This window comes from Herminiimonas aquatilis (assembly GCF_042665175.1).
In the GTDB taxonomy this organism is placed as follows: domain Bacteria; phylum Pseudomonadota; class Gammaproteobacteria; order Burkholderiales; family Burkholderiaceae_D; genus Oxalicibacterium; species Oxalicibacterium aquatilis.
This window is the reverse complement of record NZ_JBHTCC010000002.1, coordinates 460,106-517,382: the sequence shown is the minus strand read 5'-3', so window position 1 is coordinate 517,382 and position 57,277 is coordinate 460,106. Positions and strand designations below refer to the sequence as shown.

General features: G+C 53.0%; 54 protein-coding genes (2 of these 54 cut by a window edge). 33 read left to right on the top strand and 21 right to left on the bottom strand.

Annotated features, from left to right (window positions below; all coding sequences use genetic code 11):
* A protein-coding gene (locus tag ACFQO0_RS11975; RefSeq protein WP_382234920.1) for a hybrid sensor histidine kinase/response regulator crosses the window boundary here: on the top strand, positions 1-2,283 show its 3' end. 3,696 nt of this gene lie to the left of the window's left edge; 2,283 of the gene's 5,979 nt are visible here — the last part of the coding sequence; its start codon lies beyond the left edge, outside the window; the stop codon is at positions 2,281-2,283.
* 93 nt (positions 2,284-2,376) lie between these two features.
* On the opposite strand, the gene ACFQO0_RS11970 is transcribed toward ACFQO0_RS11975, so the two are convergent.
* On the bottom strand, positions 2,377-3,858 hold the full coding sequence (locus tag ACFQO0_RS11970) for a cryptochrome/photolyase family protein (RefSeq protein WP_382234918.1): 1,482 nt from the start codon (positions 3,856-3,858) through the stop codon (positions 2,377-2,379).
* 108 nt (positions 3,859-3,966) lie between these two features.
* Between ACFQO0_RS11970 and ACFQO0_RS11965 the strand changes: the two genes are divergently transcribed.
* The 6 genes from ACFQO0_RS11965 to ACFQO0_RS11940 all read left to right on the top strand — a co-directional run bounded on the left by ACFQO0_RS11965 (position 3,967) and on the right by ACFQO0_RS11940 (position 8,610).
* Entirely contained in the window at positions 3,967-4,632 is a 666-nt protein-coding gene (locus ACFQO0_RS11965; RefSeq protein WP_382234916.1) for a YqgE/AlgH family protein, read from the top strand.
* Positions 4,633-4,656: 24 nt separating this feature from the next.
* Positions 4,657-5,058 carry a Holliday junction resolvase RuvX gene (gene ruvX, locus ACFQO0_RS11960; protein ID WP_382234914.1) on the top strand — a complete coding sequence of 134 codons (402 nt, stop codon included), beginning with the start codon at positions 4,657-4,659 and terminating at the stop codon, positions 5,056-5,058.
* Complete coding sequence (gene pyrR, locus ACFQO0_RS11955; RefSeq protein ID WP_382234912.1) at positions 5,027-5,551, top strand: bifunctional pyr operon transcriptional regulator/uracil phosphoribosyltransferase PyrR; 525 nt, start codon at positions 5,027-5,029, stop codon at positions 5,549-5,551. The genes ruvX and pyrR overlap by 32 nt, the downstream gene beginning before the upstream one ends.
* Positions 5,544-6,503, top strand: a complete 960-nt coding sequence (locus tag ACFQO0_RS11950; RefSeq protein WP_304931542.1) for an aspartate carbamoyltransferase catalytic subunit — start codon at positions 5,544-5,546, stop codon at positions 6,501-6,503. Before pyrR ends, ACFQO0_RS11950 begins: the two co-directional genes overlap by 8 nt.
* A 3-nt stretch (positions 6,504-6,506) precedes the next feature.
* Complete coding sequence (locus ACFQO0_RS11945; RefSeq protein WP_382234910.1) at positions 6,507-7,793, top strand: dihydroorotase; 1,287 nt, start codon at positions 6,507-6,509, stop codon at positions 7,791-7,793.
* A 64-nt stretch (positions 7,794-7,857) separates the two neighbouring features.
* Complete coding sequence (locus ACFQO0_RS11940) at positions 7,858-8,610, top strand: lysophospholipid acyltransferase family protein (protein ID WP_382234908.1); 753 nt, start codon at positions 7,858-7,860, stop codon at positions 8,608-8,610.
* On the opposite strand, the gene ACFQO0_RS11935 is transcribed toward ACFQO0_RS11940, so the two are convergent.
* Positions 8,607-9,434, bottom strand: a complete 828-nt coding sequence (locus ACFQO0_RS11935; protein WP_382234906.1) for a symmetrical bis(5'-nucleosyl)-tetraphosphatase — start codon at positions 9,432-9,434, stop codon at positions 8,607-8,609. The two genes, ACFQO0_RS11940 and ACFQO0_RS11935, sit on opposite strands and share 4 nt — an antisense overlap.
* Positions 9,435-9,787: 353 nt before the next feature.
* Here ACFQO0_RS11935 and ACFQO0_RS11930 point away from each other — a divergent pair, with 353 nt between their 5' ends.
* From ACFQO0_RS11930 to ACFQO0_RS11915, 4 genes are all read left to right on the top strand, one after another.
* Positions 9,788-11,164 (top strand): phosphomannomutase/phosphoglucomutase, encoded by a 1,377-nt coding sequence (locus tag ACFQO0_RS11930; protein ID WP_382234904.1) that lies wholly within the window; start codon positions 9,788-9,790, stop codon positions 11,162-11,164.
* Between the two features lie 174 nt (positions 11,165-11,338).
* A complete protein-coding gene (waaA, locus tag ACFQO0_RS11925) occupies positions 11,339-12,604 on the top strand; it encodes a lipid IV(A) 3-deoxy-D-manno-octulosonic acid transferase (protein ID WP_382234902.1) in 1,266 nt (421 codons plus the stop codon).
* 52 nt (positions 12,605-12,656) lie between these two features.
* Positions 12,657-12,839 (top strand): hypothetical protein, encoded by a 183-nt coding sequence (locus ACFQO0_RS11920; protein ID WP_382234900.1) that lies wholly within the window; start codon positions 12,657-12,659, stop codon positions 12,837-12,839.
* Positions 12,840-12,904: 65 nt separating this feature from the next.
* Positions 12,905-13,387 (top strand): GNAT family N-acetyltransferase, encoded by a 483-nt coding sequence (locus ACFQO0_RS11915; protein WP_382234898.1) that lies wholly within the window; start codon positions 12,905-12,907, stop codon positions 13,385-13,387.
* A gap of 6 nt (positions 13,388-13,393) precedes the next feature.
* Here ACFQO0_RS11915 and ACFQO0_RS11910 read toward each other — a convergent pair whose 3' ends face one another.
* Positions 13,394-13,708 carry a hypothetical protein gene (locus ACFQO0_RS11910; RefSeq protein WP_382234896.1) on the bottom strand — a complete coding sequence of 105 codons (315 nt, stop codon included), beginning with the start codon at positions 13,706-13,708 and terminating at the stop codon, positions 13,394-13,396.
* Between the two features lie 149 nt (positions 13,709-13,857).
* Complete coding sequence (locus ACFQO0_RS11905; RefSeq protein WP_382234894.1) at positions 13,858-14,538, bottom strand: DUF3617 domain-containing protein; 681 nt, start codon at positions 14,536-14,538, stop codon at positions 13,858-13,860.
* Here ACFQO0_RS11905 and ACFQO0_RS11900 point away from each other — a divergent pair.
* Positions 14,537-14,833, top strand: a complete 297-nt coding sequence (locus ACFQO0_RS11900; protein ID WP_382234892.1) for a hypothetical protein — start codon at positions 14,537-14,539, stop codon at positions 14,831-14,833. The two genes, ACFQO0_RS11905 and ACFQO0_RS11900, sit on opposite strands and share 2 nt — an antisense overlap.
* 104 nt (positions 14,834-14,937) lie before the next feature.
* Here ACFQO0_RS11900 and ACFQO0_RS11895 read toward each other — a convergent pair whose 3' ends face one another.
* From ACFQO0_RS11895 to ACFQO0_RS11885, 3 genes are read right to left on the bottom strand one after another with little or no spacing between them, the layout of a single operon-like run.
* Complete coding sequence (locus ACFQO0_RS11895) at positions 14,938-16,362, bottom strand: efflux transporter outer membrane subunit (protein ID WP_382234890.1); 1,425 nt, start codon at positions 16,360-16,362, stop codon at positions 14,938-14,940.
* A complete protein-coding gene (locus ACFQO0_RS11890; RefSeq protein WP_382234888.1) occupies positions 16,359-19,508 on the bottom strand; it encodes an efflux RND transporter permease subunit in 3,150 nt (1,049 codons plus the stop codon). The genes ACFQO0_RS11895 and ACFQO0_RS11890 overlap by 4 nt, the downstream gene beginning before the upstream one ends.
* Before the next feature lie 12 nt (positions 19,509-19,520).
* Complete coding sequence (locus tag ACFQO0_RS11885; RefSeq protein ID WP_382234886.1) at positions 19,521-20,765, bottom strand: efflux RND transporter periplasmic adaptor subunit; 1,245 nt, start codon at positions 20,763-20,765, stop codon at positions 19,521-19,523.
* A 232-nt stretch (positions 20,766-20,997) separates the two neighbouring features.
* Here ACFQO0_RS11885 and ACFQO0_RS11880 point away from each other — a divergent pair, with 232 nt between their 5' ends.
* The gene (locus tag ACFQO0_RS11880) at positions 20,998-21,648 is read left to right on the top strand and encodes a TetR family transcriptional regulator (RefSeq protein WP_382234884.1); all 651 of its coding nucleotides are present in this window, start codon (positions 20,998-21,000) and stop codon (positions 21,646-21,648) included.
* A 135-nt stretch (positions 21,649-21,783) separates the two neighbouring features.
* On the opposite strand, the gene ACFQO0_RS11875 is transcribed toward ACFQO0_RS11880, so the two are convergent.
* From ACFQO0_RS11875 to ACFQO0_RS11860, 4 genes are all read right to left on the bottom strand, one after another.
* On the bottom strand, positions 21,784-23,085 hold the full coding sequence (locus ACFQO0_RS11875; RefSeq protein WP_382234882.1) for a TolC family outer membrane protein: 1,302 nt from the start codon (positions 23,083-23,085) through the stop codon (positions 21,784-21,786).
* 80 nt (positions 23,086-23,165) lie between these two features.
* On the bottom strand, positions 23,166-23,489 hold the full coding sequence (locus ACFQO0_RS11870; RefSeq protein ID WP_382234880.1) for a rhodanese-like domain-containing protein: 324 nt from the start codon (positions 23,487-23,489) through the stop codon (positions 23,166-23,168).
* Between the two features lie 8 nt (positions 23,490-23,497).
* Positions 23,498-24,163: a protein-L-isoaspartate O-methyltransferase family protein gene (locus ACFQO0_RS11865; protein WP_382234878.1), complete on the bottom strand. Its 666-nt coding sequence runs from the start codon at positions 24,161-24,163 to the stop codon at positions 23,498-23,500.
* A gap of 42 nt (positions 24,164-24,205) precedes the next feature.
* On the bottom strand, positions 24,206-24,409 hold the full coding sequence (locus tag ACFQO0_RS11860; protein WP_382234876.1) for a hypothetical protein: 204 nt from the start codon (positions 24,407-24,409) through the stop codon (positions 24,206-24,208).
* 92 nt (positions 24,410-24,501) lie between these two features.
* Between ACFQO0_RS11860 and ACFQO0_RS11855 the strand changes: the two genes are divergently transcribed.
* The 4 genes from ACFQO0_RS11855 to ACFQO0_RS11840 all read left to right on the top strand — a co-directional run bounded on the left by ACFQO0_RS11855 (position 24,502) and on the right by ACFQO0_RS11840 (position 29,106).
* The gene (locus tag ACFQO0_RS11855) at positions 24,502-24,765 is read left to right on the top strand and encodes a YkgJ family cysteine cluster protein (protein WP_382234874.1); all 264 of its coding nucleotides are present in this window, start codon (positions 24,502-24,504) and stop codon (positions 24,763-24,765) included.
* A gap of 225 nt (positions 24,766-24,990) precedes the next feature.
* Entirely contained in the window at positions 24,991-25,824 is an 834-nt protein-coding gene (locus tag ACFQO0_RS11850) for an undecaprenyl-diphosphate phosphatase (RefSeq protein WP_382234872.1), read from the top strand.
* 9 nt (positions 25,825-25,833) lie between these two features.
* The gene (gene recQ, locus ACFQO0_RS11845; RefSeq protein ID WP_382234870.1) at positions 25,834-27,657 is read left to right on the top strand and encodes a DNA helicase RecQ; all 1,824 of its coding nucleotides are present in this window, start codon (positions 25,834-25,836) and stop codon (positions 27,655-27,657) included.
* A gap of 246 nt (positions 27,658-27,903) precedes the next feature.
* The gene (locus ACFQO0_RS11840; RefSeq protein ID WP_382234868.1) at positions 27,904-29,106 is read left to right on the top strand and encodes a GGDEF domain-containing protein; all 1,203 of its coding nucleotides are present in this window, start codon (positions 27,904-27,906) and stop codon (positions 29,104-29,106) included.
* A 32-nt stretch (positions 29,107-29,138) separates the two neighbouring features.
* Here ACFQO0_RS11840 and trmB read toward each other — a convergent pair whose 3' ends face one another.
* Entirely contained in the window at positions 29,139-29,855 is a 717-nt protein-coding gene (gene trmB, locus ACFQO0_RS11835) for a tRNA (guanosine(46)-N7)-methyltransferase TrmB (protein ID WP_382234866.1), read from the bottom strand.
* Between the two features lie 217 nt (positions 29,856-30,072).
* Between trmB and ACFQO0_RS11830 the strand changes: the two genes are divergently transcribed.
* Together ACFQO0_RS11830 and ACFQO0_RS11825 are read left to right on the top strand one after the other, a co-directional pair.
* A complete protein-coding gene (locus tag ACFQO0_RS11830; RefSeq protein WP_382234864.1) occupies positions 30,073-30,528 on the top strand; it encodes a MarR family winged helix-turn-helix transcriptional regulator in 456 nt (151 codons plus the stop codon).
* A gap of 155 nt (positions 30,529-30,683) precedes the next feature.
* Entirely contained in the window at positions 30,684-31,109 is a 426-nt protein-coding gene (locus ACFQO0_RS11825) for an organic hydroperoxide resistance protein (RefSeq protein ID WP_382234862.1), read from the top strand.
* A 97-nt stretch (positions 31,110-31,206) separates the two neighbouring features.
* On the opposite strand, the gene ACFQO0_RS11820 is transcribed toward ACFQO0_RS11825, so the two are convergent.
* From ACFQO0_RS11820 to ACFQO0_RS11795, 6 genes are all read right to left on the bottom strand, one after another.
* The gene (locus ACFQO0_RS11820) at positions 31,207-32,274 is read right to left on the bottom strand and encodes a M29 family metallopeptidase (RefSeq protein ID WP_382234860.1); all 1,068 of its coding nucleotides are present in this window, start codon (positions 32,272-32,274) and stop codon (positions 31,207-31,209) included.
* A gap of 199 nt (positions 32,275-32,473) precedes the next feature.
* The gene (locus tag ACFQO0_RS11815; protein WP_382234858.1) at positions 32,474-33,388 is read right to left on the bottom strand and encodes an HDOD domain-containing protein; all 915 of its coding nucleotides are present in this window, start codon (positions 33,386-33,388) and stop codon (positions 32,474-32,476) included.
* The gene (locus tag ACFQO0_RS11810; protein ID WP_382234857.1) at positions 33,385-34,428 is read right to left on the bottom strand and encodes an HD domain-containing phosphohydrolase; all 1,044 of its coding nucleotides are present in this window, start codon (positions 34,426-34,428) and stop codon (positions 33,385-33,387) included. Before ACFQO0_RS11810 ends, ACFQO0_RS11815 begins: the two co-directional genes overlap by 4 nt.
* Positions 34,425-37,373, bottom strand: coding sequence for an ATP-binding protein (locus tag ACFQO0_RS11805; RefSeq protein WP_382234855.1), 2,949 nt, complete (start codon positions 37,371-37,373; stop codon positions 34,425-34,427). The genes ACFQO0_RS11810 and ACFQO0_RS11805 overlap by 4 nt, the downstream gene beginning before the upstream one ends.
* A gap of 14 nt (positions 37,374-37,387) precedes the next feature.
* Positions 37,388-38,266 carry a substrate-binding periplasmic protein gene (locus ACFQO0_RS11800; RefSeq protein WP_382234853.1) on the bottom strand — a complete coding sequence of 293 codons (879 nt, stop codon included), beginning with the start codon at positions 38,264-38,266 and terminating at the stop codon, positions 37,388-37,390.
* 51 nt (positions 38,267-38,317) lie between these two features.
* Positions 38,318-39,958: a methyl-accepting chemotaxis protein gene (locus tag ACFQO0_RS11795; RefSeq protein ID WP_382234851.1), complete on the bottom strand. Its 1,641-nt coding sequence runs from the start codon at positions 39,956-39,958 to the stop codon at positions 38,318-38,320.
* Between the two features lie 432 nt (positions 39,959-40,390).
* Here ACFQO0_RS11795 and ACFQO0_RS11790 point away from each other — a divergent pair, with 432 nt between their 5' ends.
* From ACFQO0_RS11790 to ACFQO0_RS11780, 3 genes are all read left to right on the top strand, one after another.
* Positions 40,391-41,005 carry an excisionase family DNA-binding protein gene (locus tag ACFQO0_RS11790; protein WP_382234849.1) on the top strand — a complete coding sequence of 205 codons (615 nt, stop codon included), beginning with the start codon at positions 40,391-40,393 and terminating at the stop codon, positions 41,003-41,005.
* Between the two features lie 176 nt (positions 41,006-41,181).
* A complete protein-coding gene (locus ACFQO0_RS11785) occupies positions 41,182-41,583 on the top strand; it encodes an Hpt domain-containing protein (protein WP_382234847.1) in 402 nt (133 codons plus the stop codon).
* A 1-nt stretch (position 41,584) separates the two neighbouring features.
* Positions 41,585-43,858, top strand: coding sequence for a hybrid sensor histidine kinase/response regulator (locus ACFQO0_RS11780; RefSeq protein ID WP_382234845.1), 2,274 nt, complete (start codon positions 41,585-41,587; stop codon positions 43,856-43,858).
* A 49-nt stretch (positions 43,859-43,907) separates the two neighbouring features.
* On the opposite strand, the gene ACFQO0_RS11775 is transcribed toward ACFQO0_RS11780, so the two are convergent.
* Positions 43,908-44,522 (bottom strand): SRPBCC family protein, encoded by a 615-nt coding sequence (locus tag ACFQO0_RS11775; RefSeq protein ID WP_382234843.1) that lies wholly within the window; start codon positions 44,520-44,522, stop codon positions 43,908-43,910.
* A gap of 193 nt (positions 44,523-44,715) precedes the next feature.
* Here ACFQO0_RS11775 and ACFQO0_RS11770 point away from each other — a divergent pair, with 193 nt between their 5' ends.
* Entirely contained in the window at positions 44,716-45,432 is a 717-nt protein-coding gene (locus tag ACFQO0_RS11770) for a YceI family protein (RefSeq protein WP_382234841.1), read from the top strand.
* Between the two features lie 2 nt (positions 45,433-45,434).
* Here the strand turns inward: ACFQO0_RS11770 and ACFQO0_RS11765 are convergent, their stop codons facing one another.
* Positions 45,435-46,373: a sensor domain-containing diguanylate cyclase gene (locus tag ACFQO0_RS11765; RefSeq protein ID WP_382234839.1), complete on the bottom strand. Its 939-nt coding sequence runs from the start codon at positions 46,371-46,373 to the stop codon at positions 45,435-45,437.
* 275 nt (positions 46,374-46,648) lie between these two features.
* On the bottom strand, positions 46,649-46,972 hold the full coding sequence (locus ACFQO0_RS11760; RefSeq protein ID WP_382234837.1) for a hypothetical protein: 324 nt from the start codon (positions 46,970-46,972) through the stop codon (positions 46,649-46,651).
* A 301-nt stretch (positions 46,973-47,273) separates the two neighbouring features.
* On the opposite strand from ACFQO0_RS11760, the gene ACFQO0_RS11755 reads away from it, so the two are divergent.
* The 10 genes from ACFQO0_RS11755 to ACFQO0_RS11710 all read left to right on the top strand — a co-directional run.
* A complete protein-coding gene (locus tag ACFQO0_RS11755; RefSeq protein ID WP_382234835.1) occupies positions 47,274-47,963 on the top strand; it encodes a response regulator in 690 nt (229 codons plus the stop codon).
* A complete protein-coding gene (locus ACFQO0_RS11750) occupies positions 47,944-49,356 on the top strand; it encodes a sensor histidine kinase (RefSeq protein ID WP_382234833.1) in 1,413 nt (470 codons plus the stop codon). The genes ACFQO0_RS11755 and ACFQO0_RS11750 overlap by 20 nt, the downstream gene beginning before the upstream one ends.
* A gap of 118 nt (positions 49,357-49,474) precedes the next feature.
* A complete protein-coding gene (locus ACFQO0_RS11745) occupies positions 49,475-50,167 on the top strand; it encodes a TerC family protein (RefSeq protein WP_382234831.1) in 693 nt (230 codons plus the stop codon).
* Between the two features lie 62 nt (positions 50,168-50,229).
* Positions 50,230-50,658: a universal stress protein gene (locus tag ACFQO0_RS11740; RefSeq protein ID WP_382234829.1), complete on the top strand. Its 429-nt coding sequence runs from the start codon at positions 50,230-50,232 to the stop codon at positions 50,656-50,658.
* 240 nt (positions 50,659-50,898) lie between these two features.
* Positions 50,899-52,362, top strand: a complete 1,464-nt coding sequence (locus ACFQO0_RS11735) for a patatin-like phospholipase family protein (RefSeq protein WP_382234827.1) — start codon at positions 50,899-50,901, stop codon at positions 52,360-52,362.
* Positions 52,363-52,372: 10 nt separating this feature from the next.
* Positions 52,373-53,479, top strand: a complete 1,107-nt coding sequence (locus ACFQO0_RS11730) for a PAS domain-containing sensor histidine kinase (protein ID WP_382234825.1) — start codon at positions 52,373-52,375, stop codon at positions 53,477-53,479.
* Positions 53,476-54,120, top strand: coding sequence for a response regulator (locus tag ACFQO0_RS11725; RefSeq protein WP_382234823.1), 645 nt, complete (start codon positions 53,476-53,478; stop codon positions 54,118-54,120). The genes ACFQO0_RS11730 and ACFQO0_RS11725 overlap by 4 nt, the downstream gene beginning before the upstream one ends.
* A gap of 126 nt (positions 54,121-54,246) precedes the next feature.
* Positions 54,247-55,842 carry a gamma-glutamyltransferase gene (ggt, locus tag ACFQO0_RS11720; protein WP_382234821.1) on the top strand — a complete coding sequence of 532 codons (1,596 nt, stop codon included), beginning with the start codon at positions 54,247-54,249 and terminating at the stop codon, positions 55,840-55,842.
* Positions 55,843-55,880: 38 nt separating this feature from the next.
* Complete coding sequence (locus ACFQO0_RS11715; RefSeq protein WP_382234819.1) at positions 55,881-57,203, top strand: amidohydrolase family protein; 1,323 nt, start codon at positions 55,881-55,883, stop codon at positions 57,201-57,203.
* Positions 57,204-57,258: 55 nt separating this feature from the next.
* Positions 57,259-57,277, top strand: the 5' portion of a protein-coding gene (locus ACFQO0_RS11710; RefSeq protein WP_382234817.1) for a DUF1097 domain-containing protein. It continues 533 nt past the right edge of the window; only the first 19 of its 552 coding nucleotides appear in the window; it begins with the start codon at positions 57,259-57,261; its stop codon lies beyond the right edge, outside the window.

The window sequence follows — 57,277 nt, the reverse complement described above, 5'->3', positions numbered from 1 at the left end:
GATGCAGCGTTGCCGCAATCCATCTTGAGGATTTTGCATACAGTTAAAGGCAGTGCAAGGATGGCTGGGGCAATGTTGCTGGGTCAGCACATGCATGAGATGGAAACGCGCATTGAGAATATTACCCACGCCGGTTACCCATCTGCAGCCGCAGTAGAGGATTTGCTGGCGCGTCATGATCAGGGCTTGCAGCTGTTTGAACAGTTACAAAATCCGGACGCACCTCAACAGCCATCCATCGATACCGCACAGTCAGGCAAGCAAAATTCTGTCGATGTAGAGTCCACAGCTGTCGAGGGGTTGCCCGTCATTCAAAGTTTGATGCCGGTTATTGAGGGTTCTGCAGCAGCGCTGGTTCCCGGTATTGCACCTGCGTCGCGCGCAGTTGCAGCGGCCGGTCCTGTTCCGCTGGTGCGCGTACGCGCCGATATTCTCGACCGTTTGGTCAATCAGGCTGGTGAAGTATCTATTTCGCGTTCCAAGTTGGAAACAGAAGTCGGCACTTTGCGCATCTCGATGGGTGAATTGTCCGAAAACGTGTCCCGTTTGCGCGAGCAGTTACGCGAAATTGAAATGCAGGCAGAGTCGCAAATCAGTTCTCATATGGGCGTATCGGCCGACCGTGAATTCGATCCGCTCGAATTCGATCGCTTTACGCGCCTGCAGGAACTGACACGGATGATGGCGGAAAGTGTCAACGACGTTGGTTCGGTACAGCAAAACTTGAGTCGCACGATCGATAGCGCTAGCACCGATTTGACGAATCAGGCCCGCCTGACGCGCGATTTGCAACAGGATTTGATGCGCGTGCGCATGGTGCAATTTGCCAGTATCTCTGAACGTCTGTATCGCGTTACGCGTCAGGCTGCGAAAGAAATGGACAAGCGCGTCAACCTCGATATTCGCGGTAGCGCGGTAGAGGTCGATCGCAGCGTGCTGGAAAAAATGGCCGGGCCGTTTGAGCACTTGCTGCGTAATGCGATCGTGCACGGGATTGAATCGCGTGAAAAACGTAAGGCCGCAGGCAAGAATGAAACGGGCGAGTTGCGCGTCGAGATACGCCAGGAGGGGAATGAAGTTGTTATTCATTTCTCCGATGACGGCCAGGGCTTGAACCTGAATAACATTCGCAAAAAGGCGCTGGAAAACGGCTTACTGAAAGAAGACGACCAGTTGTCCGATACGGAAGTCACTGATCTGATTTTCCATCCGGGTTTCTCGACGGCGGAAGAAGTCACCGAGTTGGCGGGACGCGGCATCGGGATGGACGTGGTGCGCTCTGAAGCAGCATCGTTGGGCGGTCGCGTGGCGATTGCATCGGAGCCGGGCAAGGGTGCCTACTTCACGATCCATTTGCCATTGACGCTGGCGGTGACGCAGGTTGTGATTCTGTCGACCGGCGGCAAGACGTATGCACTGCCATCGGTATTGGTCGAGCAGGTGCAGCAACTGAAGAACGGGCCACTTGCGATTGCGTATAACGAAGGCGCAGTAATGTGGCAGTCGCAGCGCGTGCCTATGTATTACCTGTCTAGCTTGCTGGGCGATACGGAGGCGTCACCAGTGACGCAACAGTATTCGCCTTTGCTGATCCTGAAGAGCGGCAATGATCGCGTTGCTTTGCACGTGGATGAAATCCTCGGCAATCGCGAAGTCGTGGTCAAGAATATCGGTCCGCAGTTGTCGCGGATGATCGGTATCGCTGGTGCGACCGTATTGGGTTCGGGTGAGATCGTATTGATCCTGAATCCCGTGCCGCTGGCGCAACGCGCAGCGCACGATAATCTGCGCGCGCCACGTTTGACACCATCGGACGCGCCGAATGATATGGGTGCAGTGGCAGAAATGGCGATGTTTGAACCAACTGTGCGCAATGTCGAGCCGGTGCAAGGTTTGCGCACCCAGCATATCGTGATGGTGGTCGATGATTCGCTAACCGTGCGGCGTGTGACTCAGCGTTTGCTGACGCGTGAAGGTTATCAAGTTGTGCTGGCCAAGGATGGCGTGGATGCCTTGCAGCATTTGCAATCGATTACGCCCGACGTGATGCTGGTCGATATTGAAATGCCGCGTATGGATGGCTTCGATCTGACGCGCAATATTCGCGGCGATGAACGCACCCGTGATATTCCTATCATCATGATTACTTCACGTACCGCCAGCAAACATCGCAACTACGCGATGGAGTTGGGAGTGAATGAATATCTGGGCAAGCCGTACCAGGAAGAAGCCTTGGTCAAACTGATTGCCGGCTTCATCAAGAAAGAAGTCCCCGCCAATTGATATTGGTGACAAAAAAATCCCGCATGCTTGCGGGATTTTTTTGCGTTCAGATTCGCTGCATTCAAACTGTGAGGCGAAACTAGTCCATTCGGATCAGTCTATGTATTCTGCGACCTTCTTTACGACAGCATAGCGTTGCAGCGTAAGTGCGCGTGCCTCGTCATGTTGTATTAGCGGCGCCGGATAATTGCTGCCTATCTCTATACCCGCCATTTTCAATTCCATGGCGGGTGTGCGCCATGGTGCATGTATGTACTTGTTGGAAAGTTTGCTTAACTGCGGCAAATATCGTCGTATGAATTTTCCCTCTGCGTCGAATTTTTCCGATTGCGTAATCGGGTTAAATATACGGAAGTAGGGTTGCGCATCGCACCCAGAGGATGAGGCCCATTGCCAGCCACCGTTGTTGGCAGATAAATCAAAGTCGTTTAGTTTTTCGGCAAAGTAACGTTCGCCCCAGCGCCAGTCTATGCCCAGATCCTTGATCAGGAAGGAGGCAGTGACCATGCGCAAGCGATTGTGCATATAACCGGTTTGATTCAATTGCAGTATGGCTGCATCAACCAGCGGATAACCGGTTTTTCCATCGCACCAGGCCTGAAATAAACTCTGCGCATGATCCCCGCTTTCCCAGACGATGGCATCGTAATCAGGTTTAAAAGCGCGGCCGACCACATGCGGATGCTGGAACAGAATCATGAAGTAAAAATCACGCCATATCAGTTCCGATAACCAGACTGCCGCGCCACTGCCGCCAGAACCCGTGCGCATTGCATCCAGCGCCCGCCGCACCAAGGCCCGTATCGAAATCGTGCCAAAACGCAAATGTACCGATAAATACGAAGGTCCCTTGACCGCAGGAAAGTCTCGTGTCTGATCGTAACGTTGCATGCGATCGGCAAAGGCATCGAGCAAGTCTTGTGCTCCATTCATGCCGGTTGGGATATTCAGATCAGACAGATTGGTTTTTTCAAAGCCGAGATCCGTCAGCGACGGAATCGGATACGTGCTTTCCGGCAGCGCGACGAGGCGGTGTGCATGCGCATCGATTTCATAAGGATGCAAGGCGGCCTCATCCGATTCCGCATGCAGCTTTTTCAGCCAGGCATTTTTGTATGGGGTAAAGACTGAAAAGGGTTTTTCAGCCTGTGTAAGTACCTCATTTTTTTCAAAAATGACTTGATCCTTGAATGTATGCAGGCTGCGACCAGCCGCCTTGAGTACCTTGGCGACCTGCGCATCGCGTGCTATCGCCTGCGGCTCATAGTCATGGTTAGTGTAGACCGCATCCACTTCGAGCTCAGCCGCCAACTCGGGGATGGCTGTCTCTGCCCATGCATGTTTGACTATCAGGCTGCCGCCCAATGCGCGCAAGGCGGCGTCCAGTTCAAGCAGGCTGGCATGGATGAATTCGACGCGGCGATCAGCTTTTGGCAAGTCATCCAGAATGGCTCGGTCGAAAATGAAAGCGCAATAAACCTGCTTGCTTTGTGTTAATGCATGGTGGAGTGCGGCATGGTCAAAACTGCGCAAATCGCGGCGAAACCAGACCAGGGTCTTTTCAAATGAAGGCATGAATGATGAATATAGGAATGAAGGACAATAGTTAGAGAATGCAGGAAAAATCGCTGCGAAGCGAGGTTTGACGCAGAAAATCCGGGTAAAACTGCTAAAATAACGCCCATGTCGAAGCAACGTAAGACCAGCAAATCTCCCCCTGAGCCCGGTTCACCCTGGGAATCCCCCGATTTTTCCGCAGCGCCTGGCAATCCAGTTCGTAATGAACTGAATCTTGCCGATCATTTTCTGATTGCGATGCCCGCCATGATGGATCCTATTTTCGGCGGCACCGTGGTGTATTTGTGCGAACACAATGCCAATGGTGCGCTGGGTGTGATCATTAACAAGGCGACCGACATGACGGTTGATGTTCTACTCAATCGTATTGATATGAAATTGGAAATTGCGCCTGATTTGACGGCGGTTGAAAATACACCGGTCATGTATGGTGGTCCGGTACAAGCGGATCGTGGTTTTGTATTGCATGCTCCGCGCGGCGAATTTTCGTCGACCTTGCCTGTGACTGCAGACATCGCGTTGACGACGTCCAAAGATATTCTCGAAGCAGTCGCGCTCGGTACCGGCCCCCAAAAGATGCTGGTTAGCCTGGGTTGTTCTGGTTGGGGCGCGGGTCAACTGGAAGACGAGATTGTGCGTAACGGTTGGCTGACGGTGCGTGCCGATCCCAATATCATGTTTGATTTGCCGCTGGAACAGCGTTTCTTTGCCGCCATCAAGTTGCTGGGCATAGACCCGATGATGTTGAGTGGCGAGGCCGGCCATGCGTGACGCGGATACGGGAGCTGAGCGCTAGTGGAAACCGTACTCGGTTTTGACTTCGGCTTGAAACGCATAGGCGTTGCAGTAGGCAATACCCTAATAAAGCAAGCGCAGCCGCTGACCATTATCAGCGCCGCTACCAATGAAGCAAAATTCGCAGCGATCGCCGAACTGGTCAATCAGTGGCAACCAGGTTTGTGCATCGTCGGCCTGCCGCGCCATCCTGATGGCGCCGAGCATGAAATGACGGTGCGCTGCCGCCGCTTCGCGAATCAATTGCATGGACGTTTTGACGTGGCAACGGTGCTGGTGGATGAGCGATATTCATCCGCAGTGATTTCTCATCAACGCGGCGACCTGATAGATGATCAGGCAGCTGCAATCATCTTGCAACAATACTTCGATGACCATACCGAATCCGAATCCGAATCCTGAACTAGACGCTGAAGCCTTGTATCAAGTGCTGGCGAAGCAAGTAAAAACCGGCTTGGCAAAAGCCGAGAACGTCGCCATTGTCGGCATTTATTCCGGCGGTGCATGGCTGGCAGAACGCCTTGCAGCCGAAATGCAACTGACCGAGCGTCTGGGCTTCATCGATGTCTCTTTTTATCGCGATGATTTTGCCGAAAAAGGTTTACGTCCCGACGTCAAACCGACGCAAATTCCATTCGATGTCGACGGCGCAACCATCCTGCTGGTGGACGATGTGTTGTACACCGGACGCACTACGCGCGCAGCGATCAATGAACTGTTCGACTACGGCCGTCCGGCGCGCATCATGCTGGCCGCACTGGCTGATCGCGGTGGCCGCGAGTTGCCGATCGCCGCTGATTTTGTCGCGCAGACTATTTCCATTCCCGACCAGCAGTCGCTGGTACTTCAACGGGCCGACGACGGCCGCTTTTCCCTGACGGTGGATCATGCTTAATCCGCAACTGAATAAAAACGGTGAGTTGCAACATTTGCTCACGATAGAAGGACTGCCAAAGTCCAACATCATTCACATCCTCGATACGGCTTCATCGTTTGTCAGTATCGGTGATAGAGAAGTGAAAAAAGTACCGCTGATGCGCGGCAAGAGCGTGTTCAATCTGTTCTTTGAAAATTCGACGCGTACTCGTACTACATTTGAAATCGCATCCAAGCGCCTGTCGGCTGACGTGATCAATCTGAATATTTCTGCATCAAGTTCCAGCAAGGGCGAATCGCTGCTGGATACGATCGACAATCTTGCAGCGATGCATGCCGATATGTTCGTCGTGCGCCATGCCGAATCCGGCGCACCTTATCTGATCGCAAAACATTTGAGCGACACTGGGCAATCGCATGTGCACGTTGTCAATGCAGGTGATGGCCGCCATGCACACCCGACGCAGGGTTTGCTGGATATGTACACGATCCGTCACTACAAAAAGGATTTCACCAATCTGACTGTTGCCATCGTCGGCGATATTTTGCACAGTCGCGTAGCGCGTTCGGATATCCATGCGCTGACGACTTTGGGTGTGCCTGAAGTGCGCGCCATCGGCCCACGTACCTTGCTGCCTAGCGGCCTGGAACAAATGGGTGTGCGTGTTTTCCACAACATGGAAGAAGGCTTGAAGGGCGTTGACGTCATCATCATGCTGCGCTTGCAGAATGAACGCATGAGCGGCGCGCTGTTACCGTCGGCACAAGAATTCTTCAAGAGCTATGGTTTGACGACTGAGCGTTTAGCGCTGGCTAAACCAGATGCCATTGTCATGCATCCAGGCCCGATGAATCGCGGCGTGGAAATTGAATCTGCAGTAGCTGACGGCAAGCAGGCAGTGATACTGCCGCAAGTGACATTCGGCATTGCAGTGCGGATGGCAGTGATGAGTATTTTGGCGGGAAATTAAAAGATGAAAATCCACATCAAGAATGGCCATCTGATCGATCCAGCGAATGGTATCGATGCAAAACAAGACGTGTATATCGCAGCCGGGAAAATTGCCGGTATAGGACAAGCACCTGAAGGCTTTGTCGCTGCCAAAGTAATCGATGCTAGTGGTTTGGTTGTCGCACCTGGCTTCGTTGATTTGAGCGCGCGCCTGCGCGAACCGGGTTATGAATACAAGGCCACGCTGGAATCGGAAATGCAGGCGGCAATGCAGGGTGGCGTCACCAGTCTGGTTTGCCCACCGGATACCGATCCGGTACTGGATGAGCCGGGTCTGGTTGAAATGCTCAAACACAGAGCCAAGTCCTTGAATCAGGCCAACGTCTATCCGCTGGGCGCATTGACGATGGGTTTGAAGGGTACAGCCTTGACGGAAATGGCTGAATTGACCGACGCCGGCTGCATCGGTTTTTCCCAGGCTGACTGTCCTATTCTCGATACCACGGTGATGTTGCGCGCAATGCAGTATGCGAAAACATTTGATTACACGGTCTGGCTGCGTCCGCAGGATCCGCATCTCGGTATCAAGGGCGTCGCCCATAGCGGTCCGGTCGCCTCGCGCCTCGGCTTGTCCGGCGTGCCAGTGATGGCCGAGACGATAGCCTTGCATACGATTCTGGAATTGGTTCGTGTTACTGGCGCACGTGTCCATCTGTGCCGCATGTCCACGTCGGCTGGGCTGGAGTTGGTGCGTGCAGCGAAGAAGGAGGGCTTGCCGATTTCCTGCGACGTTGGCGCGCATCATATTCATTTGACTGAAAACGATATCGGTTTTTTCGATTCCAACGCACGCCTGACACCGCCGCTGCGCAGCCAGCGCGACCGCGATGCAATCTGTCGCGGTTTGCTGGACGGCACCATCGATGCGATCTGTTCCGATCACACGCCAGTGGATGATGATGAAAAATTGCTGCCTTTCGGGGAAGCGTCGCCTGGTGCAACCGGCCTGGAATTACTGTTGTCGCTGTCTTTGCGCTGGGCCGAAGATTGCGTCGATCACGACAAGCAACCGTTGACACAGGCTATCGCAAAAATTACCGCAGATGCCGCGCGTATCGTTGGCTTGCCGTCCGGACAACTGGCGGTAGGCAGCGTTGCAGATATTTGCCTGTTCGATCCGGCCGTGCGCTGGACCGTTGCGGCAAAGGCGTTGGCGAGCCAAGGCAAGCATACGCCTTTCCTGGGCTACGAATTAAGTGGCCAAGTGCAGACCACGATTGTTGCCGGTCATATCGCGTTTCAGCGATAACTGTTCCCGGTATTTTTGTGTTGATTCACGGTGTGGATATTCTTGATGCTGTGCGGGTGAGCGCATGATCGCTGTTTCGTTCGTGCGTGTAATGCTGCATTTGCTGCAGGGTTTGTTGACTGCCGCACTGATTTTTCCTTGGATAACGACAGCAAGTCGTGACCATCGCATCAAGCGATGGTCGGGTGCTTTGCTGGACATTCTGCACATCAAGGTTGATGTGCAAATGCACGCTGGCGCAGCGTCGGAACAAGCCGCCCTCATCGTCGCTAATCATGTGTCCTGGCTGGATATTTTTGTGATCAATGCCCAGAATCCGTGTCGTTTCGTCGCCAAGGCTGATATACGCAGTTGGCCGGCGCTCGGCTGGTTATCCGCGCAAGCCGGGACCATTTTTATCGCGCGCGGCAAGCAACGCGAAGTACGCCGGGTCTACGAAGGGCTGGTATCCAGCATAGAAGGTGGCGAGCGTATCGCGTTCTTTCCCGAGGGCACGACCGCTGCACAAGGGAGCGTATTGCCTTTTCATTCGAATTTGTTTGAGGCGGCGATAGAAGCGAGGGTGCCGGTGCAGCCATACGCAGTGCGTTATATCGATGAGCAGGGAAAGCTGCACCGTGCGGCCGATTTTATTGGTGACATGACTTTTGTCGACAGCATGTTGCTGATCATGAAGACACGCAGGATGACTGCGCAATTGATCATCTTGTCGACTATTGAGACTTCAGGCGCACACCGGCGTGAGCTGGCACAACAGACACGCACGGCCATTGCGCAGGCTCTTGGCTATGCTGAAAGTAGTGAACAGCCTAACTAGTTTTTCTTGCCGGGTTTTTGATGTTGTGGGCAGTCGACTTGTATGGTGGACCTATCCAGCAGATTGATCGCCGTCAGTTTCCCGCCCCACACACATCCGGTGTCCAGTCCCAGCAAATTCGGCCGTATCAGCAAGCCCAGGGTAGACCAGTGGCCGAAGACGACAGTGCTGCTTTCGGTTTTGCGATTCGGTACATCAAACCATGGCACCATACCCGCCGGTGCATGGCCTGCGCCTTCCACTGTTTTGAAATCCATGCTGCCATCCTGCGTGCAAAAGCGGATACGGGTCAGCGCATTGACGATGCAGCGCAAGCGGTCTGCACCTTGTAAGGCGTCATTCCATCTCGCTGGTTCGTTGCCGTACATTTTCTTCAAAAAATCGGGCCAGTCATCGCCTTGCAACGCGGCCTCCACTTCGCGTGACAAAGCCAGGGTTTGTTGTGCCGTCCATTGCGGCAATACGCCAGCATGTACATACAAATTGCCATCCTCTTCTAATGCGAGCGGTTGATGGCGCAGCCAGGTCAGCAATTCTTCCCTGTCATCGGCTGCCAGAATGGCATCCAGCGTATCTGATGCGTGGGATTTGCGCAGTCCGCAGGCCACCGCCAGCAAGTTCAAGTCATGATTGCCAAGCACAATGCGCGCGCGTTCTCTTAACGCATAGATTTGCCGCAGCGTTGCCAGCGATTTCGGTCCGCGATTGACAATATCACCGACGAAAACAAGGTGTGCAGCAGGCGCCGTTGCATCAATTTTTTCCAACAGGGCGTTTAGTTGCGTGTGGCAACCTTGCAGGTCGCCAATTGCGTAAGTAGTCATGAACGAATAAGTGGGGGAGGCAAATAGTTATCAAGAGGAGCGCATCGCTGCATCAGGAATGGCGAGACTTTTCTCGCTGACAGCTGACCTGGTAGCGGCTGTCAGCATACCGGAATTATAGAGATAGGTTCAAAATCGGCGATTGTCACCGGTAGCCTGCCGTTCTGAAAGGAAATTGAAACTTGACGGCAAGTACCGTGTCGAAACTGGCGTCGCTTGTTTTTATCGCGCCTTTCGCCTCTGTCGGTTGTGCGGGTTATCATGTCGACTATTGTTTGCGGCCACTGATTGACGGCGACCAGTTGGATTCCCACTATTCGAATTAAGTATTTATTTTAAGGACAGGCGTCTACATGCTGACTCTCTCGCAAAGTATTTTCAAGGCTTACGATATTCGCGGCATCATCGATAAGACACTGGATGCCGATGTGGCACGCAGCATAGGCCGTGCGTTCGGTAGTGCAGTGCGCGCCAAAGGCGAGCAGGTTGTTGTGATCGGCCGCGATGGACGTTTGTCCGGTCCCGAACTCGCTGCCGCTTTGGCAGAAGGTTTGCAGGCAGCTGGTGTCGATGTAGTCGATCTTGGAGTGGTCGCCACCCCCATGCTTTATCTCGGGACGCATGTGCTGGATGCGCAGTCCGGCATCATGGTGACGGGCAGCCATAATCCACCCGATTACAACGGTTTCAAGATGGTGCTGGCAGGCGAAGCGATTTACGGCGATACGATACAGGCTTTGTATCAAGCGATCGTTGACAAGAATTTTACTGAAGGCGCTGGCGGCTATCGCACTTACGATATCGCCGATGGCTATCAGCAGCGCATCACAGGCGACGTCAAACTGGCGCGGCCGATGAAGATTGCAATCGATTGCGGGAATGGCGTGGCCGGCGCATTTGCCGGTGATCTGTATCGTGCACTGGGTTGTGAAGTGATTGAATTGTTTTGCGAAGTCGATGGTACTTTCCCGAACCATCATCCTGATCCTGCGCATCCGGAAAACCTGCAGGATTTGATACGCTGCCTGCAAGAAACCGATGCAGAAATCGGTCTGGCTTTTGATGGCGATGGTGATCGACTCGGCGTTGTGACGAAAGATGGCCAAATCATTTATCCGGATAGACAACTGATGTTGTTCGCGCAGGATGTGCTGACGCGCCATCCAGGCGAGCAGATTCTGTATGACGTCAAATGCACGCGCCATCTTGCACCATGGATTGCCGAACGTGGCGGCAAGCCGTTGATGTGGAAAACCGGCCATTCGCTGGTCAAGGCAAAAATGCGTGAGACTGGCGCGCCCCTGGGCGGCGAGATGAGTGGCCATATTTTCTTCAAGGATAGATGGTATGGCTTCGATGACGGCATGTATGCGGGTGCGCGCATGCTGGAGCTGTTGAGTCGCGAGCAAGATCCTTCTGCCGTCTTGAATGCCTTGCCGCAATCTGTCAGTACACCAGAACTGCAGTTGCAGTTGAAAGAAGGAGAAAGCTTCCCCTTGATTGCCAAGTTACAGAAAGAAGCGCAATTCCCCGGTTCGGATCAGGTTATTACGATCGATGGCTTGCGCGTCGAATATCCAGATGGCTTCGGCCTGGCACGTTCATCGAATACCACGCCAGTGATAGTGATGCGCTTCGAAGCCGAATCCCAACAGGCATTGCAGCATATCCAGGCAGAATTCAAACGCGTCATTACGGCCGCCAAACCGGATGCATTGATGCCTTACTGATGCAGGTTGTCGCAGCCGGTGCAATGCCGGTTGCGATTTTTTGAGGTGGCTGCGATCGCGTCACAGTTTCACTTCAATTAGGCAGCAGCCGAGCCGAAGCGGCATAATACGGCTCATGCAATTTCAACCTTATTTCTCACTTGCGGCCGCGGCCATCCCGGACGGAGCGCTGCCATGCGCCTGATTTATTCCCTTGCTTGGTGGTTTGCGTTGCCACTGGTTTTGCTGCGCCTGTTTGTGCGCGGGCGTAAAGAATCAGGCTACCGGCAGCATATTGCTGAGCGCCTGGGTTTTTATGAAAGCATCATCCATGATCGTGCATCGCCCGTGCTGTGGGTGCATGCGGTATCGGTGGGTGAAACGCGCGCGGCGCAACCGTTGATCGACGCCTTGCTGGCAGCCTATCCGGCGCATACGCTGTTGCTGACGCATATGACGCCGACTGGTCGTGCGACCGGCCGGGACTTGTTTGGCAAGCAGTCGCGCGTGGTGCAGAGTTATCTGCCGTATGACACCGGCTGGATGGTGGGGCGCTTCCTGCGGCACTTTCAACCCCGGCTGTGCGTCTTGATGGAAACCGAAGTGTGGCCGAACGTGATGGCGCAGTGTGCCAGCCATGACGTGCCGGTCGCTTTGGTGAATGCGCGCTTATCCGAGCGCTCTTTGAACAAGGCTTTGCGCTTGCCAGGCTTGTTTGTCGAGGCCGCCGCGTCCATGTCTTGCGTCGCTGCGCAAACGGAAGCCGATGCCGTGCGCATACGTCAGCTGGGCGCGCCTTCCGTGCACGTTACTGGCAGCATCAAGTTCGATGTGACGCCACCGTCGGAGATGCTGCAACGTGGCATGATTTTGCGCTCGCAGCTGGGCGCGCGACCGGTTCTTGTTTGTGCCAACACACGCGATGGCGAAGAAGCGCTGATTCTGGATGCGATGCAGCAGCATCGCCCGGATATCTTGTTGATGCTGGTGCCGCGCCATCCGCAACGATTCGACGATGTTGCGCACATGATCCGCGCAAGGTCCTTGTCATTGGTGCGACGCTCAGCCATGGGCGATGCCGAAGTCGGTATCGATGTGCGGGTTGTTCTGGGCGACAGCATGGGTGAGATGTTTGCTTACTATGCAGCGTGCGACGTCGCATTTGTTGGCGGCAGTCTGTTGCCACTAGGCGGACACAACCTGATTGAAGCCAGCGCAGTAGGCAAGCCGGTATTGATAGGGCCGCACACTTTCAATTTTGCCGATGCTGCGGTCAATGCGATTGCAGCAGGTGGCGCGCAGCGTGTGGCGGATGCGGCGGATTTATGGAAGCAGGCAATACGATTATTGGATGATGTGTCAGTGCGTACGACGATGGGTGAGCATGCACGCCATTTTGCACAACAGCATGGCGGTGCGACTACGCGCACTCTGGCACTACTGGAACCTCTGATCAAGTGACGGGCACCGATCAGCGCGCCTTGATCCTATGAATGCATGGAAGATAGAGAATATGAAACAGGAAAATGTACAGGCTCTACTGGAGCAAAACGATGCTCAGGAAAATGTCGAAGAAAAGTTGGACTACCAGCGCATTGCGTCGGCGGATATTGAAGAAAATCAACTGCCAGTGGACTTTCGCCGCGTTCAGCACGGCCGTGGACCTTGCGCCTGCTGTGGACCCTATACTGAATAAGTAAAAAAGACGCGAATGAAAGCGCAGTTCTGATGCTTTGGGATATGCAATTCTGCTGGCGCAATATGCGTGAAGACGATCTGCCAGCCGTCGGCGAGATTGCCGCCCAACTTCACCCCGCTTATCCGGAAGACGGCCGGATTTTTGCCGAGCGTCTGCAGCTCTATCCGAATGGTTGCCTGGTGCTTGAAATGAATGACAGCGTACTCGGCTATGTCATCAGTCATCCGTGGCGACATAGGCAGCCGCCCACCTTGAATTCGCTATTGCAAATTCTGCCGGTTCGACCTTCTACCTACTACATTCATGATGTGGCGTTATTGCCCACAGCGCGCGGGCTAGGTGCAGTGACGCAGCTCATGAGCAGGTTATCGCGCATCGCACAGGATGATGGTTTGCTTACACTGTCTCTGGTCGCGGTGAATGGCTCAAGGGAATTTTGGTCTAGACAGGGATTTGTCGCAATTGATGATCCCGCGTTGGAGGAAAAATTGAATAGCTACGATCTTGCAGCGAGATTCCTGTGCAAGGATCTCGCTGCAAGTTGAACCTGCTTAGTAGCGATGCGGGTTGTTTGGACGGCGATCGTAGCGATTAGGAACCCCATCGCGATCATTGTCGCGGCGATAATGGCGTTGGTGTTTATGATAGTGGCGATCACCATAATAAGGCTGGGGAGCGTAATACACAGGGCGCGGTTGAACGTAGACAGGTCGTGGCTGTACGTAGACAGGCGCGGGAGCGTAATACACAGGACCGGGAATGCCAATATTCACACCGACATCAACCCGTGCCATTGCAGGCGTTGCCGAAAACATCAGTACTGCTGCTGCCAGGATGCCTGCTGAAACAGTCATGGTTTTGTTCATGGTTCATCTCCTTGATTGATGGCTCCATTAAATACCAGCACTGCAGCGAGAACTAGATTGCAATCGTAAGGATTGTTACCACTTGTATCAGAGTTGGACGTCGGAGCCGGACCTCAGAGCAGAACCTGCGTTTTGCTTACACCGCAAACCTATCGTGCATTTGTACTACCGCAGCTGGCGGAGAGCCAGCGGCCGCTGGTATTGGCGCGTTCATCCACGGCAACACCTTTTACCGAGCCCTTGAACTGGGTTTGTCCGGTAAAACTCTCCGGCGTCGTTAAGGTGGCTTCGGTTTTTCCCTGACCATTGATTTGGTCACTGGCACAGGCCAGATCTGCGCTATAGCGATTTTCAACGCGCGTTGCATTTCTTGCCTCGCAGCCTGACTGGGGATGGTAAAGATAGGGAGGAATTTTCTGTTCCGCCATTTCCTTGGTGACGCAAACTCTGGAGCTGGCTGTGCCGTTTTTTATGGCAGGCATATCAAAACCATATTGCTTGGCCAGATTGGCAAGATTCTGCATCTGGTCTGGTGGAATTTGTTCGGCCAGGCTGAGCAGGCCGGAAGTGGTATTGATTTCCCACAGTCCCGCGCGCATATCGTTTTCAACAGCATGCGCGCTGAATGACCATGCTGCTATCAGAGAGAGGAAGATAAGTTTCTTTTGCATCAGGTTGCTTTCATGTTGGCATCGCATCTTGTTCTGAGTCCCTACATGCATCGGAGGTTCAAATGATTTTGTTTGGAATTGGACAAACTCCCATATAGATGGGATACGCAAATTTCCGTGAATGCCGCAAAATGATGCGCGCAACGGAGTCCATATCATGTCATTTCAATTACCCCCCAATATCACCGCGCAGCGCAAACCGATTTCTGCCACGGCTTACGAATACGTATTGCACCATAACGAACTGGGACAGCTGGGACACATAATGTTGAGCGCATGCATCTCGGGCGCATGCAATGTCACTAGTCTGGTGCATGGTCAGCCTGGTGATCACATGACGGAGCAGAGACGGGCAGTATTTGAGCCACTGGCAAGAACCCTGGCGGATCAAATTCGATTGACGACTAATTTCCCTAAAGAGCAAGAACACAGGAAAGCCAAGGCGACTGCCTGAGGCAAGATGAGTTATATGTACTGATCGCGATCAGTCACAGAGTAAAAAAGAAAAAGGGGAGCCCGTTGATACGGGCTCCCCTTTTTTGATGGCTTTGCTGAAGTCTACTTGGCAGGTGCCTGAGCAACCGTTGTTTCCAGCAAACCACCTCCTAGCGAACGGTAGAGGTCTACCGCATTCGTCAAGCGCAGCAAACGTGCCTGTACCAGCGTCAACTGAGCCGAGAACAATTCACGTTGCGCATCCAGCACATCGAGTGAGCTGGAAATGCCATTCTGGAAGCGTTGGTCGGCAAGATTCAGGCGTTGTTCCTGAGCCACTTGTGCCAGCCGCTGGGCTTCGATTTGTTCATCCAACAAATCCCGTGCAACCAGCGCATCCGAGACTTCGCGGAACGCCACTTGTATGCTTTTCTCGTAATTGGCAACGGCGATGTTCTTGCGCACTTCCGTCAAATTAAGATTGGCAATATTGCGCCCTCCCTGAAAAATTGGCAGAACCAATTGCGGTGCGAATGACCATGCGCGTGAGCCGCCTTCAAACAAGCCGGACAATTCATTGCTTGCGGTACCGACGCCAGCCGTCAGCGAAATACGCGGGAAGAATGCTGCCCGCGCCGCGCCGATGTTTGCATTGGCTGCCAGCAAGGATTGCTCTGCACTGCGAATATCGGGGCGTTGCGTCAAAAGATCGGACGGCATCCCTATGAACAGATCAGTACGTATGGTTTGTTCCGACAGCGGTTGCGCCGGCGGCAGATCGGTCAAGGGCTGGCCCACCAGCAGCGTCAATGCATTCAGAGCCTGCGCACGCTGACGTCGCAGGGTTAATTCTGCAACCTTCGCATTCTGGGTCAGCGCTTCATCCTGGCGCAGATCCAGACCCGATGAAGCACCGACTTCGAATCTTTGTTTGGATAAATCATAGGCTGCCGCGCGTGCCTCATATGTCTGTTGTGCCAGCGCCTGTTGCTCAGCGAATGAGCGTTCTGCCAGATAGGCCTTTGCAACTTCAGAAACGAGCGTGATGTGCGCCGAACGCTGTGCTTCTTCTGTCGACAGATACTGGGCCAGTGCCGCATCGCTCAAGCTACGGACACGTCCGAAGAAATCCAATTCGAAAGAAGCCAGGCTCAGGCCGACCTGGTAATTGCTGGTGACGACACTCGAGCCGGTAGAAGACAGCGCAGCGGGTGTGCGGGCGCGGTTGCCGGTTGCTACACCATTAAGATTGGGCAAGCGGTCGGCCGACTGGATGTTGTACAGCGAGCGCGCTTCTTCGATGCGCAAGGCAGCGACGCGCAGATCACGATTGTTTGCCAGCGCGGCACTGATCAACGCTTGCAGGCGCTGATCGCCGAACAATGCACGCCAGCCCATTTCTGAAGCACGCGGCGCATTGCTGGCAGTCGCGGATGACGTTTCATAATTTGCCGCGACAGGTGCGTCGGGGCGCGTGTACTTGGGCGCCATCGAGCAAGCGCTCAGCACGCTGGCGGCCAGTACGGTCAGAGTAAGTTGTTTGATCATAATTCTTCATCCTCATTGCGTTGCTTGTGCGACGCATACATACGGCGTTGGCGTTCGTTTCCTTTGAATAAGGTACGCACGACCACGAAAAATACCGGGACCAGGAATACCGCCAGCACCGTTGCTGTGATCATGCCGCCCATCACGCCGGTACCAATTGCGCGTTGGCTGGCAGAGCCGGCGCCGCTTGCAATCACCAGCGGCAATACGCCAAGGATGAATGCCAGCGAGGTCATGATGATAGGACGGAAGCGCAGGTGGACCGCTTCCAGTGTTGCTTCTATCAACCCCTTGCCTTGTGCCTGCAGGTCTTTTGCGAATTCAATAATCAGAATCGCATTCTTCGCAGAAAGCCCCACCACTGCAATCATCCCCACTTTGAAGTACACGTCATTCGGCATGCCGCGCAAGGTGACGCCGAGTAGTGCACCCAAAATACCGAGCGGCACCACCAACATCACTGATAATGGAATCGACGTGCTTTCATACAGGGCAGCCAGCACCAGGAACACCGCGATCAGCGACAGCGCGTACAGCGCAGGTGCCTGCGATCCGGAGGTTTTTTCTTCCAGTGACTGACCGGTCCATTCAAAGCCGAAGCCGGCTGGTAATTTTTCTACCAGAGCTTGCATTTCCGCCATGGCATCACCTGTGCTGTAGCCTGGTGCTGCACCGCCGGAAATCTTCATAGCCGGATAGCCGTTGTAGCGTATCAACTGTACTGGACCGGTAATCCATTTCGATGTGGTGAAGGATGAGAATGGAACCATCGTGCCGGTAGCGCTGCGCACATACAATTTGTTCAAATCTTCAGGTTGCAAACGACGTGGTGCATCAGCTTGCACGATTACGCGTTGCTGACGTCCCTGATTCGGGAAGTCATTCACGTAGGATGAACCCAGCAAGGTCGACATGACACTGTTGATGCTCTCGAATGTCAAGCCCAGGGCATTTGCCTTGTCGCGATTGATGTCGAGTTGCAGTTGCGGCGCATCTTCCAGGCCTTCAGGGCGGACACCTGCGAGGATTTTGCTTTGCGCCGCCATGCCGAGCAATTGGTTGCGTGCTGCAACCAATGCATCATGACCCAGACCACCCCGATCCTGCAGACGGAAGGTAAAGCCGGTAGCGTTACCCAGTTCACGAATCGGCGGCGGGTTTAGCGGGAACACAATTGCATCCTTGATGCTTGAGAGTGCGCCGAAGGCACGACCTGCAATTGCATCGGCGCTATCTTCCTTGCCGCGTTCGCTCCAGTCTTTGAACGGCGTAAAGACGAGACCGGCATTCTGCCCATTACCGGAGAAACTGAAGCCAGCGATCGCAATCACATGTTCGACTGCCGGTTGTTTCAAGTAATAGTCTTCAATCTCTTTCAGAACTTCCATCGTGCGGCCGGTGCTGGCACCTGATGGCAACTGTACGTTGGTGATGATGTAACCCTGGTCTTCACTTGGCAAGAAGGATGCTGGCAAGCGCGCATACAGCAAGCCGACGCAAACGAGAATCAAGGCGTAGACCACCATGTAGCGCCCAGTCTTGGTCAGCATCTTCGCGATGAAGCCCTGGTAGCTGGCCGAGGTCTTGTTGAAGTGGCGGTTGAACCAGCCAAAGAAACCCTTCTTCTCATGGTGATGGCCTGCTTCGACCGGCTTCAGGATGGTTGCGCACAGCGCTGGCGTCAGCGTGAATGCCATCAATACCGAGAACACCATTGATGCCACCATCGACAGCGAGAACTGGCGATAAATCGCGCCAACCGCACCGCCGAAGAATGCCATCGGGATAAATACCGCAATCAGTACCAGCGTGATGCCGATCAATGCGCCGGTGATCTGGCCCATCGCCTTGCGGGTTGCATCGCGGGGCGAGAGCCCTTCTTCGCTCATGATGCGTTCGACGTTTTCCACCACAACGATGGCATCATCGACCAGAATACCGATCGCCAGCACCATACCGAACATCGTCAGTACGTTGATCGAAAAACCGAACACCAGCAAGGTGGCAAATGTCCCCATCAGCGCAACCGGCACGACAATGGTCGGGATCAGGGTGTAGCGGATGTTCTGCAAGAAAAGATACATCACCAGGAACACCAGAATAATTGCCTCGATCAGTGTCTTGACGACTTCCTCGATCGATATCTGAACGAACTTGGAGGTGTCATAAGGCACCGTGTAGGTCACGCCAGCCGGGAAGTACTTGGACAGCTCTTCCATTTTCTTGTGCACGGCTTTTGCGGTACCGAGCGCATTCGCGGTCGGTGACAACTGCACGCCAACGAAGGATGTTGGCTTGCCATCGAGACGACCGGAAGTTGCATACGATTGACCGCCAACCTCAATGCGTGCCACATCGCGCAGGCGTACTGCGGAACCATCCTTGTTTGCGCGCAAAATGATGTTTCCGAATTCATCCGGACTACTCATTTGGCCATTTACAACAATAGTTGCCGTGATCTGTTGCGAGCTGGGGCTAGGTAAATCGCCGAGCGTACCGCCAGCAACCAGCGCATTTTGCGCACGGATTGCCGTGGTAATGTCGGCCGGTGTCAGGCTCAGGCCGACCAGTTTATTTGGATCGACCCAGATACGCATTGCGCGTTCGGTACCAAACAACTGAGCCTGTCCAACGCCTGGTACACGCTTGACTTCATTTAAAACGTTACGCGACAAATAATCACCCAATGCAACCGGATCAAGTCGGCCATCGCTGGAAGACAAGCCGATAAACATCAGGAAGTTGCTGCGTGCTTTGGCCACTTGTACGCCTTGCTGCGTTACTGCGGCAGGCAGGCGTGATTCGACGCGTTTCAAACGGTTGGAAACATCAACAGCCGCCAGATCCGGATTGGTTTCAGGCGAAAACGTGACGGTGATTTGAACCTGGCCATTGGCCTGGCTTTGCGATTCGATGTATTGCAAACCATCGGCACCGTTCATTTCCTGTTCGATCAGGCTGGTAACGCTATCGTCCAGCGTTTGTGCCGTAGCACCCGGATAGTTCGCGGTGACGACGATAGTCGGCGGTGCGATATTCGGATATTGCGCGACCGGCAATGTGGTGATTGCGAGGGCACCAGCCAGCATGATGAAGATGGCGAGTACCCAGGCAAAAACCGGGCGGTCAATAAAAAATTTACCCATTACGGCGCTCCCTTACTTCGACTTCGGTTGTTCTGCGGTCTTGGCTGCAGGGGCGGATTCTGCCGCAGCAGGCGCGGGTTTGGCTGGCTCTTCTGCTGGGGCAGTTGCATCAGCCGGCGCTGCTTTTTTCCATTGCACTGCCTTGACTGTGGCACCTGGCTGGACTTTTTGCAGACCTTCGACGATGACCTGGTCGCCTTCTTTCAAGCCATCATTGATGACCCATGAGTCGCCGCTGGCAGCACCGGTTTTGACCGGACGCGAAACAACCTTGTTTTCTGCACTGACCACCATCACGGCTGAACCGTCCGGTGTACGCGTGATGGCTTGTTGCGGTACGGTGATGGCATTTTCATTGATCGCTTGTTCAACCCGCGCACGTACGTACATGCCAGGCAACAGCTGACGATCGGGATTCGGGAATTCTGCACGCAGAGTGACTGCGCCCGAGCTTTCATCAACGGTCAGATCGGAGAACAGCAGTTTTCCTGCTTGCGCATATTCCTGACCATCTTCGGTGATCAGGGTCACCTTGACTTGTCCCTTGCCTGAGCTTTTCAATTTGCCGTTGGCCATCGCACGTTGCAGTTGCAGGATTTCGGTGCTGGACTGCGTCATGTTGACGTAGATAGGATCGACTTGTTGCACGATTGCCAGCGGTGTGGCTTCGTTTTGACCGACCAAGGCGCCTTCAGTGACGAGCGCGCGCCCGATGCGACCGGAGATTGGTGAAGTTACGGTCGCATAATCAAGCGACAGACGTGCGGTTTCCCGCGCTGCTTTGCTCGCGGCGAGATCTGCCTCTGCCTGCTTCAGGGTCGCGGTGACATCATCGTATTCTTGTTTGCTGATCGCATTGGTAGCAACCAGCGGCTTGTAGCGTTTTTCTTTCAGCTCGGCTTGCAACAAGGTCGCTTCTGCTCTGGCAACGGATGCATTGGCACTGTTATAAGTTGCCTTGAATTGGGCGGGATCGATCAGGAATAGGGTTGCGCCGGCTTTGACTTCGCTGCCTTCGCGGAAGGTGCGTTTCAGGACAACTCCTGGAACACGTGCGCGGATTTCTGCGATGCGGGTTGATTCAAGACGACCCGGCAATTCATTCGTTACTCCCAGTGGCCCCTGTTTGACGGTGATCACCGATACTTCGGCCGGAGGAGGTGCGGATGCCTGCTGATCGGATTTTCCGCAAGCGGTGACTGCGAATAAAACAATGATGGCGGCGCCAAGAGTGGTCAAACGGGGAAGTGAACTCATATACATCTCGCACGGTAAGTGGATGCGCTGCCAATAAACGGCAGTCCGGTAAAGAAAAGGGTAAAGCTGAAAGCGCAAAAGTATCCATTTTCGAATGGCTAATCTTGCGCTTTTGTTTGATGCCGATGCTGCGGGTGAGGTATTATACATACATTCGCGAATGTATGTATGTGGGGCAACTAAAGCCCTAGCATAGCTAAATATTCGAAATTTGTTACAGGACGATGATTTTATGGCTCGCTCGACGAAAGAAGAGGCACTGGAAACCCGCAGCCGCATCCTTGATGCAGCCGAAGAGGTTTTTTACACGCGTGGTTTGGCCCAGACTTCCTTGGCTGATGTTGCCGTGGCTGCCGATGTGACGCGCGGTGCGATCTACTGGCATTTTAAAAACAAGAGTGATTTGTTTGATGCAATGTGTGAACGCGTGCGCTTGCCTATGGAAACCCTGATGGCGACGCCGTCAGACAAGTTTGACGGTGATCCTTTGGGGCATTTGCGCAATGCATGGATTTTCCTGTTGAAGGATGCGAGCAGCAACGTGCGTTCCCGCAGAATTCTCGACATCATTTTTCTGAAGTGCGAACTGGTCGATCGTAGCGATCCGATCTGGGTGCGTCAGCATCAATGTTATCTGGATGGTCTGGCGAATATGGAACGGATACTGAAAGATGCAATACAACTGAAGCAGTTGCCGGACGATCTTGATATCCGGCTCGCGGCCATCACCTTGCATAGCCATGTGATCGGCTTGCTCAGTAACTGGCTGTTTTCCCCTAGCAGCTTCGATTTGGCGGCGGTAGCCGAGTCATTGATCGACAGCTGTTTGGATAGCTTGCGTTATTCGCTGGCCTTGCGACTCAAGGCAGAGCAAGTCAGCTGAGTCCTGGCGTTGAAGCAAGACGGTCAAGAAAAAAGCTGTAAATGAAGTGCCGGCCTAGGGCTGTGGTTTGCTGCGGAGTTGATTTGAACTGGCGAAACCGCGTTTCACCATGCGTCAAGGCGAATGCAGATAGTGCTACGGTGCTTCCACCAGTATCGTGTTGATCTGTACCAGGTCTTTTTCCTGCAAGGTGCCGGCCGCAGACTTGAGGCGCAGACTATTCATGATCGTGTCGTAGCGTGTTTTCGCCAGATCACGTTGTGTCACATAGAGTTGCTGCTGCGCGTTCAGGACATCGATGTTAATGCGCACGCCGACTTGGTAGCCAAGGCGATTCGACTCCAGCGAGGACAGGCTCGATTTCTCCGCTGCCTGCAAGGCTTTTACCTGCGCTAATCCACTCGTGACCCCGAAATACGATTGTCGTGCATTTTGTGCTGCGAGACGGCGTGCTGATTCCAGATCGGAACGTGCCTTGTCTTCCAGCGCAATCGATTGCCGCACCTGACTGGTCACCGCGAAGCCGCTGAAAAGCGGAATTGCCCACTGCACGCCGACGGTATTGGTGGTGCCGGTGCCGGTTTGCCCCAGCACTGTATTGCGTTGATTGGTATTGCTGCGGCTGGCCACCAGATCCACGGTCGGATAATGGCCGGCGCGGTTGCGTGTGATGTCGCGCTTGGCGATTTCCAGTGCGAGCTGTTTGTTGATGACGTCGTAATTCTGTTGTTCGGCACTGCTGACCCAGGGCGCTATCTGTGCCGGGTCCGGTGCTCTCAAGTCGATATCAGTGCGCAGGATTGCCAGATTCTCGGGGGGCTTGCCTATGATTTGTTGCAGGGCCGCGCGTTTGATATCAACATCGTTTTGTGCGGCAAATTCCTGGGCGATTACGAGGTCGTACCGGGATTGCGCTTCGTCCGTGTCGGTGATGGTGGCTGTGCCGACTTCGAAATTACGTTTGGCAGATGCCAGTTGCTCGCTGATCGCGACTTTTTGCGATTGTAGTGCGGTCAATGCATCTTGCGCGGTTAATACATCGAAGTAGGCTTGTGCCACGCGCAGGATCAAATCCTGTTCTATCGCGGCAAAGGTGGCTTCACTGGACGCCACTGATAATTTACTTTGTTCGTAGGTTTGCCAGGCAGCGATATCGAACAAGGGCTGCGATAGCGATAGCGTGTAGCCATGCGAAGTCGTATCGGGAATATTCTCGCGCGTGATTTTTTGATTCGATCCGCTTACGCCGACCAGCGGTAACAGGTTGGCACGTCCTTGGACCGATGCTTCCCGGCCTGCTGCCAGATTGGCGCGCGCACTGGCATATATCGCGTCGTTGGCAAGCGCATCCTGATATACCTGCAGCAAGTTCACTGCATGCGCCGGCAATGTGAAAAAAGCACTGGCGATCAGCGTGACAAGCTTGGCATTGCGCATTAGATTCCCATGCAGGTTGAGACGATGGTTCTGGAACAGCGTTCGATGGGGAGACGAAGCCCGAGCAGAATGAAGTAAATTCAATAGGTCGGCATCGCAGGGTCGACTTGCAGCGCCCACGCATGGATGCCGCCAGTCAAATTTGTCACCTGACCGAAGCCGTTACTTTCCAAAAAACTGGCGACGCGCATGCTACGCGTACCATGATGACAAATGCAAACGATAGCGGTATTCCTGTCCAGCTGCTCCAGCTGGGCAGGAATCGTATTCATCGGCATCGAGACCGAACCACTGATCTGGCAAGTCTGGTATTCCCAGGCTTCACGCACGTCCAGCAGCACGGGTGCGCTACCAGCGGAGTCTGCAAGCAGGGTGGCCAGTTCCGGTGCGGTCAGATGTTGCATCGTATTCCCTAGAATTTGAATTGCGATGGAACCACTGCATTGCGCAGCGGCTTGACGATCGTTTCAAACAGGTTGACCGTGCTGTAGCTGATGTCGGATGTACGCGTAATGATTTGCGCCGTCATTGCGGGCGCACTACCCACGATCACGAACATGCGGCCGCCGACCTTGATCTGTGCCAGCAAGCTGTCCGGGACGACAGGCAGCGAGCCCGACACCACGATCACGTCGTAAGGCGCGCTTACTTGACTGGCGCCTTGCCAGCCTTGTGCGGCATCGCCTTGCACTACTTCAACATTGCTGACGCCGTAGTCGGCTAGATTCTTTTCGGCCAGTGTTTTCAGCTCAGGTTCGATCTCGACAGTGGTCACGTGGCGGGCTTTATATGCCAGCAGTGCTGCCATGTAGCCGGAGCCGGCACCGATTTCCAGAACGCTCTCATGCTTCTTGACGGCCAGTTCCTGCAAAATGCGCGCTTCCAGCTTCGGTGTCAGCATGTTTTCACCATGCGGCAGCGGGATCTCGGTATCGGCAAAAGCCAGCGCGCGGTAGGCGAGCGGGACAAATGCTTCGCGCTTGACGATCACCAGCAATTCGAGGACGTCCTGATCGAGCACATCCCAAGGACGAATTTGCTGCTCGATCATGAGGAAGCGGGCTTTTTCAATGTTCATTTTGTCGACTCTAGGTAGCTAAATAAGAAAACCAGCATTTTATCAAATGATAGGCACTGTGCCGTGCAAAAGCGCACCCGCGATAAATTGGGCAAAAATCATTCCGGGGAGGGCGATGTCAGGACGAGAATCAAGTGATTTGCGGGCAGACACGTTGTTTTGCGGCTTTCGTAATGTAAGCGTGCACTTGTGCAGCGTCAAGCGCTGTGCCTTGCAATCCCCTGTAAAATCGTGGCTTTCATCCATTGCTCTGCAAACGACGATGCATATCACCTGGTTTGTTGATTTGTTGAACGAATTGCAAAATGAATAACCAATCTTCAAGGATTGACTAAAGCATGGCTGACTTGAGTTGTCGTCCTGATTGCGGTGCCTGCTGTACCGCGCCGTCGATTTCGTCGCCTATTCCCGGTATGCCGAACGGCAAGCCGGCGGGTGTTCGTTGCGTGCAATTGGCTGACGATTATCGTTGTCGCATATTTGGTCAGGCCGCGCGTCCGGCCGTTTGCAGCAGCTTGCGACCGCAGCTGGAGATGTGTGGCGTGACACGCAACGATGCGATGATTTATTTGACAACGCTGGAACGATTGACCGCTGCTTAAGTCGTAACGTTGCGGTGCATTTGCGATTGAATTCCATTGCGGAAATAGCTGCCGGTTTGCACAAAATCGAAACAGCCGCAGTTGCTGTCGTGGTAACCTTGGCCCCTTCAGAAATTGCTGGCTGAGGCAGGCGCCGCAAGCGCTGATCGCGTTATTAATACGTTGTAACCCGTACGGCGTCACAACCGGCGGGTTTTTTATTACCCTTTTCAAACTATACAATCCATGGATCCAGTTCTCGCGCTCAAAGCCATCATCATGGGCATCGTCGAAGGTTTGACGGAATTCCTGCCTATTTCTTCAACCGGTCATTTGATACTCGCCGGCAGCCTGCTGGATTTCACCGGCCCCAAGGTCAAGGTTTTTGAAATTGCGATTCAAACCGGCGCCATGCTGGCTGTGGTTTGGGAATATCGCGTGAGGATCGCTGCAGTCTTGAGCGGTTTGTTCAGCGAACCGCGCGCGCAGAAATTCGCCTTGAATATCGTCGTTGCATTTCTGCCTGCCGCTTTGCTGGGGCTGGTATTCGCGAAGGCGATCAAGGAAAAATTATTCGCGCCGGTACCGGTGGCGATCGCCTTCATCGTCGGTGGTTTCGTGATTCTGTGGGTAGAGCATCGGAATCGGAACAGGATCGAGGAGGAGCGCGTGCAAACGGTTGATGACATGACGGTGCTCGATGCACTCAAGGTCGGCTGCGCACAGGCGTTTGCCTTGATCCCGGGTACCAGTCGCTCTGGTGCCAGTATTATCGGCGGCATGATGTTCGGCCTGTCGCGCAAGGCGGCGACCGAGTTTTCGTTTTTCCTTGCGATTCCGACCCTGATGGGTGCGACCGTTTATTCGGTCTACAAGGATCGCGCCCTGTTATCTCTCGCAGATATTCCGCTGTTCGGTTTGGGTGGACTGGCGGCCTTCGTTTCTGCCTTCCTGTGCGTGCGCTGGTTGCTGCGTTATATCAGCACGCATGATTTCACTTTCTTTGCGTACTACCGCATCGTGTTCGGCCTGTTCGTTTTGCTGAGTGCGCACTACGGCTGGGTTGTGTGGGCAGATTAAGTTGAACCCATGATCCCGCAGGATGACTTGGGCGCGCAGGCGCTGCATGTACTCGAATCTGTTTTCGGGTACTCGTCGTTTCGCGGCGAGCAAGCCGAGATCGTCGACCTGGTATCACGTGGCGGCGATGCATTGGTCTTGATGCCTACCGGCGGCGGCAAGTCGCTGTGCTATCAAATTCCATCCTTGCTGCGCGATGGCGTCGGCGTCGTGATTTCGCCGCTGATCGCCCTCATGCAGGATCAGGTGGATGCGCTGGCCGAGGTCGGCGTACGCGCCGCGTTCCTGAATTCCACCCAGACTTTTGAGGAATCATCGCGCATCGAGCGCCGCTTGCGTAGCGGCGATCTTGATCTGCTGTATGTGGCACCTGAGCGTTTGATGACGCCGCGCTGCCTCGATATGCTGGAGGCGAGCAAGATCGCCCTGTTCGCAATCGATGAAGCGCATTGCGTATCGCAATGGGGGCATGACTTCCGTCCCGAATACATCCGGCTGTCAGTCTTGCACGAGCGCTTTCCAAATGTGCCGCGCATTGCGCTGACGGCGACTGCAGACCATCAAACGCGGGAAGAAATTGCCCATCGTTTGCAACTCGATGATGCGCGCATGTTCGTCTCGTCCTTCGACAGACCGAACATTCGTTACCAGATTGTAGAAAAAGCCAACGGCCGCAAACAGGTGCTGGATTTCATCGAGAGCGAACATGCGGGTGATGCCGGCATCGTCTATTGCCTGTCGCGCAAAAAGGTTGAAGAGACTGCAGAGTTTCTTCGCGAAAATGGCATCAATGCCTTGCCGTATCACGCCGGAATGGATTTCGCGATACGCAGCAAGAATCAGGCGCGCTTTCTACGGGAAGAGAGCATTGTGATGGTCGCGACAATTGCCTTCGGCATGGGCATTGACAAGCCTGACGTGCGGTTCGTCGCGCATCTGGATTTGCCGAAAAGCATAGAAGGCTATTACCAGGAAACCGGTCGTGCCGGTCGCGATGGTGGCCCAGCCAATGCGTGGATGGCTTACGGCTTGCAGGACGTCGTGCAGCAGCGCCGCATGATCGATGAGTCTGAGGCCGATGAAACCTTCAAGCGCGTGCAGGGCGTCAAGCTTGATGCGATGCTGGGTTTGTGTGAAACCTTGTATTGCCGGCGCCAGCGCTTGCTGACTTACTTCGGCCAGGCATCGGCGCCTTGTGGCAATTGCGATACCTGCCTTAATCCGCCGCGCTCCTTCGATGCGACGGTCGCCGTACAAAAATTACTGTCGACGATTTATCGCGTCGATCAGCGTTTCGGCGCGATGCATGTGCTGGACGTATTGCGCGGTGTTGATTCCGACAAGATCAAGCAATGGGGCCATGAACAGGTTTCCACCTTTGGCATTGGTTCCGATCGCAGCGAAGCGGAGTGGCGCGCAATCTTGCGGCAATCGATTGCACTGGGCCTGGTTAGCGTCGACTACGAATCGTTTAGCGCGTTGAAGCTGACCGATGCGGCGCGCCCGGTGCTCAAGGGCGGCGAGAAGGTGCAACTGCGCGAGTATCAAAAGCCGGTCAAATCCAAGCGCATTGCCAGCAAGCCAAAAGGCTTTGTCGAAACCGATCTGTCGGTAGAAGAGCAGGCTATCTTCGAGAAGCTGCGTTGGTGGCGCATGGAAACGGCGCGCACGCACAATGTGCCGGCTTACGTCATTTTCCACGATGCCACGATGCGCGAAATCGCCAAGGCGCAGCCTTCCTCGCTCGATGATCTACGCGGTGTCAGTGGTGTCGGCGAGAAGAAGCTGGAAACCTACGGTGCGGACATCGTGGCACTGATCGCCGCCAGATAGCGCAAGCGCCTTTATGCCGTACGCCGAGCGAAGCTGGAAGTTCATAGTTCACCGTAGTCTCGACGATGCGAGCCCGATGGTTATCAATGCTTATCAATGCAGTCGTGGCGTATGTTTGCCGAGTGCACGATGGAGTATCTTTCCGTTTGCGCTTTAGTGCCGAGCGCAATCATCAATAGCCTTGTCTTCGGCGAAGCGATAATGTTTATAATAAGCAACTTATTTTATCGGGAATAGTTGCGACACATGCTGACACTCGCATCCATTTTGGCAACTACAGCATTGCTCAGCCTGGCCATGTTGTTGATGCTTGCTTCGCTGCTGCGCACGGGTATCGCCGGCATACGTGAATGGTTTTTTTCCAATATTTGCCTGATCGTTGCGCTGCCCTTGTTCATTCTGCGTGACGCGATACCGGATCTGCTTTCCATCATCCTTGCCAATGCCTTGCTGATAACCGCATGTTGCGGCTATTACGCCGGATGTGCGCGTTTTCTCGGTCGCCCCCCACACTTGCACCGTCTCGCGATTGTCATCGCGATATTGACCGCAGTGATGGCCATATGGACATATGGCGACAACAATTTCGTAATACGCGTGCTTGCGATTACGACCTTCAATGCTCTTATTTTTACCGCCACCGCCATAATACTGCTGCGTCACCGTCCGCTTAACCGCCATCCTCATCCTTACTGGTTTGCAGCGAGCGTTGCATTACTGTTTGCCATATGTCAGATGTTGCGCGGCGCTTATTTTGGTGTGATTGAGCCTCCGGACAATCTGATGAGCTTCGATACCATCTGGAATGTCGCTCTGCTGAGCATAGGGGCAGTGGCTTTGCCAACGATGACGATGGCTGCTGTCATGATGGTGCACGATGCGATGCTGGCCAGCGTCGAGGATGCCGCCAATCATGATCACATGACAGGTGCCGTGTCGCGAAGATGGCTTGAGACGATCGCGCGTGAGCAGATCATGCGTGCGCACCGAACCGGCAAGTCGCTGTCGTTGCTGATCATAGACCTCGATCATTTCAAGCATATTAACGACACCCACGGCCATGCGGTCGGTGATGAGGTATTGCGCGAATTTGCGCGTATTACCATTGCATCATTGCGTGATGGCGATGCGTTGGGGCGACTGGGTGGCGAAGAGTTTGGAGTGTTGCTGCCGAATACAGATACCGAAGTTGCAATCAAGATCGCCAATCGCCTGCGTGAACAGTCGCAACAGCATGTGATTTCCGGCAGTTTTGGTGCGTGCAATTACAGCATCAGCATCGGGGTTGCGACGGTGCGCACGGGTGAGAATTTCGATATTTTGAGCGCACGTGCGGATCGCGCGCTGTACTTTGCCAAAAATAATGGACGCAATCGGGTAGAGGCCGAGCGTGACGAGGAAAAAGACGAAGGGCGGCAAGGAGAGAACTACATGAATGCCGCAACCTAGCAGTTCTCGCGATGCTGCGTGGCCCGCACAGGCTATTCTTTGATGAACACCAGATCCCACACGCCGTGGCCCAGTTTCAGTCCGCGATTTTCAAACTTGGTTACCGGTCGATAATCAGGCCGTGGCGCATAGCCATCAGCCGTATTGCGCAAGGTCGGCTCCGCGTTCAACACTTCCAGCATCTGTTCTGCATATTCCTGCCAGTCGGTGGCGCAGTGAAGATAGCCGCCTTTTTTGATGCGTGAGGAAAGCAAAGCAACCAGCGGCGGCTGAATCAGGCGGCGCTTATTATGGCGCGCCTTGTGCCACGGATCGGGGAAGAAGACATGTACACCTGCCAGTGATTCCGGTGGAATCATATTGGTCAGTACTTCAAATGCATCGTGCTGGATGACTCGCAGGTTTTTTAATTCCTGTTCACCTATCTGTTTGAGCAAACTACCGACGCCAGGATTGTGGACTTCGACACCGATGAAGTTTTTCTCCGGCATGCCGGCTGCGATTTTTGCGGTTGTTTCGCCCATGCCGAAACCGATTTCAAAAATCGTCGGTGCGCTCCGCGCAAAGGCCTGATCGATATCCAGCGATGACTTTTCGTAGGGAATAAAAAACTTTGGTCCCAGTTCTTCAATCGCACGACCCTGTGCGGTAGACAGACGGCCGGCACGCGTAACGAAACTGCGTATGCGGTGGTCGGTCGGATCGTAGAAAAGAGGTTTTTTGGCGTCGTCGGATGCGTGATCGGTCATGCTGAATGTCTTATATGCTGGAGATTAAATGCGGGTATTGCCAGGAAGGCACAGGAATCGCGGCTGTCCTGGCGAATAGCGCTTGCGGGCCGTATTGTACCGCGCGGCATGCAATTCGAGGCATAGCGCTGGCCTGGGGCATGCCACGACACAGGGCGCTGAAAATATTTTTAAAAATAGCTTGCAATTAAATAGCGCGCTATGTATTATTCAACCCATGAAATCGAAATCAAGCAAACCTGACGTGGCTCCCAAACTGGATAGCCAGCTTTGCTTCGCGCTGTATTCGACCTCGCTTGCCATGAGCAAGGTGTACCGCAAGTTGCTGCCGAAATTGGGGCTAACCTATTCGCAGTATCTGGTCATGATGGTTCTATGGGAGCAGGACGAGTTGACAGTGTCGGATATTGGCGAGCGCCTGTTTCTGGATTCTGCGACCTTGACACCATTGCTGAAGCGGATGGAAGCGGCTGAGCTGATTACGCGTGTGCGTGCAGTCCATGATGAGCGCCAAGTGATTATCACGCTGACCAAAAGTGGTGATGCTTTGAGGGCTAAGGCGGCAGAATTGCAAAATGAAGTATTTTGCGCGACTGCATGCAGTCTGGATGAAGTGATTGCAATGAAAGAGCAGTTGATTGCCCTGCGCACCAAGCTGGCGAACAATGTCTAAATGATGTGTCGCTAGCGCAGTGCAGTCATTGATTGTAAAAGTATTATGTAAGTAGTGCGCTATTTAATAGTTATCTATTTTAATCCGGTAGGACGGCGAGCCGGTAAAATCAAATCGCTGAATTTTTAAATGAATCAACCTTCAGGAGAATTACCATGTCGATCGAAAAAGTCCTTTACCGCGCTCAAGCAACTGCAACCGGTGGTCGTGACGGCCGCGCCGTGTCATCCGATGGTGTACTGGATGTCAAACTCGGTACACCTAAAGAATTGGGTGGTGCAGGTGGTGCCGTTACCAATCCGGAGCAACTGTTTGCGGCCGGCTATTCAGCCTGCTTTCTGGGTGCAATGAAATTTGTATCTGCGCGTGAAAAAATCGCATTCCCGTCGGACGCATCGGTGCAGGGCAATGTCGGTATCGGTCAGATCCCAACCGGGTTCGGTATTGAAGTTGAACTGAAAATTTCCCTGCCAGGGCTCGAACGCGCCGCGGCAGAAGCCTTGATTGAAAAAGCGCACATCGTTTGCCCATACTCGAATGCAACGCGCGGCAATATCGACGTCACATTGACTTTGATTTGATCAAGCAGCAGGCATCAAATAAGAAAGCGAACTTGCTTTAGCAAGTTCGCTTTCTTTCATGGGCTTTGCATTTATATTCTTGCGAATGCCGACCTGATTATCCGACCTGCCACGCGCCATCGCTGTAGACACGCTCGTCGTCAAGATAAACGGCTTCGGTGACCGCGAACACATCCACGTGATAGCGCGCGGTTGCGCGTTTGATTTGCGGCTTGTTGTAGACGCCGTGTTTGGCGCCTAGTGAAAGATGGATGCCGCACATGCGTTCGTAAGTACCGATATCGCATACCGTCCTGGTCTGCGAGAATGCCCGGTTCATGCCGAAGCCCAGTTCGCGCAACCAGACCTCGCCTTCGTCAGCCCGGATATTGGCGATGACCTGATCGAACTCGGGGGTGGAATCGATCAAATCGCTTACACGTCCCTTTGTGATGACCAGAGTGATGGGTTTCTCAGGTTGATTAACTTGAAATGCCGTATCGCCAAAAACAAAAATACGCACGCGGCCGTTCACTGCTTCCAGATCTTGTGCTTCAGTAAATACTTCGCCGATTGGAAACTGTCCGCCGACATTCGTCATCTCGCTGTAGTCGCCGATATTCAGCTTCGCGGATTCGAACGGCGAGTCAAACACCAGTCGTTCGCCGCCACTGTCCACTACCCCAAACCGAGCGCTATCGATGCGCGCTTTCAGTGCGCGTCCGACGCCGCGATAATAAGCAGGGTCGTAGGCGAGTGAGTCTATGTAGTAAAGCGCTTGCTGGTCTGTCATTCGCGATAAATGCGGATGCTCTATCACTTTGAGCGCTCGCTTGAAGAGTTCTATCCGTATGCGAAATGCTTCCAAGCGGAAGTTGGTTGATTGAATCAGCACCACCAGGTCTTCAGCTTCAAGTTTCGCAAAGGCGGCAAGTATGCTTTCAGCGGAAACCGTATCAAAGTCGATGAAGGTCGCTTCCGGCAGGCAGCGTCTATAGGCATCGGCCAGCGTCAGCGCAAGTTCGCAATGCGTGTCGAACACGATTAATGCCGCGTGCGGGGACTTGTATTCGATGGCTGTAGAAAGCACATCACGCAAGTGGCGCGCTGCAGTATCAAGCGGTAACTCGCAGTGTGGGCTAGTGGTAGCACGCAATGGTTGCAGGGGCGCGATGGTGAGAGTCATTGATGGTGTAAGAACAGTGGAAAAGCACGTCCATCATCGATGATGGACGAATAGAGGAGCGTCTATTGTACCCGTGTGTCGGGTCACCGAATGTAAAGTGCATCCTCCCCAATAGATGAAGTGAGGAGGCCACGCAATACGTGCACCATTCTTACTCCGTGTGGCCGGATACTAGCCGGTCGCTGTCGGTGATGTCGGTCTAGCTGGCGAATGCATCACCTGCCATGGGTGTAAACGGACGGGTTTCTATCTGCAGGATAGTGCCCCAGTCATGCCAATCTGCGGCAGCGATACTGATTGCATTGCAGAGTCGTTCCGTCTCCAGTTCAAGCTGGACGGCGCATGCATGGATCAAGGCAAGGATGTCTTCTTTTTCATCGTCGGTTGCAACGAACAGGTCAGCAATTTTTCCCGCCAAATGAAGCATGAGTGTCAAGCGCCATTGTCGAGAGCCTGGTTCCAAATTGAACTGTGCGGGCGTTTCATGATATTGCACGGCATCGATAAAGAGGCGTGGGATATTCCAGTCCGCCATCATTGCCGCAGCCAGCGTCAGGTGGTTGTAACCAAACAGGGAGGTCTCCGCTTGCGTCATTTCGCGCAGTTGGCTGGGGCTCCATTGAACGATCAAATCCGAGTAAGCGGTCGGCCTCGCCGACGCTAAACCGAGGGAACCTATGCCGGCTAGCAAGCCGCAGGTAAACATTTCGGCAACCGGTGCTACCCGTATGCTTTCGCCCAATGATTGCGCCGCACACGCCATTGCTGCAGAGCGCGACCAGAAGCGGGAATAGGCAAAATTTTTGCAAATACCGGTGCGGTGTTCGGCCACCAGGGATATACCCAGCACGACCTGGCGCACAGACGCGATACCGACCAAGATCAGAACATCGGTAGTGATCGATGCGATCGGTCTGTTTTTGTTTGGGTTGACACTGTTCGCAATCTTGATAATCCTGCCTGCGACGATAGGATCGGCCTGTATTTGTTGTGCCAGCGCATTCAGCGAGACATTTTCCTGTTGGCAGAGGCGCATCACCCGCAAGCGCACATCCTTCGGCGAGGGCAGTACGTTGGCAGCTTTTAACTCATTAAAATCGATTAATTCGCTCATGCTGCATTCTCGTCACGGTATTGGCTGTATATATGCATTACTGCGGCCCAGTCCTTGAAGAATGCATCGACACATTTCGGATCGAAGTGCGTGCCGCTGCCGTCCCTTATCAACGCAACTGCCTTGTCGATTTCCCAGGCGGGCTTGTAAGGGCGAGCGGACGTTAGTGCGTCAAATACGTCGGCCACTGCAATGATCCGTCCGTACAGGGGAATATCCTCTCCGCTCAAGCCTTGCGGATAGCCGCTGCCATCATATTTTTCGTGATGACTGAGAGAGATCGTGGCTGCAATTTGCATTAGCGTACACGTACTGTTCTTGAGGATGTCGGCTCCTATCTGGGGATGCTTGCGCATGATTTCCATTTCGTCTGCGTCGAGTTTGCCAGGCTTGAGCAATATGGCATCGGGAATGCCAACCTTGCCGATATCGTGCATGGGTGCGGCGTCGCGAATCAATTCCTGTTGAACATGATCCAGCCCCAAATTGGCTGCCAGCAGCGCTGCATAATGGGAGAGCCTTAACAGGTGTGCACCGGTTTCCGGGTCGCGATATTCGGCAGCGCGCGACAATCGATGGATGGCTTCACGCTCCCGCGCCACAATTTCTCGGGTTGCCTTGCGAACTTCTTCGGCCAACCATGCAGCACGACTTGCAAGCTGCTTTTGTGCCTTGCGTAGCGCCAGCAGATTGGTTACGCGCGCGCGTAGTTCGGTCTTGTCTACCGGCTTGGTCAGGAAATCATTCGCGCTCATTTGCAACGCCCTGTGTCGGACATCACTTTGGGTATCCGCGGTGATCATGATGACCGGTACCGAGGCACGATCGGGCAGTGCGCGGAATGCTTCGAGAAATTGCAGACCGTCCATTTTAGGCATCATGTAGTCGATCAGAATCAGATCAGGTTCATTTTCACGACACCATTCCAGCGCCTCGCATGGAGCGGACGACTCTATCGGTACGGCACCGGGAATGGCGCGCAACAGGTGCGTCAAGAGTGCCAGGTTGGCCTGGTCGTCGTCGATGAGCAGTATGTTCAAGATGATTCTCCCTTGCGCGCTATGAGTTCTTGCAAACGTGAAAATGTGGAAAGCATTTCTTCGTGTATCTGGACAAGACGAGGGAAATCAAGTGCCTTCCCTGCATCGGCTGCGTCACGTGCGAGTGCGGTCATTGCTTCCATTCCCAGATTGCCGCATGAGCCTACGAGCCTGTGCGAAATCGCGCAGACATCGACATCATTCTTTGCCTGTATCGCAATCTGCAACTCGGTCAGCACCGGCCTGGTACTGGTCAGGAATAGTGTCAGCATTTCCTGCTGGAGTATCTTGTCGTCGCCGAACATATCACTGAAGCGCTGCATATTAAGTAACAGCGGCGTGACCACTAATGATTCTCTCTGCTGCTGAGGCAGATATCGCGTCATTATCTCGGCCAGGCGGTCGATCAAGATGGGCTTGGATATATAGTCATCCATACCTACGGCGAGACAACGCTCGCGGTCACCTTGCATGGCATTCGCCGTCATTGCGACGATCTTGATGTGTCTTCCCTTGGAGAGTTCCAGTTGCCGTATGCGGCGGGTTGCTTCGAAACCATCCATTACTGGCATCTGACAATCCATCAATATCATTTCGTAAGCGGCGGTTTCGAGTGCGTCCAGTGCATCTTGTCCATTCGAAGCGATCGTTGCCGTAAACCCGAGCTTGTGTAACTGGTGAATGGCGACTTTCTGGTTCATGATGTTGTCTTCCACGAGCAGAATATGTCGAGGATCCATATCCGCTAGTGTCGCGATTACGGGTCTCGCCGCCCTTCGTTCCGTTGCGACGGGCTGGTTGGTCCGACGCCGTTCTGCCGCCTTTACCAGCGTATCGAAAAGTGCATCGCGCCGGATTGGTTGTACCAGCGCTGCTTGAAAGCCGTATAGATGTGCATCCTCACGCGTGTGTTCATTGTCGGCCAGCAGTATGCATCTAACCGCAGGGTCAAACGCGGTGATCGCGGCAACTAGTGCTTCCGGTGTCATGTCTGGCAGATGGGAGGCGATCATTGCGATATGCAGATGCGCTTGTATTTTCTGTAATGCCAGCGCTTCGCTTGCCGATGACACCACCGTTACGGTCGCGTTCCAGCGGCTGGTATATTCGCGCAGGATATCGGCTTGAGACTTATTGGGTTCGACCAGTAATATGGATGTCGTTGTTTCCCGTATTTTTCTTTCGGCTACGCGAGGGTTACGCGCTATCGGCATAGGCAGGATGAACCAAAAGACGGAACCTATCCCGTGGCGACTATCGACGCCAATGCTGCCCCCCATTAACTCCACCAATCGCTTGCAAATGGAGAGTCCAAGGCCGGTGCCACCGTACTCTCTTGTTACCGATCCATCTGCTTGTGTAAAAGGCATAAAGAGTCTTGCGATCGTCTCTTGATCAATACCGATGCCGGAGTCGCTGATTTCAAACCTGACAAGAACATTCTCCTGTTGCCTTTCGATCGGACACACACGCACTGCTACTTCGCCTTTAGACGTGAACTTGAGTGCATTGCCAATCAGGTTCAAGAGTATTTGGCGCAGGCGCCCTGGATCGCCAAATGCCATGACCGGCAAGTCGGATGCAACGTGACTCATCAAGCATATATTTTTTTGCGCGGCCTTTGCGGTGAATACATCGACACTGCCCTCGACCACCGCTAGCAGATCAAAATCGATGTTTTCAATACGAAGTTTGCCGGCATCAATTCTGGAAAAATCAAGAATGTCATCGATGATGGACATCAGGGCCGTGGCAGACTCCTCCACCCCTTTTGCAAATTCTGCCTGCTGTCCATCCAGAGGTGTTTCACGCAACAGCGCCGTCATGCCGATGACGGAATTCATCGGTGTACGAATCTCATGGCTCATGGTTGACAGAAAGTCTGCACGTGCTGCGTTGGCTGTTTCAGCTGCATCCTTGGCGCGTTGCAGCTCACGTTCGGAGTCGTCGCGGTACCGCATCACATGCCATAGTACAAAGTTATAGATCAACACCATGCAGGCGGCAATCAACCCGATTGCAATCATTTCTCCCGAGCCGTTCGCCCAGCGTGCCACCGCATGCGCTTCCGAACTACCGAATACGGCAACCAACGGATATTTTTTGTCTGCGCGGAAGCTGACGAGATATGTTTTTTGACTACTGCCGCGGATCGTTCTGCTTGAGCGAAACTGTCCTTTTTCTATATCTGCTTTTAGTTGCGCATACATTGGCAATTCAGAATACCGCTGATTGACAACAAACTTGCTTCCGGGGGTTGCGGCGAGTGCATTTCCCCGATAATCAAACAGTGCTGCGAAATGAACGTCCGGTGAAAATGCCTGATCAAAATCGGGAAACAAGGCAGCAGGGTTAACCATTGCCAATACGATAGCCTGCTTGCCGCGGATGACGATCGCGCGAGCAAAGGGAATCGTACTGCTGACATTAGTTGCCTTGCTTAATTGTGCCGGTTGCGTTCCTATCTCGTCCAGATCGCGCACAAATTGAGTGGTCCCAGGTTCAAGCGAAGATCCAAGGCTGCTACTGAATCCCAGTTTTTCCAGATCAATGTGCAGGTTGGTCAGTCGATTGTTCGAGCTGAACAGAACGATGCCGTCAATGCTGACAATAGAGATTGAACGCAGTCGAACAGAGTCGCGCACCATTGCTGCCATACCTGCTTCAGGACTGACTTCGGCGGGCAGGTCTTGAAGCAATGAATCGATGCGATTGTCGATGGCTGAAAGTGCATCCGACGTGTGATTCTTAAATGCGTTGACGAACAGGCGATCATGTTCGCTCTCTGCATTCAGCGCTAAATTTCGCTCGTGTTCAATGAATACAGCCGTGCCCCAAAGTATTCCAGCGGAAAAAGCCAATCCCGACAACATGAAAAAATGTCGCGCGCGCAGGTTGCGGACGTATGCAAACAAGGCGCCAGATATTTTTTTCAAAGAGTCCATGACTATTCGTTTTCTCAGGAATTGGCGCGACGATGGTTAGGTGTATTTTGAATCAGGATGGTTTCAAGCCCGTATTTTTTTGCAAAGGCGAGAAGGCGCCCATCACGGCGTATTTTTTCCATAAAGCTGTTGACGCGTTGCAGTAGAGAGTCGTCGCCGGACGCCAGCGCGTACGCGTAGTCGCTCATGTGGAAGGGCTGTGTTGGTACCACTATGCTGGCCCAGCTAGTGGTATCCAGCATGCGCTTGCTGTATGGGTAATCGGTCATGAACGCATCGGCGCGGCCCGATTCGACTTCGACCTCACGTCGCATGGGTGGCTTGACGACCATCAGCCTTGCGTACTTCAGGCTTTGTCGCATGACGGGTTCCATAATGGTTCCGTCCTGCACTGCAATGACTTTGCCGGGCTGATCCAGATCGGCCCATGTCTTGATAGACGAAAAATTGGTGCTGGTGACCGCATAGATGTCACTACGTAAATACGGAGTGGTAAAAGAGAGCAAGGCTTGACGTGCAGCGGTAATGCCCACTGCATGCATCGCAATGTCGCAGCGATCCTGCAACAGATTTTCTGCCAGCGCAGGGAATGAGCTATCGACGTAGCGAATTTTTACGCCAAGTTCGTACCCAAGCGCCATCGCCGTATCAATGTCTATCCCTCTGAGCTCGCGTGTCTTTGGATTGCGATAGGTAATCCCATAGTAGTCCGGCCAGATGCATACGCGAAGTTCGCCAGCGGCCAATATCTTCTGCAAGCGATTCGGGGAAGATGCCATCCCTGATGACATGCTTGCGACCCACATCGGCAATGCAACAAGCATCATCAAACCAAGATGCTGAATGCGCTTGGGCGTGACAAGCAAATGCCGCATAAAAGTGGAGACCTTCATTCCTGTCTGTCCTTGTGTAGGGGAGAATTTTGAAATTGTTCGCTTTATGCTCTATCGCAGCAGTGGAGTTTTTGGCTTGGAGGCAAGGCGCGCCGGTGAACCAGATGAATAACTGTCTCGCGTAGCATTGCTGCTTGGTTCACCAGCCATTTTGAATACGCTGACAACCTGTGCGAGATTGCCGGCTTGATCCTGCAGCGATTCTGCCGCGGCAGCCGCTTCTTCAACCAGTGCGGCATTTTGCTGCGTAACCTGATCCATTTGCGCGATTGCCTGGTTGATCTGTCCGATACCCGAAGACTGTTCCCGACTGGCAGCTGTTAATTCCTCCATGATGTCGGTCACGCGCTTCACGCTAGTTACGATTTCTCCCATGGTTGCACCAGCTCTATCGACTAGACCAGTTCCTATATCAACTTTTTCGACGGAGTCGTCTATCAAGGTCTTGATTTCCTTGGCGGCGGCGGAACTCCTTTGGGCCAGATTGCGCACTTCGGAGGCAACAACTGCAAAGCCCCGGCCTTGTTCACCTGCCCGTGCTGCTTCAACCGCAGCATTCAGTGCAAGAATATTTGTTTGGAATGCAATACCCTCAATGACAGAGATGATGTCGACAATTTTTCTTGCAGATGTATTGATATCGCTCATCGTATTGATGACCTGCGAAACAATGACACCGCCCTGTACCGCGACATCCGAGGCAGAGACCGCCAATTGATTGGCCTGGCGCGCGTTATCTGCATTTTGATTCACGGTGCTGGTCAATTCCTCCATGGAAGATGCGGTTTCTTCCAATGCGCCAGCCTGTTCCTCGGTACGGGAAGAAAGATCCAGATTTCCTGCTGCAATTTCTCTCGATGCGATGGCAATACTGTCGGTACCTTTGCGTACTTCTCCGACAATATTTGCGATGCTGTCTCGCATCGCCTTGATTGCAAATAATAGGCTCACGGTGTCGCCATCCCGTGTGCTTATCGACACGCCGAGATCGCCTGAGGCAATCCGATTGGCGACGTCGACAGCATAGGCTGGCTCGCCGCCAAGCTGATTCTTGATGCTCGCTGTAATGAAGAATGCAATCAATATTCCAAACATTGCTGCCACCGCACCCAGACCCAGCAAGAGAAGGGAGGCGTTGTATGCTTCAGCTTTTGTGCGGTCCGTGGTCCTGGTGATCAAATCTGATTGGTATACGGCGAGTTGCTTGATGTTGTTGACGTAATCTTCCAGTGCCGGCTCCAGTTTGGTGCTGACCAGTTCTTGTGCTTGTTGCGGATTGATAGTCTTTTCTTTCATGACGCTATCGCGCATCGCGATGTAGTGCTTGCGTTTTTCCGCAATGCTTTCAAGGAGTGCGGTCTCTTCCGCAGTCTTTTCAAACTTGTCGAGTTCCTTTTGTAATTCTGATATTTTTGCGCTGGTTTCCTTGATTTTGCTTTGCATTTTTTGCAGCTTGGTAGCATCGTCGGTCTGCGCAATCGCGAGCGCTCTCGTGCCGTTCAAATTCGTGTTTTCCTGCCACTGTGAAACCAGTCTTTCCTTGACCAGAACCTGATCAATCATTTCAGTAATGGTTGCGTTTATTCCTTGCAAGCGCCAGTAAGCAATCCCTGAAATAGCGGCTACGAATATCAATAAGATTGAGAAACCTATAGTCAGGCGCGTGCCGATTTTGATGTGTGTGATGCTCATAAGAGTTTGCCCTGATAAAAGATGCAAAAAATGCGTAGTAGGGGATTGATCGAATCGTCATGGCACGGCAGCGTTGCAGATGCATGGACGTCTTGCGAATGAGCGCGCAAGTAAAGCGCGCATGCCGTATTACTTCTCTGATTTGTCGCGCTGACTGCAATATTCGCTTGCTGGTCCATTTCGTCCCCACTTGCGTGAAAAGATATCAATTTGTTTAAATTTTTCGTTTTTTTAATGCACTTGACCGGCTTGTGCCCTGGATACTTGAGCCATATGGGAGGACACATATTCTGTGTCTTCGCCGAGCCTGATAATATGAATCAACGTTTTGTATGAATGGATCAGTCTCAATCCAGCGTTAAACCGATTATATCGAATTTATCAAATTAAATTGTTTAATTTGGTTAAAATGTTTAAAGTGGCATTTTTAATATGAAGAAAGCTGAAATGTTGAACGCTGATGTATGTACCACCCAGCAGGCGGCACAGATTCTGGGGGTGTCTGTGACTACGGTTCAGCAATTGGTTGAGGCGGGGGTGATTGAGGCCTGGAAGACGAAAGGCGGACACAGGCGCATTCCGATGGCGGCGGTGCAGGCCTATAAATCCTCGCCTAAGTCTGCGCTTGACGTTGCGCAGACGGTCAGAGGTGTACACATACCCGCAGTCATACTTGTGATTGAGGATAATAAAATGCAGCGCGCGCTGTATGAGAAGCAGATATCTTCCTGGAATTTGCCTGCCACGCTGACATTTTGTGAGACCGGTTATCAGGCCCTGATTGAGATCGCACGCAGCAAGCCGGACATTTTGCTGGCCGACATTGTCATGGATGGGATAGATGGCTACGAGGTGGTGCGGACTATTTTGACGTATCCGGAATTGGCTGATATGAATATCGCGATAGTATCGAGTTTGTCCGTGGGGGAGCTGGAGGAGCGCGGCGGCGTGCCTCCGGGGGTGGTCTTTTTCGGTAAGCCGGTCAATTACGATGAGTTGCGCGGTTATTTGAAAGCATGTTGCGCGCAGAGATTGCGCACCAGATAAGAATAACGATTTAAACAAATTTAACAGATTTAATTTGGGGGTGTTCCTATAATCGCGAATGCATTCATCATTCGCTCACCGAATTATTAGTAATTCATGGCGCGTTCTTGGGCTTGTACTGGACAAGGCACGCGCTGACAGATCCTGTGGGCAACCCATTCTGAGGACGGCCGCGCATGCACCAGTTTCAATACGAACATATTAATCCCGCCGTGTTGCTCAACGCCGTATCCGACGATGTGGAGGCGTTTCTCAATCTCTCTCTTATTTTTCTGGATATTGCGCCAGCCATGATGGTGCGTATACGCACGGCAATTTCGGTTGCCGACAGCCAGCTCCTGGCACGCGAAGCACACGCGTTGATCGGCACGACCTCGCTGGTAGGAGCGGTCGAGCTGACCGAGATACTGAGGCAGGTAGAGCGGTGGTCGTGGCAGACGAAGATGGCAGAAGTCGTTGATGTTTTGCCGACGCTGGAACACTTGTTTGCCGGAGTGGAAAGAGAAGTAGAGCATACGACCCGGGAATGTGCGAACGCCGCTTGGCGTGAAGCATATTGTCTGCGGCAGGGAGTTTGACGTGAAGCCTTCCGTGGAAATGCCATCCATCACACGAAAAAACCGCGAATCTACTTTTGCCGCATTGCTGAGCGCTCCGAAATGGAGCGGACTGAGCGCACGGTTTATTACTTCGCTGATTGGTGGCGTGATTATCGTTCTTCTCATCGTCACCACGATTGTATCGGCGTGGATATTAAGGGAAAGAGAGATAGAGGACTGGCGTCATGATCTGAGTAATTTGAAGCTGGTTCTCGCAGAAAATACTGCGCAAACGATGGCATCTTCCTACCTCGTTCTGGACAGTATTGTCGAGGCAGTATCGGTTGAGCAGAATGGAAAAAGTTCCGATTTGATAGGTGCTTTTCGCAACGATAAGACTTACCAGATGATGCGCGACAAAATCGGCGGACTACCCCAAGTGGACGTTGCCACGATCGTTGCCGCGAACGGTGATGTGGTCAACTTCACCCGCAATTTTCCTGCTCCTGCGATTAACCTGGCAGATAGGGATTATTTCCTGCATCACCAGAAGAACGTCAATACCAGCGTATTTTTGAGTCAGCCCGTTCGCAACAAGGGAAACGGCAAGTGGACCTTTTACATCAGTCGTCGTCTCAATTCTGCGAATGGGCAATTCCTGGGCGTTGTCCTGCTGGGAATTTCCTGCGATTTTTTTGGCAAATTCTTTGAGAACGTTGCGCCAGGTCAGGATGCCTCTATTTCGCTGTACCGACTGGACAATACCTTGCTCGCAAGATCGCCGATGGTGGACGCGATGATGGGGCAGCGGAATCTGACTGGCAGCACTTACAAGGTACTGCAGGAAGGCAAGAAGAATGATGTCTTGCTGCTGCATGGGCCGCGCGCCGCAGCAGATTTCAAAGACGTGTATCGGATGGGCGCGGTCAGGGTCATACGGGACTATCCGCTGGTCATCAATGTAACGATCACAGAGGCGATGTTTCTGGGGAGCTGGTACCGCACGGTCCAACTACTGGGTTTGACGGCTGTCTTTAGTGTATTGGCATTGCTGGTCGCTTTTTGGTTGATGGCAGTGATTCTTAAACGTCGCGAGCAAGATGCCGAGGAGGCATTGATGCTGAAGACGCAGGCAGAATCTGCCAATGAAGCGAAATCCAGATTTCTTGCCATGATGAGCCATGAAATTCGCACGCCCATGAATGGCATCATTGGAATGTCTGAACTATTGCTGGATACCCGGCTTGATCAAACGCAGCATGTCTACGCACAGAATGTATTTGGCGGCGCACGTGATTTGATGAGAATGATTAATGAAATTCTGGACTTCTCAAAGATTGAATCCGGCCACATGGAAATCGAGAGCACGGCTTTCGATCCTGTGCAGTTATTGCGCGATGTGGTGATGCTGCATGAGGCAAATGCCAACAAGAAAAATCTGCATATCAAATTTGAACTCGACAAGAACATCCCTCTGCTGCTCAAAGGCGATCCCAGCCGTATTCGACAGGTATTGGGTAACCTGCTGAGCAATGCGATCAAGTTCACGCCCACCGGCAGTATTGTCATTTCCTGTGGTGTGCATGTGAACCCTTCTGAGCCAAAGCTGGCGCATCTGCAGTACGCAGTGAAGGACGGTGGGATAGGCATCAGCGCGGCCGAGCAAAATCATTTGTTTGAAGCATTTCGCCAAGCCGACAATACAATACATAGAAAGTATGGCGGCACCGGTCTGGGCCTCGCCATTTGCAAGCGCCTGATCGATTTGATGCAGGGGCAGATTACATGCACCAGTGAGGTCAATGTTGGCACCACATTTGCATTCTCCATTCCTGCTCGCATATTGAATGAGAGCTCCGAGGACGTGTCGGAAACTGTGCTCGAAGATCCAAGTCAGAAACGCGAAGTCGCCGCCCCTTTAACGCAACTGCCGGCCCGATTGCAGCATGTTCTGGTTGCTGAAGATACAGAGATGAACCGGCAACTGGCGCGCATTTTGTTGACTAAAAAAGGGTACACCGTCGATGAAGTGGAAAATGGACAACTGGCCGTGGCAGCGTTCGAAAATAATTATTACGACTTGATCCTGATGGATTGCATGATGCCCGTGATGGATGGCTATGCGGCCAGTCAGCGGATCAGGGAAATTGAATTGACCAGACGGGCTATGCGCACCACGATCATTGCATTGACGGCCAGTGCAATCGAAGGCGACCGTGAGCGTTGTATTGCTGCAGGTATGGATGACTATCTGTCGAAGCCTTTTACCTCAGCCGAATTTTCTGCGGTGATCGACAGACAAACCGGGAATTGATCGAAAGGTTTCCCCTGCAAACCAGAGTCATGCCGGTGCCAGCTTGTGTTTATCTTCCGGGTTCTTGCAAAGTTTTGTGGCGGAACTCGGCATCCATCGATTGCGTCTGAGAACGCTGGGGTGACAAGTCGGCTTCAGCCAAAGCGGCCCGCCTCTCTATCTCTTTCACCATCCCTACAAACTGTTCAGAAATATTCTTGCGCATCAAATCTGTAGCAAGAAATCCCGGGACCGCAATACCCGGTTCTATCGTTCCCGACCATCGCAAGGCGTAGTAATCATCACCTATCTTCTCGATTTCATAATGGCCTTCCAGTCGTTTGAGATTGCCCTTTAGCAGGCGAACCTGAATCGCTGTCGACGGTTGTTCGGTTGCCTCGACCGTGACCTCAATCGGGAAACGAAAAAACCATAGATGGGCGTAACCCGATTGTTCTATAACGACTATCCTGCCTTGACGTTTTATCAGCTGGCTTTTCGTCATGCCGGGAATAAATTGCGACAGGTGATCGTAGTCAGTCAATGTGTTCCATATCAATTCCAGCGGTGCCTTGATCGTGCTACGGGCATGCACTTGCACAGCATTGCCATAACGTGTGGCTTCAATAGAAAAGGAGTTCTTTGGCGTTTCGCTGGTCGCATGCGCATAGCTTGTCGATCCCATATGCATTAGCAAAAGCAGGCATAGAGCCAAGGCTCTAGCGAAATGAGATTTGTCGCTGGTCATGTATTTGGCTTGGGATCAAACGCTATGCAAGAGGAAAAAGTGTGTTCGGTTATATTACGCTTCAAGGGTTGAAGAATGGAATCAGTCGCTACAATTTCTTCAAATACACCAAGTAGTGATTGGAACAAAAATGAAACGCATCAAATCGCAGCATGGTTGGCAAACCGTCTTGCTACTCTTAGGCATAGTGATGCTTGTCGCTTGTGCACCCGATGTGCGCCTGCAAAAGCCCGAGCAGGGCCGCACGTCTGCTGCGATCTTTCCTGAGAATGATTACCTGCAAGCGGAAGCACGAGGCAAGAATATATTGCGCGTGAACTCGCAGCAATCGCTGCTGGTGCTTGAGGTTCGCCGCGCCGGTGCATTTGCGCGCTTCGGTCACGATCACGTCGTGGCAAGCCATCACGTAACAGGTTATGTAGCGCAATCAGAAGGCAGGGCCGACTTGTCGATTCCATTGGAAAAACTGGTTGTGGATGAGGCCGCCTTGCGCGTTGAGGCGGGATTTACTACGCAACCGACGCCAGACGATATCGAAGGCACGCGACGCAATATGCTTGGCAAGGTATTGAATGTGTCGCAGTTTCCTGTTGCGCTGATTCATATCCAGAGAAAGGGCACAGCCAATATATTGGTTGTCACGATCAATTTGCAAGGCATCAGTCGCACGTTCGAAGTCCCAGCCGAAGTGCATACGACTGACAATAGTTTGCTTGTCAGCGGAAATATGCACTTCAAGCAATCCGATTTCGGCATCGTGCCGTTTTCAATATTGAATGGCGCGATTCAGGTGCAGGACAGGCTGGATCTGCGATTCCGTATCCTGGCAGAGGCAGTCAGGAAATAATATTAATGGCTATTCGCTATACAGTTTCTGCCGCGCTGTTTGGCGCGATACAAACGCTTGTCCACTTCTTCGATGAATCTGATCGGGTCATCTTTTTCTGAAGGAATAATGGTGCCAACGCCGAGGCTGACGGTAACCATGGGAATGACCTCGGATTTTTCATGCGGGATTCTTTCCTTGCAGATCAATGTGCGGCATCGTTCGGCGATATTGATCGCATTTGACTCATCGGTTTCCGGCAACACGAGCATAAATTCCTCACCCCCAAAGCGAGCAAAAAAGTCGCGCGCTCTGGTTGCTGCACTTAGGGTCTTGGCGACGCGCTTCAGACAATCATCTCCCTGTATGTGCCCATAGTGATCGTTGTACTGTTTGAAATAATCGATATCCAGCATGATGATGGATAGTGGCTGATGATTTAATTTTGCATTCGCCCATTCTGCTTCCAGAATGGAATCGAACATGCGACGGTTTGCCACGCCGGTCAAGCCATCCTTGAAGGAAAGTGCTTCCAGTTCTTTTTGCAGGTCGACCAGCTTGGCTTCGGTTTTCTTGCGCTCGCTGATATCGAACATGAATCCAATCAGTGCTTCTACTTGGCCAGCGTCATCGCGCACAACGTGTACGACATCGCGTATCCATACATAACTGCCGTCTTTGGTAAGTGCGCGATAGTCGGCCTCGTGATCGGTGCCTTCCTTGGACTGCGATACGCAGAAATTGACGACCCATTCGCGGTCTTCTGGATGCATCCTTTCGGCCCAGTCTTGTGCGCTGATCCAGCTTTCCGGCGTCCAGCCGAGTAGTGCCTCAATCTGTGGGCCGATATAGGCGAAAGTCATGCTCTTCCAGTCTATTTTCCATGGAATCGCTTTAGTCGATTCCAGCAGGGTTTTATAGACGGCGCTGTCGGTTTCCATTTTTTTTGCAATGTCGGTCATCGTGTAAGGCTTTTGATCTGGTGTCGGAAACAGCGGAATAATGCATACCTTGATTTGTGGCGTTTGTGCTTTTGAGAAACTTTATCATGATGGCGCGATTTCTTCTTGAATCTGGCAATTCCGACTGCAATCGTTCAAGTAACGGTTCAAGTAGCGAGGCCAAATAGAAAACGCCCGCATACCGTCAAGGTGGTGCGGGCGAAATAGCTGCTATTCGAAAAACCAGTCGAATGGCATGCTGATAAAAGACAGCCTTAGCTGTCGATTACCTTTAATTATTTTACTGTCGATGCTTTTACATCTGCAGCAGCTTCTGCTTTTTTCTCATTGGTGTCGGCGTGTGCTTTTGCTTTTTTGTGTTCTGCTTTAGCGTGTGCTTTTGCTTTCGACGCGTCTGCTTTTGCATCTACTTTAGCTGCGGATGCATCTGCCTTTGCGTCCACTTTGGCTTCTGATTTTTCAGCCTTGGCAACCGATTTTTCAGCTTTGACTTCAGCTTTTACTGTAGCAGGTGCAGGGCTTGTGGCGGGTGCAGGCGCTTGTGCAAAAGCGACGGAGGCAAACAGACCAGCAACCAGGGTAGCGATTAATTTGTTCATTGTTGTGCTCTCTCTAAAGTATATAAAAGTGCGGATCGTTCGTAATCCGTACTACCTTTAACGCCAGCCCGAAGATGTGGTTGACGATAATTCGTGTTGTTACACTTTGTTTCATCTGGGTGATTCGGTAGACATCCAGCTTTTGTCTGCTTATGCTGTCGTGCAGATATAAATGCACAAGCTTATTTTTTTGAGAGGGGCTGCAAGCGATATCAAAGAATACGTTGCAATCTTGCTCCCTCTATATATCTATAACTATAAAAAATACGATTAAATCGGCATCACTGAACGGATAAATTTTATGCGCATTTTGATTGTTGAAGATGATGCAGTATTGGCTGCCGCGCTGACACGGGCACTGAGCCAGGCAGGTTATGCCGTCGATTACGTTGATAACGGTGAAGATGCCCATCGCGCTTTAAGCAACGATGCATATGCATTGGTGTTGCTGGATATTGCATTGCCCAAGATGGATGGACTGGCTGTGCTGCGGCGCCTGCGCGAGCGCAAGTCGCGCGTCCCGGTGTTGATATTGACGGCACGCGATACGCTGGATGATCGCGTGGCAGGACTCGATCTCGGTGCAGATGACTATATGACCAAGCCGTTCGACTTGCCTGAATTCGAAGCACGTGTGCGCGCATTGATACGTCGTGGGCAGTTTGATGCCGGCAAGAGTTTGACACACGGCAGCTTGCGCTTCGATCTGGAGGCGCATCGGCTGTTTCATCACGATGTGCCGGTGGAACTGTCGGTGCGTGAACTGGCGGTGCTGGAAGTGTTGATGTCGCGTCAGGGCCAGGTTGTCACAAAGGAGCAAATGGTTGATCGCCTTTTTGGGTGGGGCGATGACGGAGGTAGCAATGCGATTGAAGTGTACGTACATCGCATGCGCAAAAAACTGGAACCCTACAACATCAATATCCGCACCGTGCGCGGCATGGGCTATCTTCTTGAAAAATCCGGCGAAAATGAACGCACCGAAAACTAAGACACGTGTGGGTAATCCCACCTTGCGCAGCAGGTTGCTGCGGCTGGTGCTGGTCCCTTTGTCTCTTGTTCTGCTGATCGATATCGTCGGTAGCTACTTCGTGGTGCGTCATGTCGCCAACGATGTGTATGACGTCGAACTTAACGAAATCGCTCGCGAATTATTGTTGCATGTGACGCGCACCGGCGACGGCATGGGTTTTGACCTGTCGCCTGATGCAGAGCGCACGCTCTTGCTCGACAAGGAAGACCAGGTCTATTACGCAATACGCAAGCTGGATGGAAATTTGATCGCCGGAGATCCAACCTTGCCGGTGCAGAGGACAATCAAGAGCGGCAGAGAGACCGCGTATTACGATGGCGTGCTCGGCGATCAATCTGTACGGGTTGCCCTGTTTCGCGGGCAGCCCTTACTGCATCCGCCGACCGAACCCGTGATGATTCAGGTCGCCGAAACGCAGGTCAAACGTGATCGTCACGAACGTGCTTTGCTGATTCAGCTGATCCTGCCGCAAGTCTTGTTGATCCTGATAGCAGCAATTTTGATATGGCGCGGCGTGGCGCAAGGATTGGCACCCTTGCGCAATCTGCAGCAGGAAGTCGGCGTGCGTTCGCATCTGGATTTGAGTCCGATTGCGGCAGATAACGTACCCGGTGAAGTCGAACCACTGGTAGGCGCAGTGAACGATTTGATGAAACGTGTCGATGCGGTACTGGGTTTTCAGGGGCGCTTCATTGCCGACACTGCGCATCAGTTGCGCACGCCTGTGGCTGGCTTGAAGGCGCATATAGAACTCGCACTACGCGAGAATGATCCGGTGCAGATCAAGCGCGCCATGGGCCATCTTTATACGAGTGCAGAGCGCTTGTCGCGGCTGGTGTCGCAACTGCTCTCTCTTGCGCGCAATGAGCCGAACAATGTGGCTGCCAATTTTGCGCCTTTCGATTTGAATCAGCTTGCATTGCGCACTGCGCAGGATTGGGTACCGCTGGCGTACAAGAAGCAGATTGACCTCGGTTTCGATGCGGCCCCGCAGCCTGTGCTGCTGAATGGCGAGGCGGCGCGCGTGACCGAAATGATCAACAATCTGGTCGACAATGCGATCCGCTACACGCCGCCCGGCGGGCGCGTTACCGTGCATGTGCGGATGGATCAGAATGCGCATCTCATCGTCAGCGATGACGGCACGCGGATTCCGGTAGAGGAGCGCAAGCGCATTTTTGAACGCTTTCACCGCTTGCTGGGTTCACATGAAGAGGGTAGCGGTCTGGGCCTGGCGATCGTGCATGAAATCGCTACCTTACATAATGCGACCATCACGCTGGAGGATGATGTGGATGGCGTCGGTAACACTTTTACGGTGTCTTTCCCCATCACGCACGCACCGTTATGAGGTTTGTAAGGATTTTGTAATATTCGCGAAAGCTGAATGTAATTTTCGCGAAAGAACAGCGTAAGCGCTGATCTCTACTATGGACTGGTTTTCACATTAACCATAGAAGGAGACAGAAATGCTTGCATCACTAAGCGATTCAACCGTGTGGGTGGCGCTGTTCCAGATCGTCATCATCAATATTCTCTTGAGTGGCGACAATGCCGTCATCATCGCACTGGCATGCCGTAATCTCGAAGCCAAACAGCAAAGAAATGCCTTTCTGATCGGTACTGTTGCCATCGTTATTTTGATGACCATACTGACCGCTTTCGCTTCTTACCTGATGACCATTCCCTACGTCGAAGTGGTTGGAGCCATCCTGTTGCTTTGGATAGGCATCAAACTGTTGCTGCCGGAAGAAGAAAACAGCGACATCAGCTCCAGCGACAATTTCTGGGGTGCGGTCAAAACCATCATCATCGCTGACATCGTCATGAGTCTCGACAACGTGTTGGGCATGGCGGGTGCCGCCAACGGCCATATGGGCTTGCTGTTCGTCGGCATGGTCATCACCATTCCATTGATTTTGTTTGGCAGCGCAATGCTGATGCGCCTGATGGAACGCTTTCCTATCATCGTCACCCTGGGTGCTGGTTTGCTCGGTTACGTTGCCGGTGAAATGGCCGTCGAAGATCCTGCGCTCAAAGGCTTTCTCGCCAATGCGCATTATCTGGAGATCGCCTTGCCTATCCTGGGGGTATTGATCGTGATCGGCATGGGTAAGCTGCTCGGCTCCCGGCAAGCGATGGCGGTACCTACCGAAGGCTGAGGCCTGGCGGAAAGCACAAGCACAGATATCCATAAGATAGCGGACCATCAAGGAGACGAATCATGATCAACGTATTGGTACCAATTAACGATAGTAGCGATGTGGAATGCGCACTCAAGCATGTGATCGAGCGTTATCGCAAGCAGCCGGTCACACTGTTTTTGCTGAACGTGCAAATGCCGATTTCAAAATTCGTCACGCGCTTTGTCAGCAAGAAACAGGTGGAGGAATTCCATCAGGAAAACGGCATGCACATCCTGCAACCGATGATGGAAAAACTGGATGCAGCTGGCGTGCCGCATCAGGAAAGTATTCTGGTTGGACACAAGGCGGAAAGCATTGTTCGCTTTGCGCGCGAACATCATTGCGATCAAATCGTGGTGCCCAAGCACAAGGGCATGTTTGAAAACCTGGGCCTGGGTTCGGTCGGCAGCCAACTGCGCCAGTTGATCGGAGCGGAAGGCAGTTGCGATATCAGCGAGGTGTACTAGTCAAGAATCGGTCTTGCTTCGCTGTATCGAATTTTCGATATGGAATAGTGCAGGAAGCAAGTGTGTATCAGGCTCAGTCCTCAAGCTGAGTCTCTTGGGCCCGGCTTATACCGGGCCTTTTTTTATCCGCCAGTCACGCATGTTCTGCTATTCGTCCGGCATCGATATAATGCTGCCGACACTCCTTGAATTCAGCGCACACTTGAGCAGCGACTGAGTCTCCGCGACAATTGGCAGAACATGAACCCCTTACCTTATTCAGTTTTTTTTCGTGCTGCTTTACTGCTGTCGGCCGCCTTGCTCGCCAGTGGTTGCAGCCTGATGCACTACCATGTGAACGAACAAAATGTTGTGCATACGCCGGATCGCGGCTATCGCGTGCAATCTATCAACCTGGCACCGGGCGCCAGCAAGATGTTTGTGGTCGTGATGTTTTCCGGCGGCGGCGCGCGTTCGGCTGCGCTTGGTTATGGCGTGCTGGAAGAACTGGCGCGCAACAAGTTTGAATGGAACGGCAAATCCGAACGGCTGTTCGACGAAGTTGATTTGGTCTATGGGGTCTCCGGCGGTTCGATACTGGCGGCCTATTACGGCTTGCACGGCGAGGGCGTACTGAGCGAGTTCAACGATAAATTTCTTAATCTGGACTTCGAGGACAAGGTGCTTAGTCGCGTCATCTCGATCTCTAACCAGTGGCGTCTCTCATCGCCGCGATTCGGTCGCTCCGATTTGCTGGAAGAGCAGCTGGATGAGGCCTTGTTTCACAAAGCGACTTTCAGCGATTTGATCAACAAGCGCAAAGGGCCGTTCGTGATTATCAGTGCGACCGATATGTCGTCTGGCGGCCGCTTCGATTTCATGCAGGAATCATTTGATTTCATTTGTTCTGACTTGAGCAAGTTTCCGATTGCACGTGCAGTCGCGGCATCGAGCGCTGTGCCCTTGGTATTTTCTCCCGTTACGTTGTGGAACTACGCTGGCAATTGTGATTTTCAGGTGCCGGAATCATTGCTTGCTTTGGAGAAAAGCAAAGGTGGCGGCTGGTCTTTCGCTGCCGCACGCTCACGTACGCGTGAATTGCTGAGCTATCTCGACAGAGAACAACGTCCGTTTATCCATTTGCTGGATGGTGGCTTGGCCGACAATCTGAGTATTCGAGGCATGCTGGATATGGAGACAATGGTAGGTAGCCAGGCTGTGCGTCGTGATTTTCGTCTAGACGAAATGACCAAGCTGGTTTTGATTGTGGTGAATGCGCAAAACAATATGGATCATACAATTGATCAGAGTGGTGATGTGCCAGGTTTTCGCGATGTCGCACGTGCAGTCAGCGATATTCCCATCGCACGCTACACACAGGAATCGGAACGTGCGATGCAGGCTTCGATAGAAAGATGGCAGGAATCTGCCAAGGTAGAAGCCTTGAAAAATAATCGCACGCCACCTGATGTGTACTACATCAATATAGGTCTCAAGAATCTGGAAGATGAAGAAAAGCGCAGGGAGTTGCTGAATGTGCAGACTTCCTTGTATCTTCCTAAAAAGACGGTAGCCGATTTACGCGGTGCAGCGGCAGAATTGATGCAAGAGTCGTCTGACTTTCAGCGTTTGCTGAAAGATTTGAATGCGGTACGCAGCGATGATGCAAGCCTGCCGCCGCCGGTAGTCACGCCGATATCGGTAGTTGTCCCCGCGACAGAATAGAAAGCAAGCCATGAGCAAGGCCGATGAATTGCAGAAGGCGATCCTCAACAATATCCCCGACCAGGCGTGGTTGAAGGATAGGGATTCGCGCTACATCCTGGTCAACGAAGCCTTCATCGCGGCTTGTCGCTTGCCTGAGAATAAAATCATCGGCAAGACCCCGGCAGATGTATGGCCGCAAGAATGGGGCCTCGAATACATCGATACCGACAGGCGCGTGATGGAGCAGGGCGAACGTTTGCGCTATGAAGAGCAGCGCCATGCCGAAGACGGCACGCTGCGCTGGTATGACACGATCAAGACACCGATACGCAATCAAGCCGGTGAAGTCATCGGTACCACCGGCATCTCGCGCGACATCACAGATCGCAAACTGGCGGAACAGGAATTGCTGGCGTCGCGTACCCAATTGCGTGAACTGTCTGCCTATCTGCAATCGGTGCGTGAAGAGGAGCGCACGCGCATTTCCCGCGAACTGCATGACGAGTTGGGTCAATCGCTGACCGCCATTCGTATCGGTCTTGACGTGCTGGAAACACAGTACGCACGACAAGATACCGAATGGCTGAATAATGTGCATGGACTGAAGCAGATCGCTGACTCGACGGTCGAATCGGTGCAGCGCATCGCTGCCGATTTACGTCCGACCATCCTGGATGAGCTCGGTTTGCCGTCAGCGATAGACTGGCTGCTGGAATCGTTTTCAGAGCGCAGCAAGATCGCTTATGAATTGCTCCTGCCGGCATCGACGCAGGCCTTCCATCGCGACATCAGTACCGCGATCTTCCGTATCGTGCAAGAAGCACTGACCAATATCAGTCGCCACAGTCACGCCACTTCGGTCGTGGTCGAGTTAAAGGAAGGCAAGGATTTCATTACGCTGAAAATTACCGATGATGGACAGGGGATGGCTGCGGGAATGCACTTGAAGCGCGGATCGCGCGAGAATGGTCTGGGTTTGGTGGGAATGCGCGAGCGTGCCATCATGCTTGGCGGGAAATTGAAAATCCAGAGCCGTGCCGGTGCAGGTACCAGCATAGAAGTGCGGATACCCAAGGCGCCCAAGGCAGCGTTTGCCGCGGAAGAAAAACCAGCTTTTCCGGGAGAGCAAAAATGATTCAGGTACTGATTGCCGATGACCACGCGATTATTCGCGATGGCTTGAAGCAGATCATTTCCTTCGTGCCGAATATGGAAGTCGCCGGCGAGGCAGCTGACGGCGAAGAAGTGCTGCAAAAAATACGGAGCCTGAAAGTCGATGTACTGGTACTGGACATGTCGATGCCGGGTAAAAGCGGCATTGCGCTGATCCAGCAAATCACCGCCGTCAAACCGCAGTTACCGATACTCGTGTTGAGCATGCATCAGGAGAGCCAGTATGCGGTGCAGGCGATGCGCGCCGGTGCATCCGGTTACATCACTAAGAACACCGCATCCAGCCAGTTGATTGATGGCATACGCAAGGTGGCGGAAGGTGGCACCTTCGTCTCGCCCGGGATCGCTGACAAGCTGATCAAGCAGATGCACAAGCCGGAAACGGAATTGCCGCATACGAAGCTGACGGCACGCGAGTTTCAGATTTTCAACATGCTGGTCGAAGGCCATTCGGTCAACGATATCGCCAATATCCTCTCACTTAGTAACAAAACCATCAGCACACACAAGGCGGCAGTGCTGCAGAAAATGGAAGCATCCACCACGGCCAACCTCGTGTATTACGCGATGAAACACGGCTTGATCAATGAGGGTTACGATTGACCTTGTGAGCTGTGCGAGGACTGTACGTCACCTAGGAAAATCCCTAGATGCGAATCAGGCAATCCCGATTCCCGCCTGAACCAAACCTGACTATGCTCATCTTCCATGAACCCGATTCCTGGAGAAATGATGAGAACCACCCGCCCAGTCAGTTATGCCGAAAACGGCATGGTCGCCACCGCGCATTATCTGGCAACCGGCGCAGCGCTGGATGTGTTGAAAGAAGGCGGCACCGCCGTCGACGCCGCGATCTGTGCAGCAGCCACCATGAGCGTCGTGTTGCCGCACATGATAGGCATAGGCGGCGATGCGTTCTGGATGATCCACGATGCGAAGTCGAACACGCTGACTTCTCTGAATGGCAGCGGCACTTGCGGCAAGAATATTTCCCTCAATGATTATCAAGGTCTGGATGCGATTCCGCACCGCGGCCCGCGCGCTGCGATCACTGTGCCCGGCGCAGTCGATAGCTGGGGTCTGGCGCATGCGCGTTACGGCACGCTACCTTTAACCCGTTTGCTGGAACCGGCTATTCGCTATGCGAGAGAAGGTGTAGCGGTAACGCAGGACATCAGTCGCTGGATCGCTGACGATGCCGATGTTTTCCGTCAAGACCCTGGCTCGGCCGGAATTTTCCTCAACAACGGCCAGGCCTATCAAGCGGGTGAACGCCTTCGGCAGCCCGCACTCGGCGATACGCTGGAAGGCATCGCGAAAAATGGCACTCGTCATTTTTACGAGCACACCGCACATTCCATCGTCAATTATCTGAAGAGCCAGGGCGGTCTGCTGACGCTGGACGATTTTCATCAATATCGCGCCAAGTGGGTGGAGCCGATCTCGACGACTTATCGCGGTTTTCAAGCGTATCAAGTACCGCCGCCATCGCAAGGAATTGCCGGTCTGATGATTTTGAATTTCCTGAATGGCATCGATCTGAGCGGGCTGGATGAGAATTCGCCCGAGTATTACAACGCGATGATTCAGGCGATCAAATGGGCGTTCAATAAACGCGATCAGTATCTGAGCGATCCTGATTTTTCCGATATCCCGATCGACCAATTGCTAGATCCACAACTTGCAAATGCCGAGCGCGCAGAGTGGCTGGCCGATACCAAACGCACACATGAAAATCGCCCTGGCGGCAGCGACACTACTTTCATCAGCATCGCCGACAAATATGGCAATGCAGTTGGCCTGGTGCAAAGCCTGTACTTCGACTTTGGCGCATGCGTGACGGATCCTGTTTCTGGTGTCTTGATGCAAAACCGCGGCAGCTTTTTCTCGTTGCAGCCCGACCATCCGAACGTATTGAAGGCGGGCAAGCAAAGCGCATCGACGCTGATGTCCGGCATGCTGTTCAAGGATGGCAAGCCTTACATGGTGTATGGCACGCAAGGTGGCGAAGTGCAGCCGCAGACGCAAACTTCAATCGTGACGCGTGTCGTCGATTTCGGCTTGAACGTACAACAGGCGATCGATGCGCCACGCGTGTTGTACGGTCGTACATGGGGCGATACCTCAAACAAGTTGCTGCTCGAATCGGCCGCGCCGGCTGCGACCTTCGACGCATTGCAGGAACAAGGACATCCGGTGGAGGCAGCGCAGTGGCCGTTTCCGCGTATGGGTACGGCACAGGCAGTTCGTTTGCCGGGGCCGTGGTCAGAATTTTTTGAAGGTGGCGCCGATCCACGTGGCGAGGGGATCGCACTCGGCTTTTAGCTGTTAGTTATTGCATGTTACATGCAGAGGAGATGGTAATGGAGATGGACCTGTTAATACACAATGTTCGCGTGTGGGATGACAAACCACTGATGGACATTGGTATCAAAAACGGCAAGATCGTCGCAATAGAAGAGGGCATAGATGCCTCAGCGACTGATGCAATCGATGCAGAAGGACGTGCTGTTATTCCCGGCATGGTGGAGCCGCATCTGCATCTGGAAAAAGCATTCCTGCACAGACGCATGCCGCCTGTGTTCGGTACGCTGGAAGAGGCGATACGCGTCACCGGCATCCTGAAAGGCAAGCAGGAGCGCAAGGATGTGCTTGAGCGTTCGCGCCAGGTACTCGATATGGCTGTGATGAACGGCACGGTCGCGGTTCGTGCGCATCCCGATGTGGATCTGATCCAGGGCTTGATAGGCGTCGAGACCTTGCTCGAATTGCAGGATGAGTACAAGGATCTGCTCGATATCCAGATCGTCGCATTCCCGCAGGAAGGCATCATCAAATCGCCGGGCACCACTGATTTGATGGAGCAGGCGATGGGGATGGGTGCGGATGTAATCGGCGGTTGTCCGTACAACGAATTGACTTGGGATGACACCAAACGTCATATCGATACGGTGTTCGAGATGGCGCAAAAGTACGATGCGCCTATCGATATGCACGCCGACTTTTCGGATGACGCGAAAGACCAGCGTTTTGCATCGACCGCCTATATCGCGCAAAAAGCCATAGAGACTGGGTACAACGGCCGTGTCTCGCTGGGTCACGTCACCAGCCTGGGTTCACTGGAGCCGGAAGAGCTGAAGCCGATCATCGATCTGTTGCAGCAAGCTGATATCAGCATCGTGACTTTGCCAGCCACCGATCTGTATCTGGGTGGACGCAATGATACGAAAAATCGCAGGCGTGGTTTGACGCCGGTGCGCTCGCTGTATGAAGCCGGTGTGAATGTCGCCTACTCATCCAACAATATCCGCAATGCTTTTACGCCTTTCGGCAAGGCCGACATGCTGGTGATCGGCAATATGCTGGCGCACGCGATTTCCTTCGGTACGCCGGTTCATCAGGCGGCTGTGCTGGATATGGGAACGATCAATGCCGCACGTTCGATAGGCATAGGCGACAACTACGGTATTGCGGTAGGCAAGCAAGCAGACCTGGTGATACTGGATACCTATCAAGTCGCCGATGCGCTACTCGATATTCCTGCACGTTCATGGGTGATCAAACGCGGAAAGATAACCGTGGTCACCGAACACAAATGCAAGATACATCGCAATGGCTGTTGCGGTCAGCACGATCATGCCGACCACGTGCATGCGATGGAAACAACTGCTGCTGCTGCGAAATAAGAATTACAGCAAAAAAATACCGTAATCACATTCCATAAATATTCAGGAGACAAACATGAAAAAGCCACCACACG

Coding starts and splice junctions, on each gene's coding strand:
- ACFQO0_RS11940 (WP_382234908.1), top strand. CDS start 7,858: ATGATCGCTGTTTCGTTCGTGCGTGTAATGCTGCATTTGCTGCAGGGT.
- ACFQO0_RS11935 (WP_382234906.1), bottom strand. CDS start 9,434: ATGACTACTTACGCAATTGGCGACCTGCAAGGTTGCCACACGCAACTA.
- ACFQO0_RS11785 (WP_382234847.1), top strand. CDS start 41,182: ATGCACCAGTTTCAATACGAACATATTAATCCCGCCGTGTTGCTCAAC.
- trmB (WP_382234866.1), bottom strand. CDS start 29,855: ATGACCGATCACGCATCCGACGACGCCAAAAAACCTCTTTTCTACGAT.
- ACFQO0_RS11735 (WP_382234827.1), top strand. CDS start 50,899: ATGAACCCCTTACCTTATTCAGTTTTTTTTCGTGCTGCTTTACTGCTG.
- ACFQO0_RS11800 (WP_382234853.1), bottom strand. CDS start 38,266: ATGAAGGTCTCCACTTTTATGCGGCATTTGCTTGTCACGCCCAAGCGC.
- ACFQO0_RS11820 (WP_382234860.1), bottom strand. CDS start 32,274: ATGACTCTCACCATCGCGCCCCTGCAACCATTGCGTGCTACCACTAGC.
- ACFQO0_RS11750 (WP_382234833.1), top strand. CDS start 47,944: ATGAACGCACCGAAAACTAAGACACGTGTGGGTAATCCCACCTTGCGC.
- ACFQO0_RS11790 (WP_382234849.1), top strand. CDS start 40,391: ATGAAGAAAGCTGAAATGTTGAACGCTGATGTATGTACCACCCAGCAG.
- pyrR (WP_382234912.1), top strand. CDS start 5,027: ATGACCATACCGAATCCGAATCCGAATCCTGAACTAGACGCTGAAGCC.
- ACFQO0_RS11950 (WP_304931542.1), top strand. CDS start 5,544: ATGCTTAATCCGCAACTGAATAAAAACGGTGAGTTGCAACATTTGCTC.
- ACFQO0_RS11930 (WP_382234904.1), top strand. CDS start 9,788: ATGCTGACTCTCTCGCAAAGTATTTTCAAGGCTTACGATATTCGCGGC.
- ACFQO0_RS11830 (WP_382234864.1), top strand. CDS start 30,073: ATGAAATCGAAATCAAGCAAACCTGACGTGGCTCCCAAACTGGATAGC.
- ACFQO0_RS11760 (WP_382234837.1), bottom strand. CDS start 46,972: ATGAACAAATTAATCGCTACCCTGGTTGCTGGTCTGTTTGCCTCCGTC.
- ACFQO0_RS11865 (WP_382234878.1), bottom strand. CDS start 24,163: ATGAACATTGAAAAAGCCCGCTTCCTCATGATCGAGCAGCAAATTCGT.
- ACFQO0_RS11840 (WP_382234868.1), top strand. CDS start 27,904: ATGCTGACACTCGCATCCATTTTGGCAACTACAGCATTGCTCAGCCTG.
- ACFQO0_RS11915 (WP_382234898.1), top strand. CDS start 12,905: ATGCGTGAAGACGATCTGCCAGCCGTCGGCGAGATTGCCGCCCAACTT.
- ACFQO0_RS11905 (WP_382234894.1), bottom strand. CDS start 14,538: ATGATATGGACTCCGTTGCGCGCATCATTTTGCGGCATTCACGGAAAT.
- ACFQO0_RS11715 (WP_382234819.1), top strand. CDS start 55,881: ATGGAGATGGACCTGTTAATACACAATGTTCGCGTGTGGGATGACAAA.
- ACFQO0_RS11890 (WP_382234888.1), bottom strand. CDS start 19,508: ATGGGTAAATTTTTTATTGACCGCCCGGTTTTTGCCTGGGTACTCGCC.
- ACFQO0_RS11900 (WP_382234892.1), top strand. CDS start 14,537: ATGTCATTTCAATTACCCCCCAATATCACCGCGCAGCGCAAACCGATT.
- waaA (WP_382234902.1), top strand. CDS start 11,339: ATGCGCCTGATTTATTCCCTTGCTTGGTGGTTTGCGTTGCCACTGGTT.
- ACFQO0_RS11755 (WP_382234835.1), top strand. CDS start 47,274: ATGCGCATTTTGATTGTTGAAGATGATGCAGTATTGGCTGCCGCGCTG.
- ACFQO0_RS11970 (WP_382234918.1), bottom strand. CDS start 3,858: ATGCCTTCATTTGAAAAGACCCTGGTCTGGTTTCGCCGCGATTTGCGC.
- ACFQO0_RS11765 (WP_382234839.1), bottom strand. CDS start 46,373: ATGACCGACATTGCAAAAAAAATGGAAACCGACAGCGCCGTCTATAAA.
- ACFQO0_RS11745 (WP_382234831.1), top strand. CDS start 49,475: ATGCTTGCATCACTAAGCGATTCAACCGTGTGGGTGGCGCTGTTCCAG.
- ACFQO0_RS11875 (WP_382234882.1), bottom strand. CDS start 23,085: ATGCGCAATGCCAAGCTTGTCACGCTGATCGCCAGTGCTTTTTTCACA.
- ACFQO0_RS11730 (WP_382234825.1), top strand. CDS start 52,373: ATGAGCAAGGCCGATGAATTGCAGAAGGCGATCCTCAACAATATCCCC.
- ACFQO0_RS11775 (WP_382234843.1), bottom strand. CDS start 44,522: ATGGGATCGACAAGCTATGCGCATGCGACCAGCGAAACGCCAAAGAAC.
- ACFQO0_RS11895 (WP_382234890.1), bottom strand. CDS start 16,362: ATGATCAAACAACTTACTCTGACCGTACTGGCCGCCAGCGTGCTGAGC.
- ACFQO0_RS11920 (WP_382234900.1), top strand. CDS start 12,657: ATGAAACAGGAAAATGTACAGGCTCTACTGGAGCAAAACGATGCTCAG.
- ACFQO0_RS11740 (WP_382234829.1), top strand. CDS start 50,230: ATGATCAACGTATTGGTACCAATTAACGATAGTAGCGATGTGGAATGC.
- ACFQO0_RS11770 (WP_382234841.1), top strand. CDS start 44,716: ATGAAACGCATCAAATCGCAGCATGGTTGGCAAACCGTCTTGCTACTC.
- ACFQO0_RS11855 (WP_382234874.1), top strand. CDS start 24,502: ATGGCTGACTTGAGTTGTCGTCCTGATTGCGGTGCCTGCTGTACCGCG.
- ACFQO0_RS11885 (WP_382234886.1), bottom strand. CDS start 20,765: ATGAGTTCACTTCCCCGTTTGACCACTCTTGGCGCCGCCATCATTGTT.
- ACFQO0_RS11880 (WP_382234884.1), top strand. CDS start 20,998: ATGGCTCGCTCGACGAAAGAAGAGGCACTGGAAACCCGCAGCCGCATC.
- ACFQO0_RS11965 (WP_382234916.1), top strand. CDS start 3,967: ATGTCGAAGCAACGTAAGACCAGCAAATCTCCCCCTGAGCCCGGTTCA.
- ACFQO0_RS11805 (WP_382234855.1), bottom strand. CDS start 37,373: ATGGACTCTTTGAAAAAAATATCTGGCGCCTTGTTTGCATACGTCCGC.
- ACFQO0_RS11815 (WP_382234858.1), bottom strand. CDS start 33,388: ATGAGCGAATTAATCGATTTTAATGAGTTAAAAGCTGCCAACGTACTG.
- recQ (WP_382234870.1), top strand. CDS start 25,834: ATGATCCCGCAGGATGACTTGGGCGCGCAGGCGCTGCATGTACTCGAA.
- ACFQO0_RS11860 (WP_382234876.1), bottom strand. CDS start 24,409: ATGGATGAAAGCCACGATTTTACAGGGGATTGCAAGGCACAGCGCTTG.
- ACFQO0_RS11795 (WP_382234851.1), bottom strand. CDS start 39,958: ATGAGCATCACACACATCAAAATCGGCACGCGCCTGACTATAGGTTTC.
- ggt (WP_382234821.1), top strand. CDS start 54,247: ATGATGAGAACCACCCGCCCAGTCAGTTATGCCGAAAACGGCATGGTC.
- ACFQO0_RS11945 (WP_382234910.1), top strand. CDS start 6,507: ATGAAAATCCACATCAAGAATGGCCATCTGATCGATCCAGCGAATGGT.
- ACFQO0_RS11725 (WP_382234823.1), top strand. CDS start 53,476: ATGATTCAGGTACTGATTGCCGATGACCACGCGATTATTCGCGATGGC.
- ACFQO0_RS11910 (WP_382234896.1), bottom strand. CDS start 13,708: ATGAACAAAACCATGACTGTTTCAGCAGGCATCCTGGCAGCAGCAGTA.
- ACFQO0_RS11850 (WP_382234872.1), top strand. CDS start 24,991: ATGGATCCAGTTCTCGCGCTCAAAGCCATCATCATGGGCATCGTCGAA.
- ACFQO0_RS11870 (WP_382234880.1), bottom strand. CDS start 23,489: ATGCAACATCTGACCGCACCGGAACTGGCCACCCTGCTTGCAGACTCC.
- ACFQO0_RS11825 (WP_382234862.1), top strand. CDS start 30,684: ATGTCGATCGAAAAAGTCCTTTACCGCGCTCAAGCAACTGCAACCGGT.